Genomic DNA, 55,288 nt, shown 5'->3' with positions numbered 1-55,288 from the left:
TTATTTCTCTATCCCATGTGATATAGATCGCTATTTGCTCGATGTATTATTTACGTTGAAGTGTAGCTGCGAAGGCGCCGTCGTGTTGAGGACAGGGGTAGAGCTGGCGAGATTCGCTGAGTTCGAAGTCGGGGTGGCTCTTGATGAAGTTTTCGACTTGTTGGATGTTTTCGGCGGCTTCGATGGAGCAGGTGGAGTAGCAGATACGTCCGCCGGCTTTGAGCATTTTTGCGGCTTGCGCAAGGATTTCTGCTTGGAGTTCAACAAGTTCATTGACTTTCTTTTGAGAGAAGGACCAGCGGGCATCGGGTTTACGACGTAGGACGCCAGTATTGGAGCAGGGAACATCGAGCAAAATGGCATCGAATTTTTCTGAGTAATCGGAGCTGCGGGCATCAAGGCACTGAACTGTAACATTGCTTTGATGAGCGAGGTTTTCGCGCAGGCGTTCTAGGCGTTTTTCTGAAATGTCCGAAGCAAAAACTTGTCCAGTTCCCTCAAGCAGGTGCGAGATCATTAGTGTCTTACCGCCGGGAGCCGAACATAAATCGGCAATGACTTCATCTTTTTGCGGTTTCAGCAAAGAGATGCAAAGGCTCGTGGCGGGGTCTTGAATATAGAAGTTTTCTTGTGGAGTTTGAGAAATGAATTTTGCTGCATCATTGATTTTATAAAACTGAAAGGGTGAATCCCATGCCAGATCTTCTAAGGGAGATAAGAGATCATGATTATCGTAATTGATCAGGCGGCAGTTCAGTTCAGCTTCGAGGCTCAAAGTGGAAGCAAAACTTTGCACTTGTTCAGCAGAGAAACTCTTCTTCCAGTTTTTTTCGAGTTCGCTCCCCAAATTAAGGTCGTTTTGCGCCTCTCGCAAAAGGTTTTCCTTTTGATCCACGAGCTTGTGAAAAAAAGAGTTGAGGAAATTAGCTTCATGTTTGGAGAGAATCTTTTTTGCGGCCTCGACTGCGGAGTCCGCAAAACCCTGAGGAGTGATCTTATCCATATAGAGCATCGCGGCCATCGAGGGGAGAAGCAGGTGCATAACGCGACCACGCGGACGTTTTTGGCTGAGTTTTTTGACGATTTTTTCGAGGCTTTCTTTTTTGCGAAAGACGCAAAGGCAAAGTTGGCTCGCACGCTTGAGGTCACTCTCGTGATTACCACTGCGACGCAGACGGTTCAATTCGAGGTCAAAATTGTGGGATTGCGTCCAATTTTTCAGGACTTGTGTCGCGAGGCTGAGAGTTTTGAATGTTTTATTGTCTTTCATAGAAAAGGGCTTAAGTTTGGGCTTATTATTTTAAACAAGTGAATAGGGTTTTGTGAAAAGTCAATTTATTGAATTCGGGCTCGACTTAGTGGCGCGAACTTTTATGTATACAGTGCCATACGATGGTGCGAGTGTAGGGGTCTTTTTGGGTAAGCAAGCGAACGTGCAATTGACTTGGCTCGCAGGAGCTGCGGGTTTCCAGGCTTTATTCATGTATTTATTCATTTTGTCGAAGCGACCTGAATTCACTAAGCAGCAATGGGCGAATTTTGGACTTTTTTCTTTGCCCGCAGTAATCCTAGTTCTCTTTGGAACGGATTGGTTTCCCGTATTTGGAGCAAGGGGACATGGCTGGGCCTGGTTAGGTGGCGCGGCTTTATTATTTATGGGCTTCCGCCAGCATTTAGATTCCATGCAAATCCCCACAAACTTGTGGCAGGCACAAAAGGCTTCAAAAGAAATTGAAAAGCATAGTGGCTTGAGTCTGAGTAAGAAGGCTTTAGTCGCCAGTTTGCTGGCCTTGCCCTTCTTAGGTCTCAACGGTATCACCTATGCTGCGGCAATTCTCGTTTTCCTCTGCATTTTCAGGGTGGATGCGCGTAGAGCTTGGTTGGTATCTTTGATCATTTCGTCACCCGTCTTATTTATGAGACAACTCAGTTCGAGTGCAGACTTTTTTAATCAACAGGTTCCCGACTTTTTACCCATCGTACTGGTGTATCTCGTGGGGACAGTTTTAGCATTCTTTGGCGCGGTTGTGACTGAAAAAATATTGCTTGGAGGTAAAGAGCGCCAATTAGCTTTTGCTCAAATGATTCCAGCCATGCTAGTTTTAGCGTTTACCGCTCACTTTGAAAAACGCCATGTTTTTTCTGGTATGCCCGTTATGGGGACTGAAGCCAAATTGATTGTATGGGGAGACGAGGGCAAGGCGCAGAACGTTCGTAATGAGATGTTAGAGATCTATGCCAAGATCAATGATTCCTTGAGTCTCTATCAAGATGATAGCGAAATTAGCTTGCTTAATAAGTCGGCACACTTAGAACCGGTTAAGTGTTCTGACTTACTTTGGGAGAACGTCATTTTGGCGAAAAGTATGTACGATTTAACGGAAGGGAACTTTGATGTTACAGTGGGTCCTTTGATGCGTTTGTGGGGTTTTTATTCAAAGCAAGGTGAAGCTCCGAGTGATCAAGAAATTGATGAGGTCTTAAAAATCACTGGCTTTGACAAAATAGTTTTAGATCCTGAGCAGAAGACGGTTTTCTTCAAAGTTGAAGGCATGGTTTTAGACTTTGGCGGGATTACCAAGGGTTACGCTGTAGATAAAGTGATTGAGATGTTACAGAAACGAGGTTATGAACGTGGCTTAGTTGATCTCGGTGGAAATATTCGCGTTTTAAAAGAGTCACCGCCCGATCGAGAGTTTTATCCCATGGGGATTCGCGATCCTCGCAATCAAGCGCATCAGATCACCCGAGTTGATATGTTGAATAATGCGATTTCAACGAGTGGCAATTATGAACGTTACGTCACTTATAAGGGTGTTCGTTACCCTCACATAATTAACCCTAAGACGGGCCGTCCGCAGATGGGAGTGGACTCAGTCAGCGTTATTTGTCCAGAAGCTGTGTATGCAGATGCACTTTCTACGGCGTTTTTTCTTGGCGGAGAGCAATTGTTGAATAGATTAGATGGTACATTTAAAGAATTGTCGGTGATGATGTTGGATTTTGATGATAAAGGACAATTAGAACAATCAATTTTACGAGGCCCTCATGTGGAAGGCTGTCAGTTAAGTTTAAGAGGAGAAAAGTAATGCGTTTTGTTTTATTAGTATCACTATTGGTGAGTTTGGGTTTAGGAGCTAAAGAAAAGCTGCCTGTTGATAAAAGTTTACAGTTGGGTGAACTCAAAAATGGCATGAAGTACATTTTGCGCCACAATCAGAAGCCTCCAGGCAAAGTATCGATCTATTTACATGTGAGCTCGGGTTCTCTCGACGAAGATGAGAATCAATTGGGATTAGCCCACTTTTTGGAACACATGGCTTTTAATGGTTCGGAAAATTTTGCACCAGGTGAATTAATTAAATATTTTGAATCCATTGGTTTAACTTTTGGCATGCACCAAAATGCTTTCACTTCTTTTGACCAAACAACTTACTCTCTCGATCTTCCTTCAACGGATAAAGCAACTGTAGATAAAGGTTTGCTTTGCATGTCAGATTTTGCCTATCGCCTTAGCTTAGTTGAGTCAGAAATTGACCGTGAGCGTGGGGTTATTCAAGAGGAAGAAGTGGCGCGTGATAGCTTGGGTTATCGCATGCTTAAGAAATCCCTACCAGAAATTCTGCCTAATTCCCGCATTGCAGAACGTTTACCCATCGGTAAAATGGAAATCATCAAAACTGCTCCTCGTCAAGCTTTCGTAGATTTTTATAAGAAGTGGTATAAGCCCGATAATACGACTTTGATCATTGTTGGTGATGCCGATATGGAAATGGTTGAGGAATTGATCGAGAAACATTTTTCTGCTTGGCAAGGTAAAGTTGACGAACATGCAAAGCCGGAAGTAAAGGCTTATACAGAAGATCGCGTGGTGATTTTGACGGATCCTGAATTGACGACTTCGGAACTGACGCTTTATGGAATTGAGCCTGAAGTTGAAGTTTTAAAGACTGAGGATGATTACTTACGTTCGCTTAAAGATTCGGTGATTTCTTGGATGGTGAACCAACGTTTAGCGAAATTAAAACAAACAGGTGATGCGGCATTCCTATCGGCTAGTATTGGACGTGGAGATTTATGGAATGCGGCGACCATGAATCATGTGGGAATTACAGCGAAGAATGAACGCTGGGAAGAAGCTGTTAAGCAAGTCTTGACCGAACTCAAGCGTTTGGAGCAACATGGTTTTGACAAAACGGAATTAATCAAAGCCAAGAAAGCTCAGGTGTCTTCATTAGATAAAGCGATTCAAAGTTATGGCAATATGAGTAATGGCCAGATTGTCAGAGGCATTAATAACGATGTGACCGAAGGTGTCTTATCCATGTCTCCCATGCAAGAAAAAATCTATCTCGAAAAGTATTTAGATAAACTTAATCTTGTGCAACTCCATGAAATCTTCTTAAAAAATTATACTAAGGGGCACCGTTTAGCAATGGTGCAGATGCCAAACTCAGCTGAAGTTCCCTCTGAGGCAAAAGTGAAAGAACTTTTGGATGAAATGGCGAAAATTAAGACAGAAGCTGGTGAGTTTGCAGCGATAAAAGACAATTTACTTGAGAAAGAGCCTGTGGCTAAAGATCCTGTCACAGAAACAGTAGAAGAAGAATTGGCAATCACTGAGTTCAATTTTGAAAATGGTTGTGTCTGCCGTCATCGTCACATGGATTATGAAAAGGATCAAGTTTACGTAGAGCTTAATATTGCGGGCGGTGTTTTAGAAGAGAAGGAAAATGAACTTGGCCTAACTCGCATGGCGGGCATGGTTTTAAATCAAGCGAGTTCAAGTTTGATGAGTTTTAGCGATATTCGCGATTGGCGTATCGGGAAGAAGTTTAGCTTGCAAGCGAGCGTCGAAACAACTCGTGTTAAGTTTTCTCTAACTTCCACCAAGAAAGACCTCCCTTATGCCTTGGAGATGCTGCACATGTACCTCACCGATTACAAAATTGATGATAAGCTTTTTGAGCAAACTCGTGAGCAAGCTCTGGTGTCTTTAAAAGAGCGCCCTAAGAATTCTAATGCGATGTTGAGCAAAGGACTCTACGAGAGTGTGTGGAGCCATGAAAAACGTTTGAACCAATTTCTAGGAGAGGAATTTCTTAATTCAGTTCAACGTTCCGTAGTGGAAGCCTGGATACAAAAGATTCTCTATAATAACCCCATTGAAATGAGTATTGTTGGAGATATTAATCTCGAGCAAAGCAAAGCTTTAGTGGCCAAATTCCAAGGTTCATTAGCTAAGCGCCTTGACCTTAAAGAGATTCCGCTCACGATTGGTCAACCAAGCGGTGATGTAGCGGTGAAAGTTCCGGTGCAAACTAAGGATCAAAAATGCCTCATTTTGAGTGGTTGGAATATAACTGAAGTCAATGATAAAGAAGGTTTGGCACTCTTCCTCGCAGGGAAAATCGCCGCCACTCGCTTGTTCAAAGAAATTCGCGAAAAGCGCAATTTAACTTACTCAATCTTCAGTACCTATGCTCCTTCACGCCCCTTGCGTCAGAGCAGTAAATTTTATATTTACTTCACGGCTCAAATCGATAAAGTTGATCAAGCATCCAAAGAAGCGCGTGCAGTCGTTCTTAAACTAAGGGATGAAGGTGTCACTAATGAAGAATTGGATAAAGTTCGCAAACAGATGAAAAATATCTTGGACCAAGAATTAGTGAAGCCAAGCTTTTGGGTTAGTAAACTCGGAGCCCTAGATATTGAAGGCGACACTTTATTGCGCTACAAAACCTTGCAAGAAGATTATGCAGCGGTCACAGCTGAGCAAATTCAAGACTTAATGAAGCGTTGTTTCAAGCAAGAAAAAACCTTCCAAGTGATTACCATTCCGGAGGGAGATAAAGTCGCCAAGTAAACTCAAGACGAGTTTTAAGCAATGCCAATATATCTTTAGGGTCTTTAATATTTTATACATTAAGTTAACGAAAAATGCTCATTAGTTCTTTTTTCGATAAAAACTCACTTTTAAAATCATAAAGTCGATGCTTTGACGTTCATTGTATAAATGAATGATGGAGGTCGCTTTATGAAGTTTTATCAATGGCTTTGCTTTTTTGTACTCTTTAATGTTGGAGCTCAACACGAAGAAATAGAGCGCAAAGCCAAGGTGCTTCGCTCTGAAAGACTCCCAACTCAATATGAGAAGCTAAAAGCGCTTCACGAAAAATTTGGCGAGATACAAGCAGGCGATTGGTTGGCTCAGCATGAAGAATCGGGGCAGAGTGTCAAAGAATACATCCGCACCCGCCGTGTTCGTCGTAGTTCAGTCAAAAAATATATTTATATACAAAGAATTGGAAACTTCACCGAGACACAAAGCGAGATCTTAGATAAGACCAAGACTTATATGAGTTTATGTTTTGGGGTCGAAGTCAAAGAGCTCAAGGCCTTACCTGAAAAAGCTATTTCACCTTCAGGTCAACGCATTCATCCCTCCTGGGGTATGAAGCAGTTTTATACCAAGTACTTGATGGAGGATATTCTCAAAAAGCAAAAGCCAAAAGACGCCTTGTGTCTCATTGGGTTTACAGCGACTGACTTATACCCCGACCCCAATTGGAATTTTGTTTTTGGTATTGCGAGGCCACGCGATGGTTTGGGTTTGTGGTCGATTTATCGCAATGGCAATCCAGATGAAAGTCAGGAGGCCTATCAACTTTGTTTGAAGAGAACGATAAAAACAGCTATTCACGAAGCGGGACATCTATTTAGCATCAAACACTGTCTCGCATACAAGTGTGTTATGAATGGCAGTAACTCCCGGGAGGAATCCGATAGTCGAAATCTTTATTTTTGTCCTTCCTGCCTCTATAAGCTTTGTGGTAATCTTAAGATCAATTCGGGTGAACGCTTTGCGAGGCTCGCAAAATGTTGCGACGAAAATTCTTTTACTGAAGAATCCGAGTTTTTTAGGAGATCCATCAAGGCTCAAGCGGAGGAGTAAATTACTTTGAAGGGCTTGATTGACTCGGCTTTGCTTTGAGGATATCCCATACCAGTTGGCAGATGATTTTGTGTCCCTCAGGATTGGGGTGAATTCCATCGGGGAGATTCATTTTTGCGTGACCCGCAACCTCCTCTAGCATAAAGGGGATGAGTTCGATTTTATTTTTCTCAGCGAGCTTAGGGTAAACTTTTTCAAAGCTAGTCGCATAATCTTGTCCCATATTGGGGGGAGTTTTCATGCCCGCTATGATGATCCGAATACTAGGCTTTTTTTCTTTGCAATAATCGATAATACTCTGAAGATTTTTTTCCAACATTTCCGTGCTCAAACCACGTAAGCCATCATTCGCTCCGAGAGCAAGGATAAGAACGTCGACATCTTTTTTGAAGAGCCATTTCACTTTGCTCATGCCACCAGCTGAGGTGCTGCCGCTCGAGCCCGCATTGATGACTTTTGCAGAGGCCTTTTCTGCATCGAGTTTATTTTGAAGAAGCGCTGGCCAAGCCTCGCTTTCTAAAACGCCATAGCCAGCCGTTAAACTATCGCCTAGGCAAACAATGCGCTGCTCTTCAGCAATTGTAGTGAGGGCGAAAGTCAATATTAAGAAAAAGTATTTCATGTAATTCCGTGATTCATTTTTTCAGAATATAGACCAATGCTAATAGATGGCAATATTTAATAAAAAAGCCACTCAAAAGAATCGAGTGGCAATTGGCTGTCTTTACTTCCCAAACTTTGAAGTAATCTAATTGTTAGCCGGTGTCAAAAATTTTGATTTTTCAGGCTGAAATTTACTGAGGTCTTTTGTTTCTTTTATACGATTCTTAACATCGAATATTTCGATTTTTTCGTACTCGGAGCTTTAAAAAAGATGGCTTTGATAGCGAAAGCACTTGTCGACATGCTCATCGACATAGAGCAAGTTAAACTTTTGCTTGCTATCGTTAGGGGGTGAGCATTTTAGTATCGGTATCATTGGTTTTATATAAATTCTAAGGGTTTGGAGCTAATAGTTCATGGTATGTAAAAAGTCTATAATTTTTCATTAAAGTCATTATTTGCACTGAGTTTGAGGAATTTTTTGATAAAGTTTGAGTAAGCTCAAGAGGAGCATTTAATCAAACTTGAAAAAGAGATGCCGAAAGTGCCTATTAATGCATAAGGTTTCAACCACAGATGACTGTGGATCAATTTTAATGACGGAGAGTGTTTTGAGTGATAAGTCCGAAGCGATAGAATTTATACAAAAAATAAGAAGCCAAGTTGGCAAAGTAGTGATAGGTCAGGATGAAGTAGTTGAAAGGGTATTAATTGCTCTGTTTACTGGGGGACACTTATTGCTCGAGGGTTTACCGGGCTTAGCAAAAACACTCTTAGTCAACACCGTGGCAAAAGCTGTTGATTTAGAGTTTAGTCGCGTTCAGTTTACCATCGATATGTTGCCATCCGATATTCTGGGAAGTGAAATGCTCGACCAACAAAAGGGCGGCTTTTATGTGAATAAAGGTCCCGTTTTCACTAATTTACTTTTAGCCGATGAAATTAACCGAGCGGCACCAAAAGTGCAGGGTGCTTTGCTCGAATGTATGCAGGAACGCAAGGTGACCATTGGTAAAGAAAGTTTTCAGTTACCTTCACCCTTTTTGGTGATTGCCACACAAAATCCCGTTGAGCAGAGTGGGACATTTGAGTTGCCAGAAGCGCAGCTCGACCGCTTTATGATGATGCACCGTCTAGGCTACCCCAAAGAAGAGGAAGAATTCAGTATTTTGACTCAGCAACTCGGCTTAGGTTTAAACAAAAGTGAAAAAGGTGGAGCCGTTCCACAAAGTGCCTTTGATTTGATCGAAGATAAAGCAATTGGTGGTATTGAGCACTTGGTTAAAGTCATGGAAATGATTCAGACTGTACATGTGAGTGAAGTTTTTACTCAACATTGTTTACAGCTGGTGAGAAAAACTCGTGAAAACCCACTCATCGAAATGGGGGCGAGTCCACGTGCCGGCCTTGCCTTAGTTCAAGCCGCCCGTGCGAGAGCTTTTATTCATGAACGCGATTATGTCGTTCCCGAAGATTTATTTGCTTTGGCAGAGGATGTGGTTTTACACAGAATTCGTTTAACTTATGAAGCCTTGGCGGAAGGGCATAGTGGACGTGAGGTTTTAAATCAGAGTCTCAATCAATTGGGGTGATTTTTGGCCTCTACTCCCCCAGTTAATGACCATCTCGATGAGAAACAGTTTTCTCTAGCGGTCAAACGTCTCGCGGATAGCTTGGCTTATGGCGCTGATTCATCGCCGTTTTTAGGAGGTGGGATCGACTTTGTACAGTCGCGTCAATACATACCGGGCGATTCGGTGAAGTCAATTGATTGGCGCGTAACAGCGAGAACGGGAAAAGTATTTGTCAAAGAGTACGAAGCTCCCAAACAAATGCCGATGTATATTTTGCTTGATACTTCAGCTTCGATGTGTGTGAGCTCACTTAAGTTGAGCAAATATGCTTTAGCAGTACAAATTGCGACTGGCCTGGCACTTGTTGCGCAAGATCGTATGAGCCCCGTAGGTTTAATGGGCTGTGGTAGTAGGGAAAGGGATTTGCACTTTCAGCCGAGTTTGTCAAAAAATGTGCTTATGCAATGGGCGTATAGTTTGCGTCATTATAATCTTGAAGAGAGTACCTCGCTGTCTCTGACCTTACGCCATTTATTACCTTCTTTAAAAAGTAAAAGTCTGTTAGTTATCATTTCAGATTTACATGATCCCGAAGCGATTTCGGCATTGAAGCTCGCGCATCAAGAACACGATTGCTTAGTTTTACTCATGCGAGACCCCGCAGAGGATGGGTCGCTTGGTGGTGGGATTTTTCGTGCACACGAAGCGGAGTCTCCTAAAGCCTTTGTCAGTCACGGTAAGAAACTGGGCTTAGCGGGAGAAAATTATACCGAAAAATTAAAGCGAGCAGGTTTAGATCATTTATTATTGAGAACAGATTTACCAGTTATGTCGAAGTTGCGTCATTTCTTAAAGCATAGAGATCTCTTAGGCAAGAGTCGTTTATGAAACCTTTCTTGCTCCTTCTGCTTTTTACTTTTTCGGCGTATTCACTTGAGTTGGGAGTTGCCCATCAGCAAAAAATAAGTTTGCCGAGTGATGATTGGGAAATTGAGCTAGGAACAGAGGAAGCGGGGTTAGAACTCCGCTTGATCAATATTGCAAAAGTGAATGAGGCTTATATTTACAATTTTGAGATTATAGCCAATGAAGTGGGTCGCTTTAATATCATGGATTTTTTGCGGTCTCCGCAAAATTCAGACCTTAAGAAAGTAGCTCCCTTGTGGTTGGAGTTTACTTCAAGTTTACCCAAAGATTTTAATGGGGAACTTATTGCTTATGATCAAAATCAAATTGAATTAAAACCGTGGTATCAATCTTTGACTCGAGTCTTAATTGCGGTGTGGTTTTTAGGCTTAATACTGATCATTTTTGTGAGGAAAAAGAAAGAAATTGTCCTAGTTAAAGTTCAAGCTGAGGTGACTTTAGCCGACTTTCTCTTAGAGAGACTAGAGCAGCTTAACCAAGGGAAGTCGAGTAAGGATTTATGGCAAGAACTTGAGCTCAGTTGCATTCAGTTTTGTCGTGAACATCTACAAATTAAAGATCTCTCGGGAGCCGAGGTTTTTGAAAGACTAAAAGAAGATGATGAAAGTGGGAAGCTCATAAGCAGTTTAGAAAAAGCTCTGCATGCCAAAGAGAAACTCAATCTGCAGAGTTTGTTGAATCAGATTCGTCGCTTTACTGAGGAAAGAAGATGAACTTGGATTTGATGACTTTTTCTTCAAGTGAATGGTTCCTCTTAGGAGTGATCCCATTGCTGCTGATATTTCAGGTTTGGCTCAGCAAAGGGCAGCCTATTACCTTGCCGATGGATGGCGGAGAGGCCTCGAATCAGAGATTTGTCAGAGTCTTATGCAATTTAGCGGGGATGTTACCAAGCCTACTTTTAATTATTGTAATTTTCATTTTAGCGGGGCCTAAAATTAAAGGTAAGCCGGAAGACGAAAAAATTATTTCCAATATTCAGATTTGTTTAGATTCATCGGGGTCCATGAGAGCGGACTTTGGCGGAAAGAATCGCTATGAAGTGGCTATGCAAGCCGTGAAAGAATTTACGGAATACAGAGAAGGCGATGCCTTTGGCTTAACGGTGTTTGGTACGGAATACATCAATTGGGTTCCCGTCACTAAAGATACTTCTGCGATTGCATTAGCGACGCCATTCCTTGCACCAGATCGAATGAGCAAGTGGTTTGGAGGAACCAATATTGCTAAGGCCTTAAGAGGCAGTCAACAGCAACTCTTACAACAAGAAGATGGCGATCGCATGATCATTCTCGTTTCAGATGGCGTGAGTGGAAGCCCAAATGATACAGTGGATATGGCTCAGGAACTTAGAAATAACAAGATTGTTGCCTACTGCATTTATATTGGTTCTGGTAATGGCAGCCCAGAGATGAATGCCCTGGCGGCGATAACGGGTGGCCAAGTCTTTGGCGTTAATAACCCAAAAGCTTTAGATGAAACCTTTCGTTTTATCGATAAAATGGAGAAAGCAAAGTTCATCAAAAAAGAAGCCAAAGAAGAAGATTATTACAAGCCTTTCTCTATCGGCGGCCTAAGTTTTTTGACTCTTTATTTGCTGAGCCTTTATGGTTTGAGGTATAACCCATGGTAGCTTTGATGATTGCAGTGGGCGTCTTTATTTTGTGTTTTTTAGCTGAGTGGATTCACAGTAAACGAATTGGGAAATTGGCTTCTTTAAGTTTTGGGCCAGAAGGTCGAGCGCGAAGGTGGACAATGTTTGTTCCTTTAATTCGATCATTAGCTATGGCAAGTTTAGCCTGGGGGCTCTTAGTTTTAATGAATTATAAGCAAGTCAATTTAGGTGATGATTTAGAAGGAGAAAAAATTCCTCCTGATAAAGTTGAGCATGTCTTAATTATCTTGGACGTTTCTCCAAGTATGTATCTGGACGATGCGGGTTTTTCGGGTGATATGCAACGTAAATTACGCGCTCGTGAAGTTCTCGAGTCGATGATGGAGCGCATTAAAGATCCCCATGTGAAATACAGTATTGTTGCAACTTTTACCGATGCCTTGCCAGTGATTATTGACTCCACTGACGAAGCGGTGATCGCAAATATTCTTGATCTGCCAATGGATCAAGCTTTTACTCCAGGGAAAACGGATTTGTTAAAGGGAATTCAGAAAGCTTTTGAGGTCGCGAAGAAATGGCGTCCTGATTCCTGTACTTGCCTATTGATTTCTGACGGTGATTCCACATCAGAAATAGGCATGCCCGAAGCTCCCAGTGCAATCAAAGAATTTTTGGTGGCAGGTGTGGGGAGCTCAGAGGGGATGTTTATTGACGGCCACCAATCGAGACAAGATACTTTGAGTTTGAAACGTCTAGCCAAACGGCTGCGTGGGCAGTATCAGGATGTGAATCAAAAGCATTTGTCTACGCAAGTTTTAGGCGACTTAGCAGGTGATACTGAAGAAGAAGCCAAAAGTTTTACTCTTCGTGAATGGGCTTTGCTCACGTGTTTCCTTTCTAGCTTACTCTTGGCCTTGCTGCCTTATCTACTCTTGAATTTTGCACTTGATCAGAAACAACAGCGTTCAAAAATTAGAGACTTACATGATTTTGGGAGCCCGGTGAAATGAAGAAGTACCTTTTGTTTTTTTGGTTTATCCTTCCAGTCTTTTGGGCCTATTTTCATTTTGGAAAAGGGCAAGAGTATATCTTGCATGACCGCGTTGCCGAACTAAAGGCTCAGGGGGATCTTTTGAATACTGAAGGGCAATGGCAGGAGAGTTTAGTTATCTATGATGAGGCACTGGCTTTATTAGAGAAGAATCCTTTAGATCGAGCGGAAGCGGCTCTTCGTCTCGCCAAATCCAAAGTGTACCTCAACAATAAACAAATTGTGAAGGCGACTGAAGAAGTTGAGTCGCTAATGGAAATGATTTATGATAAAGACATCGAATTGAGTCAAAGTGATCAAGATAAAGTCAGAGCGACTTTGGGACATAGCTTATATTATACGGCTTGGCATATGAGGCTCGAGGGCGTGGCAAAACAATATTGGAAAAAAGAAGTGGAAAGTGCGAGACAGCACTTACGTTTTTTGGCAGAAGACAATGCTTTGAACAAGGATAGGGTGTATAATTTACAAGCAAGTATTGCCTTGGGAAAAATTGATCGAAAGAATTTGCGTTTGAACGCTTTGCCAGAAGATGATTCAGGTAGAGGTTCCCAGGGAGTTGGTGCAGGGCGCGGTGCCATGGGTCAACAGGCGGGACAGGAAGGCGAGGGCTCAGGTGAAGGTTTAGGCGATGGCGAAGGTCAAGAAGATGCTCGCGGTTCGGGACTAGGTGAAAGACCAGAAGGGACAGGGTCATAATTATTAAGGAGTCAATATGTATAGGTTATTTTTAGGAATCATATTTTGCTGTTGGAATCTTTGCGTTGCGGAGGTTTTGACTGAGGGCCATAAAGCTGGCCAGTGGACGATGGATTATCAGGCTGCGAAAAAGTATGCTCAGGATAATAAAAAGGTTTTATTTATCAATTTTACCGGTAGTGATTGGTGTGGTTGGTGTAAGCTGATGGATAAAGCCGTATTTGCAGATCCTCAATGGGCGGAGTTCGCAAAAAAAGAGCTGAGCTTGGCTTATATTGATTTCCCACAAAACAAAAAATTGGTTCCCGCAAAATTTGTCGAACAAAATGCCGTTCTCAAGACGAGCTTTGAAATTAAGGGCTACCCCAGTTACGTTGTGATTAAACCTGATGGAAAAACAATTTTAGGTCGCTTAGGAGCTGAGCGGAATATTACAGCCAATCAATTCATTGATAAAGTTAGAGCCTTGTTGCCTGTGCAAGGTGGCGTGACAGAAATCACTTTGGTCAATCGCCAGAGTGAAGTGATTGATGATATGAATAAGAAACTGCGTGAGTTCGCCAAAGGTGATGGCTTCACGAGAAAAATAGTCTACGAAGATACTTATAATAAACTTGTGGGACTCTTAGAAAAAGATCCCGTTCTCTTCACGGCTTTAGATCTTAAAGGTTTTGTGGAACTGATGTTCTATGGCGAGGCGCAGAAATTGTCTAAATTAATTGCTTTGGTAAAGAAGAGTGCGAGTGCCGGTTCACCAGAGGATTCTTTATATCGAGAAATTGAAGAGCGAGCGAAAGAAAAAGACTTGAGAAAGACTTTTCTTTACATGAGTTTTTATTCGAGTTTTGGTCAACGCGAAAAAGCCATGGAACTGATGCCACAAATGGATGAATTGAAAAAACTGGCGAGTTTAGAAAAAGCCAAGCCGTGGTTAGCTTTACTCAAATCAATCAATAGTAAAAGTTACCTAGACTTATGCTTCGCACTTCAAGAAAAAGATCTGCCTTTAGATGATAAAATAGAACTTGTTAAAAATATCGCGGATTATTGCGCTTCAGCCGATGATGCTTTTATGGACAAATGGTTTAGATCCATTTTTGCCAATGAAGATTTACTGGAAGCCCTAAAAAAACGCTTCGATGAAAAACTAATAGCGATACATAAATCAAAAAACTACACTCAAAGAGCGATTGACCTTGCTAGCAGCATGAGAGTGATTAACCGTCTGTCCACAGTAAATGTTAATGCGGGACTTTCACGCACAGCTGTACGCCACTGGCAGTGGGAATATGCCCATAGCTTAGTAGAGAAGAAAAAGGAGATGAGCGTTCAAAGCAATAGCCGTAGTAAGGCAAAACGAGCTCCTAAGTACGTTAACTTTAATACCCTAGTAAAAAATGTTCCCTCAAGTCAAACTCTAAGTGGCTTAAGTTATGCAGAACAGCAACTTTTTTCTTTTCAGGAAGCGATCGCCCAATTAAAGCAAGGCATCTATTCCGAACCTGCTTTTGATCGTTTGTTAAGCTTCAAGGATCACTACCCCCAAACAATTGGGCGTATCTGTAACGAAGTTTTTGATGATTGGGCGCGAACAGTGAATCCCAATCGAAATAACATGGCACGAACAGTGCAATCACGAGGGCAGATATTTCGAAGTGAACCCAAGGGGATTCCTTTAACGCGTTTGCGTCAAAAGAAGAATCTTGAAGATTGTCAGGCAATGTTTAGCAAAGTGTATGAGGCAGGCATAAAAGTTGACCCAGCAGCTCAAGTCAAAGCTTTTGTTGCTTGTTTTAGCCAAGCCGAAATCATTAGTGAAGATGATGTTAGATTAGTCTTTGGTGATTTAGATCAACTCGATGATAAGACTTTGCTCGTCTTATGCCGTCAATTAGTGGCTCTCGTACAACGAGATTGGGTAGATGATAAAACGCGTCGACAAATTCAGTTGCAGTATCAAACGAACCGCAGTGAGCAAGAGGCACAAAAAGAGGCTGTGAGTGCTTACCAAGCTGTTATTAATCTGCTCTCAGGGCGATTGAAAACAAAAGGTGACAATATCGCATTAACAGTCAGTTTAGCAGCAGTGCTCTACGATTTTGCAGAGTATAAAAATAAGAATAAACTCTGTAGTGCCGCTGAATATAGTGAACTTCGGAAAGATGCTTTCTCGCGTTTTAGGGACTGTGCGCGTTTGTATGAATCTTTGTTAGAAGCAAGGAAATCAGAATACACAATTCAACCCTACACTCAATGGTTTAGCATCATTCTTGGAGCAAGTAATCTACAAGGTTTAGAGATGAGTTCTTCTGTATCCGATATGCAACTCAAAGAATTGCGTGCGCAGTTATTCTCAATGGATGAACAATGGCGTGAGCGTCATATCAATATGTTTGGTGAGTGGTTAACGGGCATGTGGCCGCAATTACAGCCTCACGTTAAGCTGCCTTTTATGTCAGCCGCGAAATTTATTATGGGAGACCATCCTTCTCTTGATGGAATTACCAAGCAGCTACAGTTCTATGAAGATTTATTGACTGAAGTGAAGCTCAATTTAAAGTTAGATGGCTCAAGTTCGGTAGGTCATGTGAATGAGTTTGGTGTGTTTGTGAGCCTGCATCATAGTAAAGAGTTGGGACGTGAATCGGGAGGTTTCGATAAGTATGCCTTGGGTGCGGTAAATATCAGTGGTCGAGGGGTAACAAACTATCGTAAGAAATTAACGGATCAGATTAATAAAGCTCTCAAGGATAAATTTGAGTTAGGTAGTATTACCTGGGTTTTGGATCGACCTAAGGCCATGGGCTTAGCACGTAAACATTGGCAGGAAACACCTTTAGCCTACTTAACTTTGAGATCTAAAGATCCTGCAGTGGATAAACTTCCCGAAATTATTATTGAGATGGATTTTAATGATGGGCAAGGGCAGGTTGTACTTCCGGTGCGGTCAAACACCCTTCGCCTTTCAAGCAAATCGACAGATTATCAAGTGAGACCCTATAAAAATGCGAACTTAGAGCTCATTCTCGATAGTCGTGGTGCTCATGAAGGTAAAGTTTCTATAGAGCTGCAGATGTCTGGGGAAGGTCTGTTGCCAAACATAAAAGAGCTCTTAATCATACCTAAGGATTATAAATTGAAATTAAGTGCCGAAAATGTAGAGCCTTTGGTGACTAAGTATGAGCAAAATGATGGACGCGTGACGGTTTCATCTGAATTGGCGTTTGATGCTTCCGTTGAATGGCAGGGAGAGCTGAGTAAATTTGTTTTCCCTGAAATAAAACTGGATGACATAGAAGTCTCCTACAAGAAGTATCAAGATGCTGACATTGTAGCGGCAGACAAGGAAGAATATTTAAAGGCTAAGGCGGCTCAATCTCCCGTGTTTTACATAGTGGCGACACTCTTATCGCTTATAGTTATAGCTGTACTAATCAAGCTCACAAAAGCTGTAGCTAAACAAGAGCTCGTCGAAGAAAAAATTGAATTTGAGAAGCCTCAAAAACTTAGTGCTGTTTCAGTTATTGCTTTTCTCAATCAAATCAAACAATCCGATCATGCACTAGCCACTGAAGCTGATTTAGAGAGTGATATTAAGCTTATTGAAGAAAGCTATTTTTCAGAAAATAGTAGCCACCTTGAGCCCCAACTAGAAGAGCTGGTCGATAAGTGGTATAAACGTTTGTAAGAGCAAGTCGATTGAATTATATAAATTGTACTTTATTATTAATTATTTTTTAAATAATATTTAATTAATGGTGTTTTTATGTTTTTTAGATCAATTATTCTATGCATGTGTATTACCGTATGTGTTTCTGCAAAAGATAAGTACAATGTTCTTTTTATTATTTCGGATGACCTCTCGGCAACAGCTTTAAGTTCTTATGGGAATCAGGTCTGTAAAACGCCTAACATTGATCGTTTGGCTGAAAGAGGAACACTTTTCACCAAGGCCTATTGTCAAGCGACTTACTGCGGGCCTTCTCGAGCCTCATTTATGTCGGGCTACTATCCTGATGCTACGGGAGTTTTCGGCTACGTAAGTGGACGTAAAGCGATTGGAGATCGAGAAACTTGGGCAGAGTATTTTAAAAATCAGGGCTACCATACAGCTCGAGTGAGCAAAATATTCCACATGCCGGTACCCAAAGGTATCGAAGAAGGTTCAGATGGCTCAGATGATCCACGTTCATGGTCGGAAAAGTATAATTGTCAGGGGCCAGAATGGAAAGCACTAGGTGTGGGTGAAACTTTGGAAGGAAATCCCGATGGTAAACGTCCTGTTGTGGGGGGGAACACCTTTGTGAGGGTCGAGGCGGAAGGTGACGACCTGGTGCATTCTGATGGCAAAGCCGCAGTGAAAGCTATAGAGCTTTTAAACAAGTATAAAGATATGGATAAACCCTTTTTCTTGGGAGTAGGATTTGTACGTCCTCATGTGCCTTTTGTCGCGCCAAAAAAGTATTATAAAGATTATCCTTGGCAAGAGATGGAACTTCCTTCGAAGTTAGAAGGTGACTGGAATGATATTCCCAAGAAAGGCATCAATTATAAAACGAGTGAGAATATGAAAATGTCGCTTGAACAACAGAAAAAAGCTGTGAGTGCGTATTATGCATCAGTCACTTACATGGATGTTCAAGTGGGCAAAGTTTTGGATGCTTTAGAAGATTCGGGGCAAGCGGATAAGACGATTGTCATTTTTACGAGTGATCATGGCTATCATTTAGGGGAGCATGATTTTTGGGCGAAAGTAAGTTTAAAAGACGAGTCGATTCGAGTGCCACTCATTATCTCGATGCCAGGCGGAGAGGCTCTGCAAAGTGATTCTTTAGTTGAACTCTTGGACTTGTTTCCAACAACAACAAAATTGTGTACCTTAGAAATTCCTGATAGAATCCAAGGAAAAGATATTTCTGAGTTATTGCGGGATCCGCAAATAAAAGTTCGTGAGAATATTTTATCTGCCAATAATAAAGGCTGGGTTCTCCAAGGTAAACGCTGGTCATATTCGAGGTATAAGGGAAAAACTCCTAACGAAGAATTATTTGATTTACAAAAAGACCCCAAGCAGTACACAAATCTCATAAAAAACCCTGAATACCTTCATGTTGTCAAAGAAATGAGAACGGCATTTACAAATAAAATGAAAGCAGTGAAAACAAACGATCTGAAGTAATTATTTCTTACTCGGGGCATCGGGTTCTTTTAAGATGAACCAAGAGCCATAGGCTCCGGAAGCGATGAGAATGATTCTGAGGTAAATTTGAGGGAGTTTAGCAAAGCTAAAAGTGAGGAAAGTCCACATGCAGACGATGGCAATGATTTTGATTTTTCGAGGTATACCACGCCCTTCCAAGTAATCTTTAATGGGGGGGCCAAACTTGGGGTGGTTGAGGATTTTGTTATAGCGAGTTTCGCAACTCTTAGAAAAGCAAAAAGCAGCTAAGATAAAAAAAGGTGTGGTGGGTAAACCTGGTAAGGGGATACCAGCAATGCCCAATCCTATACAAACGAAACCGGCTACTTTGAGCAAGTTGCGAAGGATGGGGTTTTTAACAATTTTCATTTTTTTGTGCGGATTATGCCAAGCAGGAGCTTGGCGATGCCAATAAGTTATTTTGCCTGAGAAGCCATGGCACGGAAGGTGGCGATGAACTGTCGAATCGATTGATTATCGAAGGCATTGGTACTAATTAGTTTGCCGTCAATTTCATTATCTTTACCCGTGTAAAAAAGGTCGGCTTTGAGTGCAATCGCCGATTTCTCTTTGTCCATAGTGAATTTTTTTGATTTATAAAACTCGGGGGCATGAATGAGCTGAACAGGCGCATTGCCAACGAGGCCCAGAAGAGTTTTATTCTCAGCTGCTTTGGCTAAGAGAACCGTGATTCCAGGGATTTGATCGGTTTGTTGAGAAGAGATGATAATGCCATCCCATTCAGTCTCGGTAGCTTGCTTATCGATCATGGAGATAGAAGTGATTTCAGCGCCCGAAAGTTGAATACGCCGAATGAGTTCTTCGTGGTACTCATCTTTGTTATGAACGAGAAGGATTTTACGATCTTTAAGGGGGTAGTGAACGCGTAAAGGGATCTTAAGCTCATCGTTGCCGCGTTTGACCTTAAAGATCAAGAACTTTGTTTGGGCAATGAGGATTTTATCCATGAGGGTTTTGAAGTGTTGATCATCGCGAACTTTTTGGCCATTGAGTTCCGTGATAAAGTCATTGCGGTAGAGCCCTGCTTTGGCAGCTGTTTTATTTTTAGTTAAGCCAGCAATACGAACACCATTCATGTGTGGAAAATTATAGATATACTGGACATATTGCGTCACACGCTGAACGGCCATGCCAACTTCAGGGTAATTGATTTCTAAGAGTTCACCGATTTGATAGCCGCTTGCAGGCATGGGATCATCTTCGACTAACTTACAGCTGATGATGATTTCTTTATAAGATCCATCAGCTTGACGACGCTGAATAGTTAAGCTGCTATCAGAGTCAACTTTTTGAGTGACAAATTCCCAGTTAAAATCAAAGAAAGCTTCTTCACTAGAGCCATCAACTTTTTCTCCATTCATACCAACAATAATATCCGCTGCCTTGAAGCCAGCTTTTTCGGCAGGTGAGTTGGGAGCTACAAAGTCAATAAAAAGGCCACGGGGAGAATTGAGCACACGAGCTAGTTCCTCGGTCATGGCTTTTGTGAAAATGAGTGGTGTCTCTGCGCGTCTAAAATAACCATACTCTTTGAAGTGCTCAACGAGTGTTTTAGCAAAGTTAATGGGGATAGAGAAACCAAGGCCTGAGCCACTTTTTGCATAGGTGTTAACGCCAATCACTTCGCCATTGATATTAAAGAGTGGCCCACCGCTATTACCTGGATTGATAGCTGCGTCAGTTTGGATAACTTTGGTGAAAGTGCCGATGCTTGTTTGAGCAGTATTAGAAATAATCCCTTTAGTTAATGTTCTTTTTAACCCTAAGGGAGCACCAAAGGCGTAACATTCCTGGCCTGTACGAGCTGAGTTTGAGTCTGCGAGAATGGCAGTGCTCAACTTAGTCTTTGGCTTGATTTTAATGAGTGCTATGTCGGGATCTAAAGAAAAACCGATGACTTGTGCTTGGTATTTGGATTCATCGTGAAGAACCACAGTAATGCGTTTGGCTACGTCTTTTGGATTTTCGCGATCCATCAAAGAGATAACATGACCATTGGTGAGGATGTAACCATCCTCGGAAATAATGAAGCCACTTCCACCCGCATTTTCATGCTGAATCGAGACGACACAGGCATCAACTTTGTCGAAGAGGGCTTCGCCCTGGCTTAAGGCGAAAAGACTTGGAGTGAGGGATAAGAGGCAGAGGAGTAATTTTTTCATTTGTCAGCCTTTTTTGTTTTTTGGCCAATTGCCGTATTGAGTGAAACAAATTTGGAAACGCTACCATCAAGTAATTTTATAAGCACTTCATTTTTCTTTGCGAGGCGGATCTCGTTGATGATTTTTCTGAGATCTTGAATATTATTAATTTCTTGATGATCAATTTCCATGATGATATCTCCTGGTGAAATAAGTGGTCGACCAAAATAGGTTGACGTGGCAGCTGGACTACCTTTTTCGATTGAGGAGACCAAGACACCCGATTTTTTGTGGAGGCGGTAAGAGTAGAAATCAATAGGCGTGATGTTATTGATAGTAAGCCCGAGTTCATCAACTGAAATACTATCTGATTTTGGTTTTTTGATGAAGCTTATCACGCCAGTTAATTTCTTGCCATCGCGTTCAAAAGTGATGGGGCATTCTCGACCAATTTCGGCATCGAGTAATTTTCGAGCTTGGGAAAGAACAGGGCGCCCCTTACGTGTGAATGGTTTGTTGTCGATAGCGGTGATGATATCTCCTGCTTTTAAGCCGGCTTTTGATGCAGGTGAATCATCGATAACACGAGTGACCAAAATACTTTCTTGGCTGACGCCCATGGCTTCAGAGAAATCTTGATTGATCACTTTATAGGAAAAGCCATCCCAGGGGACATCAGAGGGGTCATTAAGGTCTTCCCCTTTTTCTATTTTGTCTAAAAGCTTGCGACAACCTTTTTCAAAGCTATCCGACATAATGACGCCATTGCCCACATAAAGCCCGATAACTTTTCCTTTGAGGTTCAAAAAAGGCATGCCAACAGGAGCTGTACCAGCGGCACGATGTTTACTAATGCCATTGACGTAAATGAGGTCACGATTACTTTCAAGTGTTCCAGCAACAGAACATAAATTAACGAAAGGGATTTGACCAAAGTCAGGGTTTGTCGGTGTTACAGAGATGATGAATTCGCCATTTTTTAGTAAAGTGGGATCACCAAAGCTAGCGGGGATCAGTTTATCAATGGGTGCTTCGGCATCGAGTTTTAAGATAGTGAAGCCTTTGAGTTTATCGGAGTAAAGGTAGGAGGCTTTGTATTCTTGCTCATCAATCCAAACACTGCAGCTGACAAAGCGCTTTTGGTCGAGATATAAAGTGGCGATATGACCTTTTTTATCCATTAACAAGCCTGTTATCGGTATCGCTTGAGTTTTGCCTTTATTGACGTGTGAGATTTCCATGTAAAGGAAGCCTTTACTGCTTTTTTCTGCAATGGAACTGACGGTTCCTTGGAGTTCGTGTAAAACTCTGATATCTGCTTGTTTGGCTGATAGTTGTGCTATGAATAAGAAGCAGAGTGATAGATATAACTTCATATGTATTTCCCCATAAAGATTGACATCTGATAAGCTAAGTTCAGTTTAAAAGATTAAAAGGACGAAAAAAGGAATAAGATGCCTTACTTAATGATCATTTTTGCCTTTCTCGCAATTTGTTCTGCCGAGGATCAAAAGCAAATTAATTTTTTTGCTAAGGCAGGATTTATACCCGACGGGGATACAGTTTTTGTGAAAGGTGGTAAATACGATGGCAAAGCGCTTCGCCTCAAGGGGATTGATGCTCCAGAACGTACACAGGCTTTTTCTAATAAATCAAGATTGAGTTTAGTGAGCAAAATATCGAAGACGCAGTTTAAAGTGGTCGTTCATGAAACGGATAAATACGGGCGCTTCTTAGCAACTGTTTATGTGGGTGAGCGCAATATTAATAAGGAGATGGTGCAAGAGGGCTGGGCATGGGCTTATACCTATAAAGGAGTGACCGAACTCTATGAGGCAGAAATGAAAAAAGCCCAGCAAGAAAAGCTGGGCTTATGGAAAGATTCTGAGCCTATGGCTCCGTGGGATTTTCGTCGTAAGAAGAAAAACTAACGAACAATCTTCTTGGGTTCTTTAGGTGGAAGATACTTAAATTTATCGAGTTGTAGGACATGATCTCCAAGCCCTTCACCGCGATACATAATTTTTCCTTGAAACAAAACTTCATCACCTCGTTCGAGTTTTTCTGCGATTTTCATGTGCTCTTTACGGCTACGCATAGTTAAGTCGGAAATAACTCCACTGCCACCTTTGAGTTTTACTTTAATTTCTGGAGCAACAGCGCTGCTTTTGTTGACGGGATTGGTCGTCATAGCAAATTCACCCTTCCATCTCACAACAGTTCCTTTGAGTTTCTTGAAGTTTTGAGCCGCATATAGGTTCTGTTCACCACAGTATTTATGATAATTCACCCAGCTTAAGTTCTTCTTGAGTGTTGTAGCTTGAGCATCACTTAGTTTCGGGCTCGAAGCTTTTGTTTTTTGTTCAGAACATGAAAAGAAGAGTAGGCTAGTGAGTAGTAAAATAAGTAGTTTTTTCATAATTAAAGTCCTTTAATTTTTTCTCCTAAAACGTGCGGCAAACATAGCGTCGCAGTCCTCTGGCGAAGGCGATATACGTAAGATACCACCTGTGGGCTTCAGAGTCAAAGGATGTGGAAAATCCTCTAAATAAAAGTCGGGGTGAGTTTTGAGAAAGTTCTCAACAATTTCTTCATTTTCGCGTACACTGAAGCTACAAGTAGCATAAACAAGAACGCCATCCGCTTTAACGCCGGGAGCTGATTTTTCTAAGATGTCGGCTTGGATAGTTGCAAGTTCTTCACAATCTTTTGCCGTACTGCTCCAGCGCGCATCGGGGTTGCGTCTCCATGTTCCTGTGCAGGAGCATGGCGCATCCACAAGAACCCCATCGTAGGGGCGTTTTTTTGATGCAGAACGTGTTTTTTTGAGGTTTTTCGTCGTGATATTTGAGAAGCGCGCGCGACGGGCGCGTTTCTTGAGGTCATCGAGTTTCCATTCGCGGATGTCCGTGGAAGTTATGCCGCCCTTGCTTTCCATGTGGTCGGCGAGAAGAAGAGTTTTTCCGCCTGCTCCAGCACAGACATCCCACCAACGTTGGCCACCTTCAGCTTGGCAAGCAAAGCCGAGGCTCTGACTAGCGAGGTCTTGCACTTCGAATTGACCATCTCGGAAACTTTTGAGTTCATAGAGGTTCACTCGTGGGTTAACGATTTTGATGGCCTTTTTCATGATTGAATGAGGGTAGATATCAAAGTCTCGTTCTTTAAGTTCGCGCAAAGTATTATTTTTATTTTGCGGTCCCTGCAAACGTATCCACATGGGGGGACGCTTTTGTAAATCGATGATTAGCTCTTCTAAATTGAAGTCTTTGGGAAGTTCTTCCACAAACCAGTCGGGAACTAAGTCAGTGTTTTTGAGTTGTTTTAAACCAAAGTGTTTGCCCATCCATTGACGTTTCTCATCGAGGTCGGTTTTAGGTACTCCTTGCATATTGACGCCAGCTAATTGAGAAAAATGTTCAGCTACGGGGTCTATGTGAAGGTTGTCGAGGCAAAGCACAGCGATTAAACCTGAACAAAACTTTTTGTTTTCGCAGGCAACGTCTGGTGCTGATATGGGTAGGATATCTTGCACCCAACCAAACCAACGAAAAAGGCTGTAAAGGGATTCGGCGATAAAGCGTCGGTCGCGAGAACCGTACTTCTTATTGTTGCGGAAAAATCGACGAAGTTCCTGATCTAAAGGATTGCGAGACTCGCGGACTTCATAAAAAATTTGAGCAATAGCTTCGCTGTAACTGCGCGCACGTGCTTGGATGAGTTTTGGATTATTCATGTGAGCAAGATGCGAGTGGAATTAAGAAAAGCAAATACGACTGATGCACTCATTGAAGCTTTCTTCGCCACTGAGGATATCGATTTCCACTCGTAGGTAAGTGATGTCAATGGAGGAATTTTTAATTTCAGGAAAGCGAACGGCGTCTTTTTCTGTGGTAACAATCAATTCGGCTCCTGCACTCTCAGAGTTTTTAACAAAGGTATCAACTTCGTCTTGGTAATACATGTGGTGATCCGCATAGCGTTCTTTATAGACGATTTCGGCACCAAAACCAATAAGGAAGTCTTCAAAACTTTGGGGTACGGCAATTGCGGAGATCGCAGCAATCTTTTTGCCTTTGAGTACACTTAACAAAGATTGATTCTGATTGATTAAACTCTTGAGATATTTGGGGCGGTGAGTACACTCAATAATTTCAGCTTTGGTATTATGTTTACGGATGAATTTTTTTAGATGGCGAAGGTGATTGCCACCATTGGCCTTAGTTAGAAAGATAAAATGTGCTCGGCGCATATTTTTTATGGGTTCACGCAGAGGCCACGGGGGAGAAGAAAGTGATTAGAGAAGGGATTCGTACTATCGATTAGTAAAATGTGATACGCGGTTTAGACGTATTGCTGAAAGCCATCATCCATTAGAGCGGTCGGCTTGGTAGTTGCGAATGGCAAAGCGACCACTTTTACGCGGTCAGGGTCAGTGAGAACAATCGCCTCGGGAACATTGCAGGCGAGCATGTAGGGTTCATCGCCAGCCATGTGCGGGCCGAGCAAAACTTCATTTTTGCCTTCAGAGACAATTCTGGGGGGGCTGACAGTTTTTTTGCCGCGAAATTTATCAAGAATTTTTGTTTTGAGTGGTTTGCTCTTACTGCGGTAGCCACGGGATAAGATGGCGACGCGACGACCTTTTTCACAAAGTGTGCGAGCAAAGATTTCGGTGACGGGAGTTTTTCCTGTACCACCTGTTGTGAGGTTGCCTATGGAGACTACTAAGCAACCTAAAGTACGGTCGCGAAATATGCGCTTATCGTAGAGAAAGTGGCGGCTCTTTACAATGGAGCGAAAGACTTTTGATAAGACAAAAAGATTGGATTTTATCAGAGAAGGGCCAAAGCCTAGCTTGTTTCCATTAATAATGGAAAGTAAATAATTTTCGGCCTTCTCTGTAAAATCTCTTAAACTCATATATTTAGGACTCTCGCGAGTCCTTAATCACTTAAAAAGCGAGGAGTTCGTCCGTGATTTTTCCATATTCAATGATTTCGTCATCATTGAACCAGAGTTTTACTTCTGTAACAGCTTCTTCAGAAGAGCCAGAAGCGTGGATGAGGTTGCGGATTGGTTTGTCATCAGGCTCCCCTGGAGCTGGGTAAGATTGGTGAGCAAAGTCGCCACGAATTGTGCCTGGAGCAGAAGATGCAGGCTCAGTTGCGCCAACCATAAGACGAATTTTTTTCACTGAGTTAATACCGCCAAGAGCGAAAACGAGAACAGGGCCCGAGAGGATATATTCTTCAACAGTTGGGTAAAAACCTTTATCAACGTGTTCTGAGTAGTGAGCACGAGCCATTTCTTGCGTAGGCTGAACAAATTTCATTCCGTGGATTTTAAGACCAGCATTCTCGAAACGAGTGATGATGTTGCCTACGAGACCGCGTTGGACGCCGTCAGGTTTGATGATGATAAGTGATTTTTCGTACATGTTTTTATTCCTTAATTTTAGTGGAGAAATGATTTCGCCTAAGATTAAACAGAGTACTTAGAATACAAGTTTGGAAAGCTTCATTCCTCACTAAATTTATGACATAGTTCAGCTCCTCAGGAACTATTTGCCTAAGGCTTGATGAAGCTGTTGATAATATGGATAGACTGATTATGATTCATGATAAAGGTGTGGCTAGCGTCAACTTTGTGATGTGATTGAGCATTTTTGAGTTTTGTGCGACTTTCGCAAACAATGCCATCGCTATTTTCATCAAAGAAAACACCTAGGGGCCAATTACTGAGTTTGGCGGGGCGATCACCGGCAATTGTAATGAATTCACAATGAGGTTCAGGTAAAGTTTTTATCAATGGGCTCGAGGAGTAAAGTTGCGAGCCTGCGGGTCCAAGTAAAAAGTTGAGATGAACACTTTTGAGCTTGTCGCAAATGGTCGAACCACGATTAGGAGCAGCCAGAAGAGCGGCTTTGTGGATGGGGGTTTGAGGCTCAAATTGACGAAACAAGATGCCTCCAAAGCTATGAGTGATGACGATATTTAGGCTGTCTGGGTGTTCTTTGATAAGCTTTTCTATTCGCAGGGCGAGGGTCTCGGTCTTGTTGAGCATGCTGGAATATTCGAGGTTGTGGACTTGGTGGCCTTGGGCGACAAGTTTATCTTCGAGTTTTGCCATGGAATGATGACTGCGGCCGAGGCCATGGATGAGGAAGATTTGTTTCTGCTTGCTTAGAGGTTTTAAAAGTGAGAGCTTCTTACGACAAAACTTTTCGCTTCCCCAATGGAGTCGCAGGTAGTTGTCTTCTAGAATTCTACAGTGTCCCGTGATGACATTTTTTTGAATTTTGTAGTCTCCTGCAACAGAGATGTCATTCCAGAACTGGACGCCTCCGAGCGTGGGTACAGCGGCAAGTCCCTGCATGTTAATGATGAATATGAAGAGCAAGAAGAGACGAATGCTGCGTAAGCGGATGAGTGAGATCATAGAAACCTTTTGTTGAAGAATTGAGCTATTGTACAGCCGATATTGTTATGGATCTATGTAATTATAGTGACGGCCTATATTGATTTAAGTGATATGGCGGTGATTAAGTTGCTTAAAAGAACAGCTGAGTTTATACTTGAAGATGATTATTTTAGGTTTTTCACAATGAAGAAAAAAGTCGCCATAGCTTTGGGCTCAAATTTGGGCGATCGCAAAGGCTACTTTGACTTTGCTCTCAAGCGCTTAGCTGAGGAGGGCTTAGAAGATTTGCGAATGGCGCAAATCCTCGAAAGCGAGCCCGTGGACTGCCCCGAAAATTCAGATGTTTATTTGAATTCGGTAGCAGTGGCCTGTTGGAGTGGAGAAGCTTTAGATCTCCTCCGGCTTTGTTTGAAGATCGAAAAAGAAGCAGGACGAGAGCGCTCAGGCCTAGTTAATGAATCACGTTTCTTGGATCTCGATGTTTTGCTTATAGAAGATGAAAATTATGATATGTCCGAACTTATTGTCCCGCATCCCCGCATGTGTGAGCGTGACTTTGTTTTAGGTCCATTAGCTGAATTAGAACCCGACTGGATAATTCCAGGGAGCGATAAAAAGGTGAGTGAAGTTTTGGAGGGCTTAGAAAGGTGATAGCTTTCAGGTTTCAGGTCTCAGTTTTTTTACTTATGATGTGGGTGTTTACTTTGTCCGCTACAGAATTGCGAATCGGTAATTTTGATGGCAAAAATTGGAGCGGAGTTCCTCAGGCTCGCGTAAAAGTTCCTGCTTATGAGGAAGAGCTGAAAGTCCAGCTTGGGATTAATGAGCAGCGTTTATTCCTTCGTGTGCGAATTCCGCAAAAAGAAGAGAATTTGAAACATCGCCCTTGGGTTTTAAAAGATGAAGAATTTGTGGTGGGAAAGCAGCTCGAAGACAGCTTAGCTTTGCGCTTTTCGCAAGAGGGTAAAGAGATTCAGGATCTTTGGTTTTGGGGAGCAAATCGCACTCAATGGGGCTTTGCTGATGACGGTTTTTTTAAGGATGGCAAGTATTCTCCAGATGCGGGTAAAGGGCCCTGGAAACTCAATTTGAGCCTAGAGTCATTGCATCGCAACCGCAACCGTTATTTACAAGCGAAACCATCGGCGAGTCGTTCTGATGTAAAAGTTAAAGCCAAATACCTTGCGGGCGAATGGGAGTTGGTTTTTGTTCGTGCTCTGAAAAGTAAGTATGAAGATGATCTAGTTTTGACTAAAAATTTCAGCTTAAGTTTGTCAAAAGATCAAAAGAGCCAGTCATCCAAGCTTATTAAAGTGAGTTTTAATGAGGCTGCTGAATGAGTTTTAAATTACTTAAGAATTTGGTTTTAGCAGTTTACCTCTTCTTAGGTGGAGTCTTTCTGTATGTTCAATACAAAGAAGTAGAAGTCCTTTCATTAGGTGTTGAAGATAATGACTTTTTAAAGCAGTATTACGATCTAAAGAATTTTGAAAAGAAGTGGATTGAGCTTGAGGAAGGTTCCTTAGAAGGGGTTCCAAGCTCAGTAAGTGAGGAAGTGCGTGAATTCGAGTTCTTGTTATCAGTTTTAGAGGAGCAGCAAGAGTATGATGCTTCTTCTGAAGAAGTAAGTTTGATTCGGGAAGAACTTGCCGATATGCGTGTGGCAATATTGAGTTTGACGCGAGAAAAAATGCTATTTTATATAGAGTCTCGAGTCGAAGCAGATGAAAAAAGTTTAAGCGCTATCGATCAAGCTGCGCGAAAAAGTTTTCTCGCTTTTGTGGTCTTTTTTCTCGTTTTTGGAGCTTTTTTAGTTTTCTTGATCCGATCAGTGCGAAAACCCTTGGATGAGATGGCCGAGGCCATGCGCGAAGTTCGCAAAGAAAACTTTTCTTATAGCCTGCCCATAGACGAAGAGCGCAGTGATGAATTGACTCAATTGAAGCGCGATTTTAATATCATGATTCGCAAGTTGGAAATTTTGCATCGTCGCACGGAGGAGAGTCGTGAGCAGTTGGAGCACGACGCCAAGCAATTGAAGGAATCCGTTGTCTCAAAAACGCGTTTTATTCGTCATTTAGGTCACGAATTGCGTTCGCCTCTCGCCGCGATTAGTAGTTTTTCGGAATTGATGCTCGAGGGTATGCACGGCGACATCACTGTGAAGCAGGAGGCGAGTCTTCAGCGCATTATGGCGAATGCGCAGAATTTGCTCGACTTGGTCAATGATTTAGTGGATCAGGCCAAAGCTGAAGCGGGTTCTTTGGAGTTGAAGTTGGAGGCCAAGGATTTAAAGGCTTTTTGTGAAGAGGTTCTTGAGAGTGTGAAGATTGAAGCAGAAAAAAGCGGGCTCAAAGTTATTTATCATGCCAGTGAAGAGGATTTAGTGTGCGATATTCACGAAGTTCGTCTGCGTCAGGTAATTGTGAATTTAATTAGCAATGCGATTAAGTTTAGCAAGCAGGGCGGAAAGCTCGAGTTACGCGTGCAGCGCAAAGGCGGCTTGGCGTTCATTGAAGTTGAAGATGATGGCATTGGGATTTCTCCAGCAGATCAACGCAATATTTTTATGGAATTTCATCAAGGTGATACGTATCAAAAAGAGAAGGGCGCTGGTTTAGGTTTGCATCTTTCTAGGCAAATAGCGCGTCTGCATGGTGGTGATATTACAGTAGTCAGTGAAAAAGGTAAAGGAAGTGTATTTAGAGTGCAGCTTCCACTCAACAATCAAAAGGTATAGTTATGGAATTAAGTTTAAACGAGTTGTTATGTACGCCTCAGGGAGAAGTCGAAAGAGAAGAGATATTAAAGGCCTGGTCATGGTTGACGAGTGACTTGCCCGTGTTGTTTACAGCGATGGGTGATGTTTTTGTCCAAGCAGAAGATGCGACTGTATCCCTATTGGATGTGACAGCCGGCGAATTGAGCGCTGTTGCGAAAAATGGTGAAGAATTTCAGGCTTTGTTGACTGATGCTGAATTTTTGACTGAAAAGTTTTATACTGAAGCCGTTGCGAAGTTTCGTAAAATTGGCAAGCGTTTAAATCCAGGTAAATGTTACGGATATAAGCAGCCTTTAGTTTTTGGTGGTGACGAAAAGCCACATAATTTAAAGATTTACTCTATTGAAGATTACTTGCGGTTGATGGGCGAGATTCACGAAAAAATTAAAGATTTACCTGAGCAATCGGAAGTCGAAATTGATTTGAACTAAGCTCGTCGATTTTTTCAAGTAGCAGAGCTTCTTGTTGACAAGTTTTCGACAGGTGAAAACATGTTGACATGAAGGGACTTTAACCTATCTTTGGGCTTATTAAATTTATAAAGTTGAGTTCAAAAAATAAGATGAATAAAGAAGAAGCCGTTTTAGAAGTTTTGTCCGTGATTATCGATCCTGATTTGGGCAAAGATATTGTGAGTTTAGGCTTTATTAAGGATTTAAAAATTTCCGACTCTGGCGAAGTCGATTTCTCTATTGAGTTAACGACGCCAGCCTGCCCAGTTAAAGAAGAGTTTCGCAGTCGTGCAACAGCTTTAGTTGAGAGCCTTTCTTGGGTTACTGAAGTGAATATCACTATGACTGCCCAGCCACAGAAAGAGATTAATGCGAATCGCGCAAAAGGCGTAGCAAAAGTTCAAAACATTATTGCCGTGACTAGCTGCAAGGGTGGTGTGGGTAAATCCACAACTGCAGTGAACTTAGCTTATTCACTTAAGCGCACAGGCGCGAAAGTCGGTATCCTCGATGCGGATATTTATGGTCCAAGCCTCCCTGTAATGGTTTCGCCACAAGATACTGATATCTACCAAGGTGGAGGTATGTTACTGCCATTGGAGTATGAAGGCGTTAAATTGATGTCCTTTGGTTTCCTTAATACTGATCAAGAAGCGGCGATTATGCGTGGTCCGATGGTGAGCCAAGTGATTGGCCAAATCGGTGGCGGATGTGACTGGGAAGAACTCGATTATTTAATTGTTGATTTCCCTCCAGGCACTGGCGATATCCAACTGACGCTCTTGCAATCTTTGCCTTTCACCGCAGCCGTTATTGTGACGACTCCACAGAACTTGAGTTTTATTGACGTGATCAAAGGTATTAAGATGTTTGATCAACTTCAGGTGCCAAGTGTGGCGGTGGTTGAAAATATGTCTTACTTCACTTGCGGAAACTGCGACGAAAAACACCGACCCTACGGGCAAGGTGCACTTAAAAAGTTAGTGGATATGTATGGTTTTCGTCATGCCTTTGAGTTGCCAATTGATGTGGAGCTGAGTAATGCAGGTGACACTGGCATCCCTCCCGTTTTAGCAGAACCAAATGGTCAGTTGGCTCGATATTACAGTGATATTGCAGCTTCGGTTGCACGTGAGATTAGCCGCATCAAATTTATGGCGAAAGATAAGCCAACAGTAGAATTTATTGAAGAGCGCGGAGTGGTGCTCACCCAAGGCGAGAAAGAGTTGGTCTTTGAGCCGCGTGAATTGCGTTTATCTTGTCACTGCGCCGCTTGTCGTCATGAATTTACTGGTGAGAAAATTCTCGACGAAAAATCTGTTCCAGCAAACGTGAAACCAGAAAGTATTCGCCCCATGGGCAATTATGCCGTTTCAGTGATTTGGTCCGATGGCCATAGTAGCTCGGTTTATGCTTACGATAAATTGTTTGAGATGAAAGATGAAGTTTGACGACAATATTTGGTACGCCGTTAATCAAACGCGTGTGGTACTTGAGCCCGAAAAAGTTTTAGAGACCTTTGGTCAAACAAAAATTAAGTACCGCATTGTGTGCCCTAGCGAAGATAATGTATGTAAAATACGCGAAGGTATTGTTTTGACTGAGAAGCCGCTGATTATGAGTGCGTCTCAATTCGCTCAAAAAATGCTTGAGGGTTTTGGTGAGAAAGCGAGTGAATATGCCGACTGGCTCAAGGGTCATGGTGAATTACTAAATGTCATTCAATATGGCTTGCAGATTCGCAAGGAAGAGATTTCTGAAAGTGAAGTTCACGAAGGTATTGATACAACGATCAGCAAAGTTGTTGAAGTTGCGGAAAAAGATAAAATGGTGAATGTTGTGATCCAGGGTGTTGATGAGATGTGGGAAGTTTCCCTGCTCAAATTCATGCAATCCTATATGCAGCGTTCGGCACCGGTTAATTTTCAAACTTTTCAGGCCCATCAAGTCAATGCAAAAGCTCAGATTGATCGTGAGCAAGATAAGTATATTGAAGATCGCTTCTACGAAGCGAGAGGGAACAAAACAAAAATTAATGATCTCGGTAGAGAACTACAGAATTTCGGAAGATTTCACGAATTTGAAGATCGCTTTTACGCCCTGTTGCGTGAGTGTTAAATCAGGAGAATAAAATGGCAATACGCGAAGTAAAAATGGGTAGTCATACAATTGGTGAAGGGCACCCCGTCTTGATTCAATCAATGGCAGCAACTCGTACACAAGATTTAGAAGCAACTTTAGAGCAAGTTTTACTATTGGAAAAAGCTGGTGCAGGCATCGTGCGCGTGGCAGTTGATAATAAAAAGGATGTTGAAGCTTTAAAATGGATCCGCGAACGCAGTAAAGTTGAGCTTTCGGTGGATTTGCAAGAGAACTATTTACTAGCAGCGGATGTAGCTCCCTATGTGGCGAAATTTCGCTACAACCCAGGGCACTTACATCATTTACAACCCTCGAAAACGATTGAAGAAAAAGTTGAGTGGTTAGTCAATGTAGCGAAAGAGCATGATTGCGCTATTCGCATTGGTGTGAACTGCGGTTCAGTTGCCCCCGACTTTTTAGAGAAATATGATGATAAAGAAGAGGCTATCGTTCAGAGTGCTCTTTATCACGCCAACTTGCTCGATGGCTTAGGCTTTACTCGCTACGTTGTTTCCTTGAAGGATTCAGACCCCAAAACTGTGCTTCGCGTCAATCGCAAATTTTATGCAGAGAAGCCGGAAGTTCCCCTTCATTTGGGCGTGACGGAAGCGGGAATGCCGCCAGCCGGCGTGGTTAAGAGTCGTGAAGCTTTTGAGCCTTTATTGAAAGATGGTATAGGTTCCACTCTACGCGTAAGTTTAACTCTTCCCTTTGCGAAGAAAGATGAAGAGATTCGCGTTGGACACAAAATTGTGGAAGATGTTTTAGCGGGTCATTTCTGGAACCAAGAATATGTACAAGATGGCTTCAATATCATTTCTTGCCCCAGCTGCTCACGAGTTGAAAACGAAAAGTTTATTAACCTCGCAGAGAAAGTTCAGGAATTCACAGATGCACTCCCGAAAGATAAGCCAATGACTATTGCCGTAATGGGCTGCCGTGTAAATGGTCCCGGGGAAACGGACGACGCCGATGTAGGTCTATGGTGTGGTCCTAGACACGTCAATATGAAGCGCGGTGGTGAAGAAGTAGGCGCGTTCACATATGATGAGATCATTCCAAAACTTAAAGAAGAAATTGACTGCTTCTTAGCAAAGTAATGGAAAAATACTTCATTGAATCTCTTGCTCTAGAACTCCTGGAGGAAGTACGCGTGCTTCCAGGTAAGCGCTACGTATGTAGTGCACAGAAATCAGGGCAAGAAGTTTATGTGAAGTTTTTTTATGGCAAAGGTTCAGAGCGTTATTTCAATCGCGAAAAAACTGGGCTTGAGCTCTTAGCAAACAATAATTTCTTGGGTCCTGTTTTAATTGAAAGCGGCACTATTGAAGGTAGTAGCCTTCCTCTAGATTGGAAGGTAAGTACTAATGCGAGCTACCTCATAACGGAAAAAGTTCCAGGGCAAAGCTTACTCGAATTATGGCAATCGGGTTCAGAGAAAAATGCTTTGTTAAAGCAATTAGTTGCTCAGTTGAGTGAGTATCACCAAGCGGGGATTCTCCAGGGGGATACACACTTCGGGAACTTCATGGTTCATGAAGATAAAATTGCCTGTTTGGATGGAGATGGAGTCCGCAAATCTAAATCTGATCAAAAGCAGCTCGAAAATTTAGCCTTAATGTGTGCGCAAACAGGTTTTTATTGCCCGTTAACGAACAAAGAAATTATTGAGGCTTACGGAAAGCCGATTTCAGAAGAGCGCTTTTCAAAGACTTTTCATGAGATGAAGAATTGGCGAATAGAAAAGTTAATTGCGAAAGTGCAAAGAAATTGTACGGCAGTGAATGTGCGCAGTAAAAAAATGGATACCTTTTACGTCAATAAGAAATGGGATAGTTCAGCACTACAAGAGTTCTTTAAGGACCCCAACCAAGCGGTTGATGAGGGGACTGCCAAGATGTTGAAAGAGGGCAATACCTGTACAGTATACCAAGTGAAGTTCAATGATGAAGACCTCGTTGTTAAACGCTATAATCCCCGTAAGGGTCTTAAGGGCAAGATGGATGTTTTGCGGGCAGGGCGTTCGAAGACCTGTTGGTCACATAGTTTTGCCATGCGCGATAATTTTTTGAGTACACCTGAATCGGTAGGCCTACTTGTTCGAAAAGAAGGTGTAAAAAGATGGGATTGGCTGGTGACTCGAATGGCAGAGGGCGATTTGCTCTCGGATTACGTAAATGATTTAGAGGCGGCTCAAAGAGTTTTACCAACTGTTCAAGCTTTCTTTGATGCGATGAAACAGGGTCGTTTTTCCCACGGTGACTGCAAAGCGACGAATTTTATTGTGAGTCCTAGTGGTGAACTTCAAGTGATCGATTTAGACTCAAGTATTTTTCATAAGTGCGGAACGAGTTTTGAGAAAGCTTATAAAAAAGATAAGGCGCGATTTTTAAAGAATTGGCCGGAAGATATAAAGAAATTTTTTAGCGAAAACTTGGTGTTTTAATGGATAAAATCAATGAGTTTTTACAGGAAGTGAAAAGTCTGCTCGAAGCGAAAGTTTTTAATAAGCTGACTTTGAGCATGAAGCGAGATAAAAAAGCCGAGCTTAAATCAATTTTTATTAAGCCGATCTCATTGCGAGGGGAGCAAAAGTTATCCTTTGTTTATCGCTTCCCCACAAATGATGTGACAAAGAATTTTTCTTATGAAGTTGGTCTTGCACAGCTTGAAGATGAATTGAAAACCAAGTTCCTTAAAGCGGATTTGATGAGTTCAGATAAAGATGTTTTTTTAACGATAGATAAAGCCGGTAATGGAAAGATTAAACGTAAAAATAGTCAATTAAAGGATGAGCATAAGTCATCAGTCCAGCATGATAAAACCAAAAAACGCTTGATTCAATTAGAGGGTAATCTTTATCTAAAAGAGCTCGATATCGTGGTTGACGGTAAAGTAAAGCGCAATCGCGAGGATAAATTTCGTCAAATTAATAAGTTTGTTGAAATTATGGGGCACGTTTTAGGTGATAAATATCATGAGCCAGTCATTGCCGACATGGGTTGTGGCAAGGGTTATTTAACTTTTGCTTTGTATGATTACCTGAACTCACTTTCATTAAACCCGAAAGTGATTGGTGTGGAGTTGCGCCCTAAATTAGTTGAGTTTTGCAATCAGATTGCTCAAAAGGCAAATTTTAATGGGCTTAGTTTTGAAGCTGGATATATCGGGAAATGGGAAGTGGATAAACTTGATGTTTTGATTGCTTTACATGCCTGTGATACGGCCACTGATGATGCGATTTATCAAGGAATTAAATCTGGGGCCAAAGTCATAGTCTGTGCGCCGTGTTGTCATAGGCAGGTGAGGAAGTCTATGCAGACCTCTGGCGCTTTAAAGGAAATTACACGCCATGGTATCTTGATGGAACGAGAAGCTGAAATCTTAACAGATAGTTTGCGCTCGCTTTATTTAGAGGCCTGCGGTTACAAGACGAAAGTCATGGAGTTTATTTCGACTGAGCACACACCTAAAAACCTTTTGATAATTGCTGAAAAAAACTCTCAAAAGGTGTCTGATGATATATGGGCGCGAATTGATGCGCTAAAGGAGATATGGGGCTTAAAAGAGCATTATTTGGAGAGTCTAGTTAAGTAGTCCATCGAGGATGTCAAGAGCGCGTTTAGTCTTGGACTCCTTTTTCTTTTTTCCTTTTTCTTCACGTTCTTTTTGACGTTCTTCTTCACGCTGCTTAAAGATATCGAGAATGCTATTAGCCGATTGCTTATTCAGCTTACCTTCACTTAAGTTTTTGGCCGAATCCAAGTATTTTATATAAGGGCCGAACTTACTCTCAGCATTAAATTGAATTTGGCTTAGAAGGGTACTGAATTGCCCATCCTCAGCTTGACTAAGGAGTTCGATCGATTCATCGAATTCATACCATTGATTTTCTTTGTTGAAATCAAGAAAATCATCAAGTTCATTAATATTATCAAGTATAGTTTGAGGAGAGATGAGGTGGAGGTACTCGGATCCTACAAAGGCTGACCAAGTGAAAAATTGTGATTTAAGTTTTTGGTCTTCTTTATAGACTTTGCCGCTGAAGTCAAAGCCACCCTTTTGTCCCATTAGCTTAAATTTATTGAGTTTAACAAGGTCTTTGTTGAAGTCTAGATTTACTTGGCCCTCCTCGAAATGTAGATCGCTGGGTTTAAAGCCTAGGTTTTTGCTGATAAAAGTTTTTTCTTCCTGTTCTAAGTTGATTTTAAGATCAGTGATTTTCCAATCAATTTTTCCTTTTTGGAGTTGGGCGAAGATTTCTTCGGGACTAGTGCCTTGGGAGGCAAACTTGGTTTCTTTAAAGTCCGCCATGCCAGAAAAATTATTTTCGAAGTTTGGATTCAGTTGCTTAATAATAGCATGGACAAGGCTGAGGTCGAATCGACCGTTGAAGTTGTCTATTCTATACTTGTTTTTATCCATTGAAGCGTTGAGGTTTAAAACATGTGGGCCATGAACTAAGCTTAAGTTCTTTACTTCAAGAGCTTCTTTTTTCTTAATGAAGTTAGCAGCTAAATTAAACGGACTTGCGTTCATAACGTGTATAGAGGGGAGTTCGATTTTCGCGCTTAATTGAGTGGGCTCGAGCTCTAAGTCTAGTTTTATCTCGGAAGATAGGCTTTGTGGTTTGAAGCTGGGCTCCGTGTTATTCATTAGTCTAGTGACTTCCTGAATATCAAGAATGTTGAGTTTTGGGATATGGAGAGAGACTTTTTTGTGGCTGGTCGCCTGCTGACGGTTAAGGTAGAGAGATTGGATTTTGAGCAAATCCTTTCCAGTGTTTTTGAGACCTAAGTCCTGTAGAGTAAGGACTTGATTTTGATTGATTAAGTTGGCGTTGAGCTCCAATGAGCCTGAGGTACTAATGTTATTGAATGTTTTTAGTTTAGCACCATTGAGCGTGAAGTCGGATTTGGATTGGATGTTCTCTTGAGTCTGAACAAGTTCTAAATCCTGTAAGTTTACGGAGATGCTTTGCTTGGGGATCGTGGGGCTCTCGAGGATGTTTGCACTAACTTGTAAATTCTTAGAGTTTACAGTGTTTTTAGCAAAGTCTGGAGTGCTAATTATAGAGATGTGTTCGGATTGAATTTGTACTTGGCCGGAGGTTTTTTCTTGGAGCGAGAGTGTTAAATTTTCAAGTGATGTTTGGAGCTTTTCTTGAATGAAGTCGAAGCTTAGGGAACTTGTGAGTGATTTGCCTTCAACTTGAGCGAACTGCAGTTGATTAAGGTCGATTTTTAAGGAGCCTTTTGTGGATTCAGGTGTTCTTTTAAATTTTATTCGAGAATAGAGTTTACCGGCAAGTTTTTCATCTTCTTTTGAGAAGTTGTTCACGAGGCTTAGGTCGAGGTTTGAAGTCTTGATGTCAGCACTAATCGTCTCCTGTACCATAGAAGAGTCAATGTTGAGTACTTTGTTTCCTTGTGAATCTGAACTTATAATCTTGAGCTCTAAATTATCTAGACTGTTTTTAAGTGTTGAAACTTTGAAACTAAAGTCAGCATCAATGAAATCTTTTTTTAGTTTCTCATCAATCTCAATGCTCATAGGTAGTTTGTTGAGCTGAAATTCGCCCTTGCTGATCAGTTTGTCGTGGGTGAGAAGGAAAGTTGAATCTCCTTTAATTTGTGAATCTGCAAATCCTGTTTTATGGCCAACTTTTTTAGTCTTACTGAACCAGCGTTCTAAGCTACGTGATTTTGGTGCAAAGTTTAAGGCAATGTTTAAGAGAGAGGCGTTGAGCTGTGGGACTTTTACTTCAGCTTCTATGCGTTCTTCATTGATAAGCGCGTTGATTTTAGCTTTTGAGTGTACGATCTCTCTTTCTGTACAAGATACTTCACCCTTGGCAATTTTGATGGTTTTATCAATTAGGCTTATATCAAAAGATGTGTTTAAGCTTAAGTGGTTCATATCTTTCATTTGGCTGCTTTCAAATTCGCTTATTTTGAGCGAACTTGATACATGAGCGTTAGTCACAGATTCATTGAAAGTTCCAGAGCTTTTTAAGTGGATGCTTTTTGCTGTGAAGTGCTGTTGGTTTGGCTTCTTGCGTGCGTAACTGCCATTGTAGATGATGTCAAAGTCTTGATTTGGGCCAAGTTTTTGTATTTGAAGAGAATTCAAAGTAATCAGGTGCTCATCAGCTTTGCCATAGCGATCATCTTTCGCAATCTTTATATTTGTGTCGCTTACACTCAAGTTGTGAAGAAGAAAGTTGGGGAGTTCGATGGGTTTTAGTTCTTTGCTAAGTTGTTTAGGTAAAGCGTAGAGTTGATCAAATAAATTAGCTTTTTCTACTGGCTGCTTTTTTGGTTTAGTTCTTTTTACTTCTTTCTTTAAAGAGATGGTTTTTGCTTTATTGGGGTCGGCTTTGAGTTTACCTGTGGAATCATAGGATAAATTAATAGAAGCACCGTTTAGGGTGGCTTTATCAATTTGAAGGTCGCCCTGAAGACAGGCAAGTGTTTGTACTTTGAGTTCAAGTTTCTCAGCTTTGATATTATTAGGGCCAGAGTGTGCGTTGAGCTGTGTGAGTTCAACGCTACCGCTTATGAGTGATACATTGATTGAATCGACTTCTATTGTGAACTGAGTTTTTTCTTCAAGAACGGGGAGCACGTGTGAGCGTACAAAACTCTCGGAACTTAAATAGAGAAAAAAAATCCCCAAAAGAATAATTAGACTTAGGGGAGTTATAATGAGAAACTTTTTTAGTTTAGGCTTCATTCACCAAATTTAGATTCGAACAAATCTTTTAATTTGTTAATGGCGTCTTCTGAATCTGGTCCGTTGGCATGGATGTCTAATTCTTGGCCGCAGGCGGCCGCTAGAGACATCAAATCAAGGATGTTGCGACAGTTGGCCTCTTCTGAGTCAGTTTTAAGTAAAACCTCGCTTTCAAAGTCTCCAAGGGCACGCACAATCATGGCTGCAGGGCGTGCGTGCAGTCCATACTCGTTTGATACAGTCACTTTTATTTGTCGATTCAAGGTTTTACCTCAGTTAAAATTGGCGTTGCAATATTAAGCGAGACTTTATATAGTCAATACTAAGTTGAATAAAAAAGCAAGAACTTTACAGAAATTTAATTCTTGCTATATAAAGCCTCTGTTAGTGCTTGTTAAGCTTTGCTTTCAGGGTCTAAGCTATCGTTCTTGTCTTCTGAACTTTCCGTTTTATCAGACTCCGAAGTTTCTTCGTCAGCTGAGCTATCTTTTGATTCAGAATCCTTGTCTTCTTTGCTTTCATCTTCATCAAGAACTTTAGAGCTATCCACCTTGGCTAATGATTGCTCAAGCTTTTTATCAAACTCTTCTTCATCGGCTTCCATCATGTACTGTAAGTCGAGCAGTTCGTAAACTTCGTTGGCGCTCATAGTTTCGCGTTCAAGGAGAGTTTCTGATAAGAGTTTAAGTTGATCTTGATATTTGACTAAGATGTCAGTGGCCACTTGATATTGCTCATCAATGAGTTTTCTCACTTCCAAATCGAGCTTTGTGCCGACTTCTTCAGAGTAATCATTTTTCATTGAGTATTCGCCGTCGCCACTGCTGTAGTAAACAAAACCCATTTCACCCATGCCCCAGTCACGAACCATACGACGAGCAATACTAGTCGCTTGACGAATGTCGCCTGATGCGCCATTGGTGATGTCGCCAAAAGTAAGTTTCTCAGCGATTTGACCACCCATTGTCGTTGCGATTTCAGCAAGGAGTTCAGTTCGCGTGGTTGTGTAACGGTTGTCTTCAGGGAAGTACATTGTTGCACCAAGGTAAGCGTTGCCTCGTGGCATGATAGTTACTTTGTGTAGCTTATTCATGCTGCCAGCGTAAAGACTGACGAGTGTGTGACCCGCTTCGTGATAAGCCGTGAGGCGAAGTTCGCGCTCAGACATCTTCATAGATTTTCTTTCTTTACCCCAGCGAACTTTGTCGCGCGCTTCTTCCATGTCGGCGTGCTCAATAGATTTTTTGCCAAGGCGTGCAGCGATAAGGGCACCTTCATTGATGACGTTTGCTAAGTCCGCACCAGAGAAACCAGGTGTGCCACGAGCAATGAGCTTGAGGTCAACATTTTTTCCGAGTTTAACTTTTTTGGCATGAACTTTTAAGATTTCTAAGCGACCACCAAGGTCAGGAAGGTCAACATTAATGCGTCGGTCAAATCGACCTGGGCGTAAGAGGGCTTTATCCAATACATCAGCACGGTTAGTGGCTGCAATTAAGATAACACCATTTTGGTTTTCAAAGCCATCCATTTCAACAAGTAAAGCATTGAGTGTCTGTTCACGCTCATCGTGACCTCCGCCAGTTCCACCAGAGTTACGAGCTCGGCCGACAGCATCAATTTCATCGATGAATAAAATACAAGGTTGGTGCTTTTTAGCTTGTTCAAAGAGGTCGCGAACACGGCTGGCGCCGACGCCAACAAACATTTCAACAAAGTCAGAACCACTCATAGAGAAGAAAGGGACTCCTGCTTCGCCTGCAATAGCACGAGCGAGTAGAGTTTTACCTGTACCTGGAGGGCCCACCATTAAGCAACCTTTGGGTAGGCGTCCGCCTAAGTTGCGGTATTTAGCCGGATCTTTAAGAAAATCGACAATTTCTTCAACTTCTTCACGAGCTTCTGAAACTCCAGCAACATCTGAGAATGTGACTTGTTCAGCATTTGGTGCAAACATTTTAGCCTTACTCTTGCCAAACTGCATGGCGCCACGGCCAGCATTTTTCAGTTGACGTGCAAATAAGAAGTAAAAGAGTGCAACAATGATGATGAGAGGAAGAATAAAGCTAACGATCTCACCGAATACAGCGCTTTTTTGTTTGCTGCCATAGGGCACTTTAAATGTTTTGAGAGCTTCAATTGCAGGTTCTGGTAGAAGAATATTTACAGTGCGAGTGTTATTTTCTTCAGTGACAGTTTTGCCGTCTTCTACAAGTGTAAGATGGAAGTCAACAGCGCTATTAAGGCCTTTGTCGTAACGAATAACAACTTCTTTGATTTTGTTGGTCTCTAAGAGTTGATAGAATTTTGACTCTTGAATTGATTTCCCAACTTCCTTTTGGTCGTTTTGATAAATGAGTAGTAGGGGGATGGAAACTAATATGAGAATCCAAAGCCATCCAGCCATACCTTTTTTCGGTTCATTTTCACCGTTATTTAGAGGGCGTTTCGGGCCCTCTTGATTCTTGTCGGGCATCTCTGTTCCTTAGGCTAGCTTTTTGACTAAGAAAAAGATGACAACGCCAAGAACAACAACGAGAGCAGCAATGATACCAATAATCACTTTGCTTGTGCCTTTGCTTGAGGATGACGCGTCCATTCCGCCAGAAATATTTTTTAGTTCGCTAGGATCAAATGCACCGCCAATATCATCTAGGCTAATAGCAGTTTGAGTCGTGATGGCAGTCGTATTGCCTTTTTCTTCACAGTCAAATAAAAGCTCAATGCCACCTACTTGGAGGATGTCACTGTTGTTGAGTATTTGTTCAGTGATTCTGATGCCGTTGATACGTGTGCCGTTCGTACTGCCTTTGTCACGAGCTGTATAGATTTCGCCATTACGCTCGATTTCTGCATGGTAAGAACTGATTGTTCCGTCAGGGATGCAAATCTCTCTTTCATCAGTACGGCCAATTGTATAAAGATTTCCAGTAAGTTCGAAATTTTTGCCGCGCATTATTTCTGATAGGACAATAATTTTAGGTGTTGCCATAATAACCTTTTAGTCAAATGAAATTATTAATATTGATATATTAGCAAATATAGATCGTTTTGTATGTTCTTCAATAAAAAATACTAAAAGCAACTACTTCGCGAGGTTTTTTGAGATAAAATTTGCCACATTTGGCCGTTTTGCATATGTCGGGAAGCGTTTTTTGAGTTCTTTAAGGAGTTTTTCAGCGTCGTTTTGTCGCTTGAGTTGATAGGCGGATTGCACTGCTAGGAATAAGCTCTTTGCTGAAAATTGCTTGTCGTTAAAGAGGATGTAAGTCCTGTTGGCATTTTTTAATGCCTTGTCGTAATCCTTATTAATGAAGTGTAGTTTTGCTTTGGTGTAGAGGTAGAGAGGGAAGTCGCCGGGTAGCCATTGATCAATTTTTTTGATCGTCCCTAGAGTTAGGCTCGCCTTATCAATTTTCTGGTCATTGAGAAGGATGAGTGCTTCGATTGCTGAGTATGCGCAGAATTGTTGGTCGCTTAGTTTATTGAGTTCTAGGCTGTTTAAGTTCTCCTGGCTTTGTAGGTACTTTTCAAGTCGAGCAAAAATCCTCGCGCGCTGGAGGAAAAAAAAAGTATTATTCTGATTAGTAAGTTCACAGGCGATCAAACTGCTTTCTAAGTAGGCTTCTAGCTCAAGAAGACGGCTGATGTCTTGTGTTTGTTTTTGGTTCCAGTTGAGTTCTTTTTGTAAATTATCTCTAAAGATTTTTGCATAGACTTCAGCAGATTGAGGCTTTTTGCCTTGAGAGTAGTAGATACTTGCTAATAAGTTTAGATTTTGAGCTAAGAGTGAGGGTTGTTTTATGAGTTTTGAGGCTTGCTCTAAAGATTGACTCGCATCGTTTAGGCGGTTTTGTAAATAAAAACATCTACCTTGCAGCATATAGAGGAGACCAGTTTTTTCTTTTTGGGGGTGCTTCTCGAGACCGAGGAGGATGAGTTTGTGTGCTTTGTCCCATTGTTTATTACTAAGGCATATTTCTATTTTTAGAGACGATTTTTTGAATTCTAGTTCAGGTTTGACTTGAGTTCTAACTAAGACTTCTTCTGCTTGTGTGTAATCTTTAGCGAGTAAGTAATTTTCTACCGCCTTAAATGAAGCAGTGCTTTTTTTATCATTGTTTAATAGACCAGAGAGTTTATACCAGATTTCAGCACTTTCTGTATATTGCTTGTTTTGAGCAAAGGTTTGAGCTAGGGTTTTGTGTGCGATTTCAATATTTTCCCATGTGGGTAAATAGACGTTAATAGCGGTTTGTAACTCTTTTACAGCTAGTGTAGAATTGTTTTGTTCCAGAGCTAAAAGGCTATTTTTGTAATGAATTTCAGCACGTAGGGAAGAAGTGGGGTGTTTGCTATCAAAAACTTTGCTTAGCTCTAGGGCTTTAGGCATATCCTTGACTTGTAAGTGACAATAAATGAGGTAAGCCAAGGCTTTTGGTGATTCCGTGAAGTTTTGATTTAGTAAGCTTTTCTCAAATGAGATGAGTGCTTGTTTGTATAAGCCTAACTGGTAATAGCAAATGCCTAAGGCGTAGTTAGCCCATGCCTCTTCTTCGGCATTTGGGTTTTTAATTGATGCGAGTGCACCACGTGCTTGATCATATTTTTTCGACCTTATAAGTGCAAGTACATATTGGATAGTCAGTTGGTTAAGGTTCTCCTTATGTGGATTGAGAGTCGCCAGTGTTTTGTGAGTAGTAATCAGTTCAGCGTCACGCTCTTGTGTGGCCAAAAGCTGAATGAGTAAGATGAAAGCTTGAGTTTTCAGAGAGTGATCTTTTGTAATATTCGTCAGCGTATTAAGGTGCTTTTCAGCGCTAGAATAGTTTTCTTGGCCTAAATAAAGAGAGGAGAGAGCATAGTGGGCATAAATACGTACTTCTTTATCTTCAGCTTTGCCTTTACTGCTGAGGTCTAAGAAGGTAGTTACGGCTTCATTGTTTTTGCCTTGTTCTAAAAGTAGGCGACCATATTCGTAAAGAGCATGCTCTTGATAGTTAGTTTCTGCGCTAGTAATTTTTTTATAGAGTTCTTCGGCTTTGTCGAACTCTTTTTTTGTGATCAGCAGGGCTGCTTTTTTGAGTTGGACGACAATGCGTAAGTTAGGGTCTGTCTCAAGCTTAATATAGCGATCAATGTATTCTTCAGGGTCTTTTTTGCTCTGTTCGCAACATTCGATGATTCTGAGTAGGGCGTTTTTTTCGACTTGGCTACCGGAGTCAATCAATAGCCCTTTGTACTCTTGAAGGGCATCTTCGTAAAAGCCTCTTTTAAAAAGACCTTCGGCAAAACTCCACTGTTGCTTAAGATCATTTTGTGAAAAAGCACTGAGACTAACAAAAAGTAAGCCTGCAAAGAGTCTTTTCATTGATCCTCTCCGAGGGTGGCAATACGAACATTTTCAATGGCGTGGCTTTTGCAGAGGTCAAAAACTTTGACATAGTTAGAGAAAGCTGCTTTGCCATCGCAACGAATAATCACCGGTTGGCCAGTGTAGTAGGATGCAATGTCTGCTAAAATGACATCAATTTCATCTAAGCTTTTGTCACTGTTGTTAATGCTAAATTTACCTTCTTTGTCGACATTGATAATCACTTCGCCAGGGTAACGAGCGTTGTCTTCTCCAGAAGCAGCCTTTGGAACAACTATAGAAATATTGCGTTCAAACTGAGAATAGACTGAAGCAACCATGAAAAAAATCAGGGTTAAGAAGAAAATGTCAATCATGGGTGCAAGTTGCGGCCCTTCATTGTCACTTGCAGTGGGTCTTTTGAATTTCATTGCTTAGGCCTTTTTCATGAAGCGGCGTAAAACTCGGGCACTCTTTTGTTCTAGGATATCAGTTAAGTGGCCAGCGCGTTGGCGTAATAGGGAGTGGCAGAACATGGCGATGAGACCGACAATAAGACCGGCTGCGGTTGTAACCATGGCTTGAGCAATGCCATCAGCAAGAGCAATAGGTTTTACAGCGCCAAAATCTTGCTTGAGACCTGAGAAGGCTTGCATCATACCAAGTACTGTACCGAGGAGTCCGATCATTGGGGCTATTTTAGCAATGTCACTTACATATGAGAGTTTATGATGAATGATGCCGATTTGGTGAGAGCCTTCGCTTTCTGCAGCGTCTTTAACCATGTCATAGCTTGAGTCGGAGTCTGAATGCATTTGATCAGCTGCAGCACCAATGATAGCGCCTGCAGGGCTTTGTGAGCTTTTACAGAGTTGGGCTAAGGCCTCCATGTCACCTTTTTCACTTAGAGATGCAGCTTCATTGATGAAATTATTCGGGATTAGAACTTGTTCCCGCAAAGTCATGAACAAGAGAGCGACAAGTGCAATCAGAAAGAGGGAGAGGGCGACGAGCACGAGAAGTACCAAGCCACCCTGGGATAGGATTTCTTTGAATGAAGATGAACTTTGGGCGCTTTCAGCAGCGCTGATAAGAGAGGTAAAAAGCATAGTGGACTCCGTCGGTGATTTTTGCAAAATTTCCTTAGTATATTCCAGCTTTTGAAAATATCTCTATAGGGCTTAAGTTTAGAGACGAATAAGAAAAATTTTAACAGGAAAATAATGATGAATTCATTTTCTTTTACAAAAATGCACGGTTGTGGGAATGACTTCATTGTCGTAAATACCTTTCGGGAAACAGTGCCTGAAGATTTGTCGGCTTTGGCGCAAGATATGTGCCAACGTCGCTTTGCCGTTGGAGCGGATCAATTCATTATTTTGGGGTCTGCTGAGTCTGCAGACGCTAATTTCCGTATGGATATTCTCAATGCGGATGGTTCTAAAGTGGAAATGTGCGGTAACGCTTTGCGTTGTGCAGCGGTCTATGCTAAACGAGAAGGTTTGATCCAGTCAGATGAACTTAAAATCGAAACAATGACAGGAATTTCATTTGCGACAATTTTAGAAGATGGGAATGTGAGGATAGCTGTCGCCGTTCCCTCCACTACAATTGTAGATGTCGGCTTGGATAGTGAGCACCCATTATTTGGCACGCCTCTGTCCGCTGAACAGTATACTTTTCCAATGACCGCTGTGTCTGTGGGCAATCCCCATGCAGTTACCTACGTAGATGAAATTGACTTACTCAATTTAGAGAAAATTGGGCCATTATTTGAGCATCATGAGGTCTTTAAGAATCGAGCTAATATTGAATTTGTAAAGGTTATTGATGATCACCACGTGGAAATGCGCGTTTGGGAAAGAGGTTCTGGAGAGACTTTAGCTTGTGGCTCGGGTGCTTGCGCAGTGGCTGTAGCTAGTGTTTTGCATGGCGTTGCAAAATCACCGATGAAAGTTTCCCTCAAAGGGGGTGATCTAGAAATCGAATGGGAAGGGCGAGGAAAGCCAGTTTACATGTCGGGTTCCGCAAGCTTTGTTTTTGACGCAACTTGGTCCTATTGATGCAGGATGAAGTCTTTTTAAAGCCCACGGCTAAGGGGGGCTTTCGATTTAATAAAGAAGTTGCCGATGTTTTTGATGACATGGTGACGCGTTCCGTGCCTATGTATCCAGAAATCACTAGGATATGTGCACGCTTTGCGGCGCAAGCAGCACAAGAAGGGAGTCGGGTCTATGACTTAGGGTGTTCGACTGCGAGTACTTTATTAGAAGTTAATAAATACCTTGGTGATAAAGAAGTGGAGCTCGTTGGTTGTGACCCGTCCTTAGATATGTTAGAAAAAGCAAAAGTAAAAACTTCAGGTTTAGAAAACTTCACTTTTCAACATGAAAATGCTCAAGAAGCCTTGTTGGAAAATGCTTCAGTGGTGATTATGAATTTCACCTTACAATTTATTCCTAGAGATGAAAGACCCGCAATTCTAAAGAAGATCGCAAGTTCTTTACCCAAAGGTGGTCTCTTTGTTTTTTCAGAAAAAATTGCTACCGACCTCCCAGATGATCTCGACAATTTGGTAACAACTTTGTACGATGAGTACAAACAATTTAATGGTTATGCAGATAGCGAAATCGCCAATAAGCGAAAAGCTCTTGAAAATGTGTTGATCCCCGACTCACACACCTGGCATAAAAAAGCTTTAGGCGAAGCCGGCTTTGCGGGTTCCGCAATCATCGCTAATTGGTTGAATTTCTCCTGTCTGATGGCCTGGAAATAACTTAGGGATTATGAATTAAATAATTCTCTAAACTTTTATGATCTTCCGTATCTTTAAGGTAACCTTTAACTAAAGGCGTGATTAAAGCAGTGCGGTCTATTTTTTTCATCTTTAAAAGGCGTCTTAAATCGTCGCGTTTTGATCTTGAATTGAAAGAGGCCTCGCGCACTTTTTCGAGGTCAATAAAAGAACCTTCGTAACTATCATTAGCTTTCTTGAGGAAGAGGTGTTTAGGGTGCAAACAGCGATGAACTAAATTGGCGTCATGCATTTGGCGAATAAGTTTACCACTTATAGTGAGCAGAGCCTCATATTCACTCTTAGGAAAAGTTTTTAACAGATCCCTAAGGGGCGTGTAACCCTTGAGGTCTTTGGTGATGAGGATGGCCTGATCTTTACCTTTAAACTTGCGCTGCTCAAAAAAAACAGCTTCGACTACGGGTACGTTGCGCTCTTGAAATTTTTTTATATTGATAAATTCAAGATCAAAAGTTAAGCGTCCCTTTATGGGGTTGAGTAATGTTTTTTTATAGTGATTCTCTTGTCTTTTGATGAAAAAACGTTCGAGAGTTCCATCACTGTTTGTATGGTCATAAATGTAGACGCCACTCCAGCCACCGCGACGCTTATTGGGTTCTTCAACGGCAGGAATATCCATATTCCAGATGGTATCAAAATCAGAGAATAATGAGCTCAAAGTTCATCCTTTGTTCAATTTAATGAAATACACTTATAAGTTCGTCAGTGTAATTCAACTTCAAAAGTTTATCTTTAGATGTGTTTGTGGCGTTCGGCAATAACTCCCACAAGTACAAAGCCTGATAAAAGAGTGAGTAGTAAATAATTTTGCGGGATTCGCAAATAAAATAAAGAAATCAACTTCGCAATAAAGATGGTGAGAAAGCCTATGAGGAATGCGTTGATGCCTATGAATCCACTGAGGCGAAGAAAGAAGGACTGCTTGCTAAGGAGGCGACTCATTTTCTGTGAAAGGAGATCTCCATAGACCACAAGGAGTCCTGTTATTTGAGCAATAGTGATCGTGAGAATGTGGTCTCGTAACCATCCATTTATGTTGTTCCAAAATTCGTGCATATTATCCGATAATTTATTATTGATCAAAGATAATTTTGAAAGGAGAACAACAAAGTTGATTCAGTACTTATTTACGAATTTTTTTACGTGCATTATGGGCTTTAGGTGGGTTTTGATTAAATTGGGCGACATTGATTTCTGCTGTGTTCATATGTCTCAGGCGATTCCACGGTCCGCCCCACCATTCGTTATCGGGCATACTGTTATCCCAAGTGTCAAATTCATTTTGTAGTTGTTGTGCCAATTCAGGATGTTGTTTGATGAGGTTACTTCTCTCTTCGGGATCTTCTTTAATATTAAATAAAGTAATGGTTAGCGGGCCATGGGCGTCGTTCCATTGCAGCTTCCAGTCGCCTTTGCGAATGGCGTAGTCCGTGTCACGTCTCCAGAACAAGCTGCGTTTTATTTCTTTATCTTCCTTCAAATAGGGGAGGATGTCTACGCCGTCGTACGCAAATCCTTTTTGCGGTTTCTTATCATTGCCGCCAGCAGCTTTAACTAACGTGGGTTGCAAGTCAAGAGCAGAGATCGGCATGTCATATTTCGTGCCTTTTTGTATTTGTTGAGGCCACTTGATGCAAAAAGGCACTCGAATTCCGCCTTCATAAGTGTCGCCCTTATATCCACGGAAGATTCCTGTCGAAGACATGGTAAAACCTCCACGATGGCGATTGGGGTCTTTTGGACTATGTTCGATGCCTTGACCTTGAGGAGAGCCATTGTCGCTCAGGAAAATTATGATGGTGTTATCGTCAATGTTTTTCTCTTTGAGTTTCTTCATCACTTTGCCGATGCCTTCATCCATGGCATAAACCATTGAGGCAAAAACGTGATAGTTTTTGTCGTCTTTAAGGTGTGCCGTTTTATCAAGCGCATGTTGCGTTGTTTGCCAGGGATGATGCACGGCGTTATAAGCGAGATAAAGGAAAAATGGTTTATCGGCGTTGCGATCAATAAAATTGACTGCCTCATCTGTAAATAGGTCTGTCAGGTAATTTTCATCGACAACTTTGACACCTTTTTCTTTAAATACATCGATGTACTGCGCTTTGTTGGCAGGTTCCATTTCTTCGTTTCTAAAGATAGGCCAGCGAGATTTGCCTTTAGCAAACTCTTGAGTCCACTCGGTATAATCGTGTGAACCATTGATAAAACCGTAGAAAAAATCATAACCGCGTTGGTTAGGACGAAGACTCATGTCAAAACCCATGTGCCACTTGCCAATCATACCATTAGTATAACCTAAGGTTTTGAGTTCTTCTGAAATCATCGATTGACTTTGAGGGAGACCAGCCATGGGGTACTTCATTTGATTGGGGTAGCCTGAACCATTGGGGTTTTCGCCACAGCCAAAGCGTTGTTGGTAAACACCTGTGAGTAAGCCCGCTCGAGACGGGCCACAGACCGATGCGCTTACATAGCCTTGGCTAAATTGTACACCTTGCTCAGCAATAGAGTCGATATTTGGGGTGATAATACGTTTGTTGCCGTGATAGCCCACGTCATCATAGCCCATGTCATCGGCAAAAATGAGGATAATATTGGGTTGCTTGTCTGCGAAGGTCGCAAAATTGAATAAGAAAAATAAAGAGAAAAGGTATTTCATTAATAGACTCCAGTTATGATTTAATAAGTCATACGGAGGGTATTAGCAAGAAATGACAGTTTTGATAGAAAAAAAGTACTTATAACAAAAAAAGGCTACATGTAATATGAAGCCTTTGGAAAAGAATTATATGAATTTTAATCGTTTTTAAAATCGATTCTATCATTTTTGTTAGCGTTACTCAAGTCACTGCTATTTATTTTAAGTGAAGTAACTGAACCGCCAACATTAACAAAAGGATAGGTGTTGTCGCTACCATGCCATTGTTCATTGACGCTGCCGCCGAGGTTATTATAAACATCGTAGGAGACAAATAAGCTCATTGTTTCAGGACGTTTAACTTTCGAGGATTTTAAGCCCTTAGTCCCTCCGCTTGCGTTTAAATCGCTTGAAATTGTGCTATTAGCAGAAGCATAATATGATGCATCTTCACTAGGGTTGCTTGGACATACATTTACCTTGTCATAACTACTACCAAGATAGAGAGATATAGGGTCACTTGCATTAGAAGCCCAAGCACTTCCTTCTTCTGGGGGGAAGTAATTTTTATTATCTTTTAGGTAAACCGCAGTGGCTTTTGCAAGTTGGCTAAGGTTGCCTTTGCATTCGGTGAGTTCACCCTTCTGCATACCTTTGATGACGGCAGGGACACCAATAGAAAATAAAAGTATAATAATGCCGACGACGACAAGCATCTCGGTGAGTGAGAGAAAGTGCTTTTTCATAAAAACTCCGTTTATTAATCTATTGAGTCTAACTCAATTAATCGTCAGATGCAAATTCTAAAGGGTGATGGGAGTGTGACTAAGTAGGGACTTAGTACATTTTAGAAGTGTTTACGGGACGCGCTTTATCGATATGTCCCTTACTAACACGCTCTCTAAATTTGATTAATTCTGGCTGTAGGTAAGATTTCCATAACTCAGTATCGGCAAGTTTATCTTTACTTTTCCATTGATCATAGAATTCTTGCGGTGGAATGACTGGGTAGGCTTTACCATACTGACCACGTTCATCACTAAGTGTAAGTAAAAACCAAAAGCGCATGAGCTTCTTGTGTTTCTTACCTTTTCGCTGATGGTGGGTGAGTTCCACATTGTTATAATAAATAACGCGAGGACGAATAAAGAAACCGAGAAAACCTGAAGGTGAGGCAACGTCATGACCCGTAGTGATATTAATTTCATCTGCAGGAGGAGCAAAGGGGAAGATTAATACGTGTTGTAAATCTACTCGTGGGGAATCCATCCAAGTTACTTGGACCAAAGTTTGATCAGGTGTTGGAGCTTGGGTAGTCGAGAACTTTGCAGGGTTAACACGATTAATATAGATCGTAATAATCGGTGTTAATGCCGAAATTGCGATAAGCGCAAAGATTAGCTTTAAGCCTGAACCACGCTTGTAAGCAGAAGAGGGGAGCGATTGCTCCCCTGCTTGATCTGTAAGATTATCTGTCACTAGATATTATTCGGCTACGGGAGTCTCTACTGACTTTTCTTCTTTAGGTGGTTCAGCTTTTATTACTTGCTCAGCTTTATCAATTTTGTAGCCGAGTGGAGTGTAGCCTGCAGTAGCTTTTACCATGTAAGGCTTGTGAGGGATTTCAGTAAGTGTCTGAAAACTCTCAGGCATGCCTTCACGAAGATGAACTTTATCATCACGAGTTAAAGTATCAGCTAAAGTGAAAAGGAAGAAGAGTGACAAGAAGAATATTCCTGAGAGGAAAGTCGCTCTATTAAGAGGCTTGTCGTAGTGCAAGTGCATGAAGAAGCCACAAACTAAAGCTGCTTTAGTGAAAGCAATGATCAAAGCAATGATGATCGCAATAGTTGGTGTGATTTGCATCTTTGTGAAATGAAAAATCATTTCTGGCATGAACTTAGCTGTCCATACAGTGAGTGCAGTAAGGACAAAAAGGGCTGTGCCGACTGCAATGTACATCGTCATAGGAAGTACGTGCGGGTGATGGTCACTTTCGGGTCCGTGATGGTCGCTCATAATTCGTATCCTTATTTAGTAAGATAAAGTAGTGGGAAGAGGAAAATCCAGATAAGGTCAACTAAGTGCCAGTAAAGGCCGACCATTTCAACTGGAGTGTAGTAAGCTTCGTAGAATTCACCCTTAGCCGTTCTCCAAGAAACCCAGAGAATCGCGATGAGACCGAGAATAACGTGAAGTACGTGTGTCGCAGTCGCCATGAAGTAAATACTAAAATAGAGATGTTCATTACTCATGTGATCGCCCATGAACGAAAAGAAATCGCCAGGGAAAATACCGAGTTCAAATTTGTGACTATATTCAAAGTACTTAACAACGAGGAAGCCCATGCCGCAGAGAACTGTGAAGAGCAATAATGCTAGTGCTCTACCTTTGCGGTTGAGTTGAACTTCGCGGATGGCAACGGCCATTGTCACCGAGGAAGTAATAAGGATAACAGTGTTCACAGCACCCATTTTCCAGTCGAGCTTATCAGCGCCACTTTCAAATGTTTCTGGGTACCAAGTGCGGAAAACTACATAGGCAACAAAAATGCCGCCAAAGAGCATGAATTCCGTGAGGAGAAATAACCACATGCCAAGTTTGCATGATTCGAATTCCTGATCCGCATTCGAAAAGTGATGCGAAACGAAACGAGGGATAAATTTACTTGTATCTACCTTAGAGCTCATCTTAATAGTCCTTTATTATTCGTACTCGTAGGGAGCTTTTTTCATTACGGGAACATCCTCAGAGAAGTTTTCGAGGACAGGAGGTGACTGAGTTTCCCAGTCCATAGTCGTTGCACCCCAAGGATTGTTGGGAGCCTTACGGTCACTAAAGAGTGAAGCAATAAGGTTAGCAAAAAGGATAAGTACACCGAAACCGAGGATGAAAGCACCGATAGAACTGAAGCCGTGCATTTGGCTCCAAAGTTCGTTGCTTGAATCATATGTGAAGTAACGGCGGGGCATACCTGTGTAACCGAGGAAGAACTGAGAGAAGAAAGTCACGTTGAAGCCGATAAAAACGATAATACAGGCAACTTTACCGACTGTCTCATTATACATTTTACCAACCATTTTTGGCCAGTAGAAGTGAAGGCCAGAGAAGAAAGCGATAACGGTACCACCAAACATTACGTAGTGGAAGTGAGCTACAACATAGTATGTATCGTGAAGAACAATATCAGTTGAGAGCGTAGCAAGCGGTAAACCAGTTAAACCACCGATGGTGAAAAGGAAAAGGAAAGAAAGGGCATAGCACATGGGAGTTTCAAAAGTGATTGAACCTCTGTGGAGTGTAGCTACCCAGTTGAATACTTTAATCGCAGAAGGAATTGCAACGAGGAAAGTCAAGAAAGAGAAGACTAAGCCAGCGTAGACTGATTGACCTGAAAGGAACATGTGGTGACCCCATACGAGGAAGGAGATAACCGCAATCGCGATAGAAGAGTTAGCAATAGCTTTGTAACCAAAGATAACTTTACGTGAGAAGCAAGAGATAACCTCAGAGATAACACCCATACCAGGGAGAATCATGATGTATACAGCTGGGTGAGAGTAGAACCAGAAGAAATGCTGGAAAAGTACTGGATCACCACCAAGTGCGGGGTCAAAAATACCAACTTGAAGAGTTCTTTCTGCAATGAGAAGAAGAAGTGTGATACCAAGAACTGGAGTAGCTAGAACCTGGAGAATTGAAGTTGCATAAAGAGCCCATAGGAAAAGTGGCATCTTGTACCAGCTCATACCCGGAGCACGCAATTTGTGAATTGTTACAATGAAGTTAATACCTGTGAAGATCGACGAGAAACCTAATATAAAGGCTGCCAGGGTCATGGTTATGACGGCACCAGCGGTTTCTTTTGAATAAGGTAAGTAGAAGGTCCAACCAGTTGTGAGTGGGCTTTCACCACCGACAATACCGTAGAGGGCAACGCAAGCACCAATGACATAAATATAGAAACTGGCCAAGTTCATCTTCGGGAAGGCAACATCTTTAGCCCCAACCATGAGCGGGAGTATAAAGTTGCCTAAGGCTGCGGGGATCGCAGGGATAATGAAGAGGAAAACCATGATCACACCGTGAAGTGTGAACCACATGTTGTATGTATCCTTGTACTCTGGAGTCATGGGGAGCATGCCGCCTGGAGTTGCAAGTTGAGCACGGATCATGAGGGCAAAAGCACCACCAGCAAAGAGAGCGAGTGAAGATGCAATAAGGTACATGATACCAATGCGTTTGTGGTCGATAGTGTAGACCCAAGACATGATGCCTTTTTTGGCCTGGTAAAAATTGACTTCGTTTTGTGTAGTTGTACTCATTATAGACTCCTATTTCACAGTGTCTTCAGATTTCTCTTCTGAAGGCTTGTCTGATAATGTTTTAATAAATTCGATGAGGTTTTTGACTTGAACTTCATTTAAACCCTGAGCCGGCATTGGAACAGCATAGCCAGGTACAATTTGTTTAGCTGGATCATTAATAGAGTCAGTAAGATATTGATGATCAGCAATAGCTTTAGTGCCATCAGTGAAGGTTCTTTCTTTACCCCACAGACCCCACCAGTTAGGACCAATGCCTTTTGGAGCTTTTGGATCAATGGCGTGACAAGATTTACAGTTCCTTTCCCAGAGGCGTTCACCAATTTCAGCAGGAGTACCACCTTCTTTTGGTTTGATTGACTCTTTGAATTTTGCGTATTCATCTTGAGAAACAACGTTCAGCCAACCGACCATGAATGCGTGGTCAGTACCGCACATTTCATTACATGTGTAGTAGTAGACGCCTTCTTTAATTGGAGTAAACATAAATTCGCGTTTTTGACCAGGAACAGCATCGCGTTTTACACGCATAGCGGGAATCGCAAATGAGTGGAGAACATCTTTTGAAGTAACGACTAATCTAATGGGAGTATTAATTGGAACTGTCAAGACCTTTGGGCTTAAAATAGCTTCGCCATCTTTACTAAATAGATCTTGGTTTTTACTGAAGTAACTTAGGTTATTAAACTTCGGGTTACTTTCGAAATCAGAGATTTGTTTGTCTAAAGCTGCAATTTTCTCAGCATCTCCAGCTTCAGCTACATCTTTTTGTTGCAAAGCTTTTCTTTGTGCTTTAGCTATTTTAAGTGGGCTGAGTTTTACTGAGTCTTGCGA

50 protein-coding genes are annotated in these 55,288 nt (G+C 41.7%); 23 read left to right on the top strand and 27 right to left on the bottom strand.

Annotated features, from left to right (window positions below):
* Nucleotides 1-46: 46 nt before the first annotated feature.
* Nucleotides 47-1,270, bottom strand: a complete 1,224-nt coding sequence (locus LNTAR_RS21600) for an RsmB/NOP family class I SAM-dependent RNA methyltransferase (protein ID WP_007280900.1) — start codon at nt 1,268-1,270, stop codon at nt 47-49.
* Nucleotides 1,271-1,322: 52 nt separating this feature from the next.
* Here LNTAR_RS21600 and LNTAR_RS26270 point away from each other — a divergent pair, with 52 nt between their 5' ends.
* From LNTAR_RS26270 to LNTAR_RS21585, 3 genes are all read left to right on the top strand, one after another.
* Entirely contained in the window at nt 1,323-3,089 is a 1,767-nt protein-coding gene (locus tag LNTAR_RS26270) for an FAD:protein FMN transferase (RefSeq protein ID WP_007280899.1), read from the top strand.
* Entirely contained in the window at nt 3,089-5,866 is a 2,778-nt protein-coding gene (locus tag LNTAR_RS21590) for a M16 family metallopeptidase (protein WP_007280898.1), read from the top strand. The genes LNTAR_RS26270 and LNTAR_RS21590 overlap by 1 nt, the downstream gene beginning before the upstream one ends.
* A gap of 171 nt (nt 5,867-6,037) precedes the next feature.
* On the top strand, nt 6,038-6,955 hold the full coding sequence (locus tag LNTAR_RS21585; protein ID WP_007280897.1) for an archaemetzincin: 918 nt from the start codon (nt 6,038-6,040) through the stop codon (nt 6,953-6,955).
* Nucleotide 6,956: 1 nt separating this feature from the next.
* On the opposite strand, the gene LNTAR_RS21580 is transcribed toward LNTAR_RS21585, so the two are convergent.
* Entirely contained in the window at nt 6,957-7,577 is a 621-nt protein-coding gene (locus LNTAR_RS21580) for an arylesterase (protein ID WP_007280896.1), read from the bottom strand.
* A gap of 535 nt (nt 7,578-8,112) precedes the next feature.
* Between LNTAR_RS21580 and LNTAR_RS21575 the strand changes: the two genes are divergently transcribed.
* The 8 genes from LNTAR_RS21575 to LNTAR_RS21540 all read left to right on the top strand — a co-directional run bounded on the left by LNTAR_RS21575 (nt 8,113) and on the right by LNTAR_RS21540 (nt 18,603).
* Entirely contained in the window at nt 8,113-9,150 is a 1,038-nt protein-coding gene (locus LNTAR_RS21575) for an AAA family ATPase (RefSeq protein WP_007280894.1), read from the top strand.
* Nucleotides 9,151-9,153: 3 nt separating this feature from the next.
* A complete protein-coding gene (locus LNTAR_RS21570; RefSeq protein WP_007280893.1) occupies nt 9,154-10,020 on the top strand; it encodes a DUF58 domain-containing protein in 867 nt (288 codons plus the stop codon).
* Nucleotides 10,017-10,772 carry a hypothetical protein gene (locus LNTAR_RS21565; RefSeq protein WP_007280892.1) on the top strand — a complete coding sequence of 252 codons (756 nt, stop codon included), beginning with the start codon at nt 10,017-10,019 and terminating at the stop codon, nt 10,770-10,772. Before LNTAR_RS21570 ends, LNTAR_RS21565 begins: the two co-directional genes overlap by 4 nt.
* Nucleotides 10,769-11,692, top strand: coding sequence for a vWA domain-containing protein (locus tag LNTAR_RS21560; RefSeq protein ID WP_007280891.1), 924 nt, complete (start codon nt 10,769-10,771; stop codon nt 11,690-11,692). Before LNTAR_RS21565 ends, LNTAR_RS21560 begins: the two co-directional genes overlap by 4 nt.
* Nucleotides 11,686-12,684 carry a vWA domain-containing protein gene (locus LNTAR_RS21555; protein ID WP_007280890.1) on the top strand — a complete coding sequence of 333 codons (999 nt, stop codon included), beginning with the start codon at nt 11,686-11,688 and terminating at the stop codon, nt 12,682-12,684. The genes LNTAR_RS21560 and LNTAR_RS21555 overlap by 7 nt, the downstream gene beginning before the upstream one ends.
* Nucleotides 12,681-13,424 carry a hypothetical protein gene (locus LNTAR_RS21550; RefSeq protein WP_007280889.1) on the top strand — a complete coding sequence of 248 codons (744 nt, stop codon included), beginning with the start codon at nt 12,681-12,683 and terminating at the stop codon, nt 13,422-13,424. The genes LNTAR_RS21555 and LNTAR_RS21550 overlap by 4 nt, the downstream gene beginning before the upstream one ends.
* Nucleotides 13,425-13,440: 16 nt before the next feature.
* The gene (locus tag LNTAR_RS26265) at nt 13,441-17,112 is read left to right on the top strand and encodes a thioredoxin family protein (protein ID WP_007280888.1); all 3,672 of its coding nucleotides are present in this window, start codon (nt 13,441-13,443) and stop codon (nt 17,110-17,112) included.
* A gap of 78 nt (nt 17,113-17,190) precedes the next feature.
* Nucleotides 17,191-18,603 carry a sulfatase gene (locus LNTAR_RS21540; RefSeq protein ID WP_040915548.1) on the top strand — a complete coding sequence of 471 codons (1,413 nt, stop codon included), beginning with the start codon at nt 17,191-17,193 and terminating at the stop codon, nt 18,601-18,603.
* Here LNTAR_RS21540 and LNTAR_RS21535 read toward each other — a convergent pair whose 3' ends face one another.
* Genes LNTAR_RS21535 through LNTAR_RS21525 form a run of 3 tightly spaced genes read right to left on the bottom strand, consistent with a single transcriptional unit; the run spans nt 18,604 to nt 22,162 of the window.
* Nucleotides 18,604-18,993: a YbaN family protein gene (locus LNTAR_RS21535; RefSeq protein ID WP_007280886.1), complete on the bottom strand. Its 390-nt coding sequence runs from the start codon at nt 18,991-18,993 to the stop codon at nt 18,604-18,606.
* 47 nt (nt 18,994-19,040) lie between these two features.
* Entirely contained in the window at nt 19,041-20,807 is a 1,767-nt protein-coding gene (locus LNTAR_RS26260) for a trypsin-like peptidase domain-containing protein (protein ID WP_007280885.1), read from the bottom strand.
* Nucleotides 20,804-22,162, bottom strand: coding sequence for a PDZ domain-containing protein (locus tag LNTAR_RS21525; RefSeq protein WP_007280884.1), 1,359 nt, complete (start codon nt 22,160-22,162; stop codon nt 20,804-20,806). The genes LNTAR_RS26260 and LNTAR_RS21525 overlap by 4 nt, the downstream gene beginning before the upstream one ends.
* Before the next feature lie 78 nt (nt 22,163-22,240).
* Here LNTAR_RS21525 and LNTAR_RS21520 point away from each other — a divergent pair, with 78 nt between their 5' ends.
* Complete coding sequence (locus LNTAR_RS21520) at nt 22,241-22,717, top strand: thermonuclease family protein (protein WP_007280883.1); 477 nt, start codon at nt 22,241-22,243, stop codon at nt 22,715-22,717.
* On the opposite strand, the gene LNTAR_RS21515 is transcribed toward LNTAR_RS21520, so the two are convergent.
* The 6 genes from LNTAR_RS21515 to LNTAR_RS21495 all read right to left on the bottom strand — a co-directional run bounded on the left by LNTAR_RS21515 (nt 22,714) and on the right by LNTAR_RS21495 (nt 27,227).
* Nucleotides 22,714-23,205, bottom strand: coding sequence for a hypothetical protein (locus LNTAR_RS21515; protein WP_007280882.1), 492 nt, complete (start codon nt 23,203-23,205; stop codon nt 22,714-22,716). The genes LNTAR_RS21520 and LNTAR_RS21515 overlap by 4 nt on opposite strands.
* A 12-nt stretch (nt 23,206-23,217) precedes the next feature.
* Nucleotides 23,218-24,522: an RsmB/NOP family class I SAM-dependent RNA methyltransferase gene (locus tag LNTAR_RS21510; protein ID WP_007280881.1), complete on the bottom strand. Its 1,305-nt coding sequence runs from the start codon at nt 24,520-24,522 to the stop codon at nt 23,218-23,220.
* 21 nt (nt 24,523-24,543) lie between these two features.
* Nucleotides 24,544-25,059 carry a tetraacyldisaccharide 4'-kinase gene (locus LNTAR_RS28320; RefSeq protein ID WP_274377970.1) on the bottom strand — a complete coding sequence of 172 codons (516 nt, stop codon included), beginning with the start codon at nt 25,057-25,059 and terminating at the stop codon, nt 24,544-24,546.
* Between the two features lie 71 nt (nt 25,060-25,130).
* Entirely contained in the window at nt 25,131-25,709 is a 579-nt protein-coding gene (locus tag LNTAR_RS28315) for a tetraacyldisaccharide 4'-kinase (protein ID WP_007280878.1), read from the bottom strand.
* Nucleotides 25,710-25,740: 31 nt separating this feature from the next.
* Nucleotides 25,741-26,226: a nucleoside-diphosphate kinase gene (gene ndk, locus LNTAR_RS21500; protein WP_007280877.1), complete on the bottom strand. Its 486-nt coding sequence runs from the start codon at nt 26,224-26,226 to the stop codon at nt 25,741-25,743.
* A gap of 131 nt (nt 26,227-26,357) precedes the next feature.
* Nucleotides 26,358-27,227: an esterase/lipase family protein gene (locus LNTAR_RS21495; protein ID WP_007280876.1), complete on the bottom strand. Its 870-nt coding sequence runs from the start codon at nt 27,225-27,227 to the stop codon at nt 26,358-26,360.
* Nucleotides 27,228-27,392: 165 nt separating this feature from the next.
* Between LNTAR_RS21495 and folK the strand changes: the two genes are divergently transcribed.
* The 9 genes from folK (at nt 27,393) to LNTAR_RS21450 (ending at nt 36,182) form a co-directional block, all read left to right on the top strand.
* The gene (gene folK, locus LNTAR_RS21490; protein ID WP_040915560.1) at nt 27,393-27,860 is read left to right on the top strand and encodes a 2-amino-4-hydroxy-6-hydroxymethyldihydropteridine diphosphokinase; all 468 of its coding nucleotides are present in this window, start codon (nt 27,393-27,395) and stop codon (nt 27,858-27,860) included.
* A gap of 53 nt (nt 27,861-27,913) precedes the next feature.
* The gene (locus LNTAR_RS21485; RefSeq protein ID WP_157473774.1) at nt 27,914-28,549 is read left to right on the top strand and encodes a DOMON domain-containing protein; all 636 of its coding nucleotides are present in this window, start codon (nt 27,914-27,916) and stop codon (nt 28,547-28,549) included.
* Nucleotides 28,546-29,949, top strand: coding sequence for an ATP-binding protein (locus LNTAR_RS21480; RefSeq protein WP_007280873.1), 1,404 nt, complete (start codon nt 28,546-28,548; stop codon nt 29,947-29,949). Before LNTAR_RS21485 ends, LNTAR_RS21480 begins: the two co-directional genes overlap by 4 nt.
* A 2-nt stretch (nt 29,950-29,951) precedes the next feature.
* Nucleotides 29,952-30,422: a T6SS immunity protein Tdi1 domain-containing protein gene (locus LNTAR_RS21475; protein ID WP_007280872.1), complete on the top strand. Its 471-nt coding sequence runs from the start codon at nt 29,952-29,954 to the stop codon at nt 30,420-30,422.
* A 131-nt stretch (nt 30,423-30,553) separates the two neighbouring features.
* The gene (locus tag LNTAR_RS28310) at nt 30,554-31,894 is read left to right on the top strand and encodes a P-loop NTPase (protein ID WP_083800113.1); all 1,341 of its coding nucleotides are present in this window, start codon (nt 30,554-30,556) and stop codon (nt 31,892-31,894) included.
* The gene (locus LNTAR_RS21465) at nt 31,884-32,561 is read left to right on the top strand and encodes a hypothetical protein (protein ID WP_007280870.1); all 678 of its coding nucleotides are present in this window, start codon (nt 31,884-31,886) and stop codon (nt 32,559-32,561) included. Before LNTAR_RS28310 ends, LNTAR_RS21465 begins: the two co-directional genes overlap by 11 nt.
* Nucleotides 32,562-32,575: 14 nt before the next feature.
* A complete protein-coding gene (ispG, locus tag LNTAR_RS21460; protein WP_007280869.1) occupies nt 32,576-33,685 on the top strand; it encodes a (E)-4-hydroxy-3-methylbut-2-enyl-diphosphate synthase in 1,110 nt (369 codons plus the stop codon).
* On the top strand, nt 33,685-35,031 hold the full coding sequence (locus tag LNTAR_RS21455) for a lipopolysaccharide core heptose(II) kinase RfaY (protein WP_007280868.1): 1,347 nt from the start codon (nt 33,685-33,687) through the stop codon (nt 35,029-35,031). The genes ispG and LNTAR_RS21455 overlap by 1 nt, the downstream gene beginning before the upstream one ends.
* Nucleotides 35,031-36,182, top strand: coding sequence for a class I SAM-dependent methyltransferase (locus tag LNTAR_RS21450; protein WP_007280867.1), 1,152 nt, complete (start codon nt 35,031-35,033; stop codon nt 36,180-36,182). The genes LNTAR_RS21455 and LNTAR_RS21450 overlap by 1 nt, the downstream gene beginning before the upstream one ends.
* Here the strand turns inward: LNTAR_RS21450 and LNTAR_RS21445 are convergent.
* The 7 genes from LNTAR_RS21445 to LNTAR_RS21415 all read right to left on the bottom strand — a co-directional run bounded on the left by LNTAR_RS21445 (nt 36,171) and on the right by LNTAR_RS21415 (nt 45,782).
* The gene (locus LNTAR_RS21445) at nt 36,171-39,320 is read right to left on the bottom strand and encodes an AsmA family protein (RefSeq protein WP_007280866.1); all 3,150 of its coding nucleotides are present in this window, start codon (nt 39,318-39,320) and stop codon (nt 36,171-36,173) included. The two genes, LNTAR_RS21450 and LNTAR_RS21445, sit on opposite strands and share 12 nt — an antisense overlap.
* Nucleotides 39,317-39,583 carry an HPr family phosphocarrier protein gene (locus tag LNTAR_RS21440; protein ID WP_007280865.1) on the bottom strand — a complete coding sequence of 89 codons (267 nt, stop codon included), beginning with the start codon at nt 39,581-39,583 and terminating at the stop codon, nt 39,317-39,319. The genes LNTAR_RS21445 and LNTAR_RS21440 overlap by 4 nt, the downstream gene beginning before the upstream one ends.
* Nucleotides 39,584-39,714: 131 nt before the next feature.
* Nucleotides 39,715-41,796, bottom strand: coding sequence for an ATP-dependent zinc metalloprotease FtsH (gene ftsH / locus LNTAR_RS21435; RefSeq protein WP_007280864.1), 2,082 nt, complete (start codon nt 41,794-41,796; stop codon nt 39,715-39,717).
* Between the two features lie 9 nt (nt 41,797-41,805).
* Nucleotides 41,806-42,312 (bottom strand): FHA domain-containing protein, encoded by a 507-nt coding sequence (locus LNTAR_RS26245; RefSeq protein ID WP_007280863.1) that lies wholly within the window; start codon nt 42,310-42,312, stop codon nt 41,806-41,808.
* A gap of 93 nt (nt 42,313-42,405) precedes the next feature.
* Nucleotides 42,406-44,691 (bottom strand): tetratricopeptide repeat protein, encoded by a 2,286-nt coding sequence (locus tag LNTAR_RS21425; RefSeq protein WP_007280862.1) that lies wholly within the window; start codon nt 44,689-44,691, stop codon nt 42,406-42,408.
* The gene (locus LNTAR_RS21420) at nt 44,688-45,104 is read right to left on the bottom strand and encodes an ExbD/TolR family protein (RefSeq protein ID WP_007280861.1); all 417 of its coding nucleotides are present in this window, start codon (nt 45,102-45,104) and stop codon (nt 44,688-44,690) included. Before LNTAR_RS21420 ends, LNTAR_RS21425 begins: the two co-directional genes overlap by 4 nt.
* A 3-nt stretch (nt 45,105-45,107) precedes the next feature.
* On the bottom strand, nt 45,108-45,782 hold the full coding sequence (locus tag LNTAR_RS21415; RefSeq protein WP_007280860.1) for a MotA/TolQ/ExbB proton channel family protein: 675 nt from the start codon (nt 45,780-45,782) through the stop codon (nt 45,108-45,110).
* A gap of 114 nt (nt 45,783-45,896) precedes the next feature.
* Between LNTAR_RS21415 and dapF the strand changes: the two genes are divergently transcribed.
* Together dapF and cmoA are read left to right on the top strand one after the other, a co-directional pair.
* Nucleotides 45,897-46,736 (top strand): diaminopimelate epimerase, encoded by an 840-nt coding sequence (gene dapF, locus LNTAR_RS21410; protein ID WP_040915546.1) that lies wholly within the window; start codon nt 45,897-45,899, stop codon nt 46,734-46,736.
* Entirely contained in the window at nt 46,736-47,449 is a 714-nt protein-coding gene (gene cmoA / locus LNTAR_RS21405; RefSeq protein ID WP_007280858.1) for a carboxy-S-adenosyl-L-methionine synthase CmoA, read from the top strand. The genes dapF and cmoA overlap by 1 nt, the downstream gene beginning before the upstream one ends.
* Nucleotide 47,450: 1 nt before the next feature.
* Here the strand turns inward: cmoA and LNTAR_RS21400 are convergent, their stop codons facing one another.
* The 9 genes from LNTAR_RS21400 to LNTAR_RS26235 all read right to left on the bottom strand — a co-directional run.
* Nucleotides 47,451-48,146, bottom strand: coding sequence for a lipopolysaccharide kinase InaA family protein (locus tag LNTAR_RS21400; protein ID WP_052607355.1), 696 nt, complete (start codon nt 48,144-48,146; stop codon nt 47,451-47,453).
* 74 nt (nt 48,147-48,220) lie between these two features.
* A complete protein-coding gene (locus LNTAR_RS21395; protein WP_007280856.1) occupies nt 48,221-48,544 on the bottom strand; it encodes a DUF3392 family protein in 324 nt (107 codons plus the stop codon).
* Between the two features lie 67 nt (nt 48,545-48,611).
* A complete protein-coding gene (locus LNTAR_RS21390) occupies nt 48,612-50,150 on the bottom strand; it encodes a sulfatase-like hydrolase/transferase (protein WP_007280855.1) in 1,539 nt (512 codons plus the stop codon).
* A 137-nt stretch (nt 50,151-50,287) separates the two neighbouring features.
* Entirely contained in the window at nt 50,288-50,875 is a 588-nt protein-coding gene (locus LNTAR_RS21385; protein WP_007280854.1) for a type II secretion system protein, read from the bottom strand.
* Between the two features lie 91 nt (nt 50,876-50,966).
* A complete protein-coding gene (locus tag LNTAR_RS21380; protein ID WP_007280853.1) occupies nt 50,967-51,608 on the bottom strand; it encodes a hypothetical protein in 642 nt (213 codons plus the stop codon).
* Nucleotides 51,609-51,614: 6 nt separating this feature from the next.
* A complete protein-coding gene (locus tag LNTAR_RS26240; protein ID WP_007280852.1) occupies nt 51,615-52,148 on the bottom strand; it encodes a cytochrome C oxidase subunit IV family protein in 534 nt (177 codons plus the stop codon).
* Between the two features lie 11 nt (nt 52,149-52,159).
* On the bottom strand, nt 52,160-52,819 hold the full coding sequence (locus tag LNTAR_RS21370; RefSeq protein WP_007280851.1) for a cytochrome c oxidase subunit 3 family protein: 660 nt from the start codon (nt 52,817-52,819) through the stop codon (nt 52,160-52,162).
* Between the two features lie 15 nt (nt 52,820-52,834).
* Complete coding sequence (locus LNTAR_RS21365; RefSeq protein ID WP_007280850.1) at nt 52,835-54,454, bottom strand: cytochrome c oxidase subunit I; 1,620 nt, start codon at nt 54,452-54,454, stop codon at nt 52,835-52,837.
* 9 nt (nt 54,455-54,463) lie between these two features.
* Nucleotides 54,464-55,288, bottom strand: an 825-nt coding sequence (locus tag LNTAR_RS26235) for a cytochrome c oxidase subunit II (RefSeq protein ID WP_007280849.1), incomplete at its 5' end; no start/stop codon positions are given.

Source organism: Lentisphaera araneosa HTCC2155 (assembly GCF_000170755.1).
In the GTDB taxonomy this organism is placed as follows: domain Bacteria; phylum Verrucomicrobiota; class Lentisphaeria; order Lentisphaerales; family Lentisphaeraceae; genus Lentisphaera; species Lentisphaera araneosa.
Note: the sequence above shows the minus strand (reverse complement) of the source record. Positions and strands in the feature narration are given on the sequence as shown.

Excerpts from the sequence above, each read along its gene's own strand:
- LNTAR_RS21600 (WP_007280900.1), bottom strand. The coding sequence starts at position 1,270 with ATGAAAGACAATAAAACATTCAAAACTCTCAGCCTCGCGACACAAGTC.
- LNTAR_RS21590 (WP_007280898.1), top strand. The coding sequence starts at position 3,089 with ATGCGTTTTGTTTTATTAGTATCACTATTGGTGAGTTTGGGTTTAGGA.
- LNTAR_RS21585 (WP_007280897.1), top strand. The coding sequence starts at position 6,038 with ATGAAGTTTTATCAATGGCTTTGCTTTTTTGTACTCTTTAATGTTGGA.
- LNTAR_RS21580 (WP_007280896.1), bottom strand. The coding sequence starts at position 7,577 with ATGAAATACTTTTTCTTAATATTGACTTTCGCCCTCACTACAATTGCT.
- LNTAR_RS21575 (WP_007280894.1), top strand. The coding sequence starts at position 8,113 with ATGCATAAGGTTTCAACCACAGATGACTGTGGATCAATTTTAATGACG.
- LNTAR_RS21565 (WP_007280892.1), top strand. The coding sequence starts at position 10,017 with ATGAAACCTTTCTTGCTCCTTCTGCTTTTTACTTTTTCGGCGTATTCA.
- LNTAR_RS21560 (WP_007280891.1), top strand. The coding sequence starts at position 10,769 with ATGAACTTGGATTTGATGACTTTTTCTTCAAGTGAATGGTTCCTCTTA.
- LNTAR_RS21555 (WP_007280890.1), top strand. The coding sequence starts at position 11,686 with ATGGTAGCTTTGATGATTGCAGTGGGCGTCTTTATTTTGTGTTTTTTA.
- LNTAR_RS21550 (WP_007280889.1), top strand. The coding sequence starts at position 12,681 with ATGAAGAAGTACCTTTTGTTTTTTTGGTTTATCCTTCCAGTCTTTTGG.
- LNTAR_RS26265 (WP_007280888.1), top strand. The coding sequence starts at position 13,441 with ATGTATAGGTTATTTTTAGGAATCATATTTTGCTGTTGGAATCTTTGC.
- LNTAR_RS21540 (WP_040915548.1), top strand. The coding sequence starts at position 17,191 with ATGTTTTTTAGATCAATTATTCTATGCATGTGTATTACCGTATGTGTT.
- LNTAR_RS21535 (WP_007280886.1), bottom strand. The coding sequence starts at position 18,993 with ATGAAAATTGTTAAAAACCCCATCCTTCGCAACTTGCTCAAAGTAGCC.
- LNTAR_RS26260 (WP_007280885.1), bottom strand. The coding sequence starts at position 20,807 with ATGAAAAAATTACTCCTCTGCCTCTTATCCCTCACTCCAAGTCTTTTC.
- LNTAR_RS21525 (WP_007280884.1), bottom strand. The coding sequence starts at position 22,162 with ATGAAGTTATATCTATCACTCTGCTTCTTATTCATAGCACAACTATCA.
- LNTAR_RS21520 (WP_007280883.1), top strand. The coding sequence starts at position 22,241 with ATGCCTTACTTAATGATCATTTTTGCCTTTCTCGCAATTTGTTCTGCC.
- LNTAR_RS21515 (WP_007280882.1), bottom strand. The coding sequence starts at position 23,205 with ATGAAAAAACTACTTATTTTACTACTCACTAGCCTACTCTTCTTTTCA.
- LNTAR_RS21510 (WP_007280881.1), bottom strand. The coding sequence starts at position 24,522 with ATGAATAATCCAAAACTCATCCAAGCACGTGCGCGCAGTTACAGCGAA.
- LNTAR_RS28315 (WP_007280878.1), bottom strand. The coding sequence starts at position 25,709 with ATGAGTTTAAGAGATTTTACAGAGAAGGCCGAAAATTATTTACTTTCC.
- ndk (WP_007280877.1), bottom strand. The coding sequence starts at position 26,226 with ATGTACGAAAAATCACTTATCATCATCAAACCTGACGGCGTCCAACGC.
- LNTAR_RS21495 (WP_007280876.1), bottom strand. The coding sequence starts at position 27,227 with ATGATCTCACTCATCCGCTTACGCAGCATTCGTCTCTTCTTGCTCTTC.
- folK (WP_040915560.1), top strand. The coding sequence starts at position 27,393 with ATGAAGAAAAAAGTCGCCATAGCTTTGGGCTCAAATTTGGGCGATCGC.
- LNTAR_RS21480 (WP_007280873.1), top strand. The coding sequence starts at position 28,546 with ATGAGTTTTAAATTACTTAAGAATTTGGTTTTAGCAGTTTACCTCTTC.
- LNTAR_RS21475 (WP_007280872.1), top strand. The coding sequence starts at position 29,952 with ATGGAATTAAGTTTAAACGAGTTGTTATGTACGCCTCAGGGAGAAGTC.
- LNTAR_RS28310 (WP_083800113.1), top strand. The coding sequence starts at position 30,554 with ATGAATAAAGAAGAAGCCGTTTTAGAAGTTTTGTCCGTGATTATCGAT.
- LNTAR_RS21465 (WP_007280870.1), top strand. The coding sequence starts at position 31,884 with ATGAAGTTTGACGACAATATTTGGTACGCCGTTAATCAAACGCGTGTG.
- ispG (WP_007280869.1), top strand. The coding sequence starts at position 32,576 with ATGGCAATACGCGAAGTAAAAATGGGTAGTCATACAATTGGTGAAGGG.
- LNTAR_RS21455 (WP_007280868.1), top strand. The coding sequence starts at position 33,685 with ATGGAAAAATACTTCATTGAATCTCTTGCTCTAGAACTCCTGGAGGAA.
- LNTAR_RS21450 (WP_007280867.1), top strand. The coding sequence starts at position 35,031 with ATGGATAAAATCAATGAGTTTTTACAGGAAGTGAAAAGTCTGCTCGAA.
- LNTAR_RS21445 (WP_007280866.1), bottom strand. The coding sequence starts at position 39,320 with ATGAAGCCTAAACTAAAAAAGTTTCTCATTATAACTCCCCTAAGTCTA.
- ftsH (WP_007280864.1), bottom strand. The coding sequence starts at position 41,796 with ATGCCCGACAAGAATCAAGAGGGCCCGAAACGCCCTCTAAATAACGGT.
- LNTAR_RS26245 (WP_007280863.1), bottom strand. The coding sequence starts at position 42,312 with ATGGCAACACCTAAAATTATTGTCCTATCAGAAATAATGCGCGGCAAA.
- LNTAR_RS21425 (WP_007280862.1), bottom strand. The coding sequence starts at position 44,691 with ATGAAAAGACTCTTTGCAGGCTTACTTTTTGTTAGTCTCAGTGCTTTT.
- LNTAR_RS21420 (WP_007280861.1), bottom strand. The coding sequence starts at position 45,104 with ATGAAATTCAAAAGACCCACTGCAAGTGACAATGAAGGGCCGCAACTT.
- LNTAR_RS21415 (WP_007280860.1), bottom strand. The coding sequence starts at position 45,782 with ATGCTTTTTACCTCTCTTATCAGCGCTGCTGAAAGCGCCCAAAGTTCA.
- dapF (WP_040915546.1), top strand. The coding sequence starts at position 45,897 with ATGATGAATTCATTTTCTTTTACAAAAATGCACGGTTGTGGGAATGAC.
- cmoA (WP_007280858.1), top strand. The coding sequence starts at position 46,736 with ATGCAGGATGAAGTCTTTTTAAAGCCCACGGCTAAGGGGGGCTTTCGA.
- LNTAR_RS21395 (WP_007280856.1), bottom strand. The coding sequence starts at position 48,544 with ATGCACGAATTTTGGAACAACATAAATGGATGGTTACGAGACCACATT.
- LNTAR_RS21390 (WP_007280855.1), bottom strand. The coding sequence starts at position 50,150 with ATGAAATACCTTTTCTCTTTATTTTTCTTATTCAATTTTGCGACCTTC.
- LNTAR_RS21385 (WP_007280854.1), bottom strand. The coding sequence starts at position 50,875 with ATGAAAAAGCACTTTCTCTCACTCACCGAGATGCTTGTCGTCGTCGGC.
- LNTAR_RS26240 (WP_007280852.1), bottom strand. The coding sequence starts at position 52,148 with ATGAGCGACCATCACGGACCCGAAAGTGACCATCACCCGCACGTACTT.
- LNTAR_RS21370 (WP_007280851.1), bottom strand. The coding sequence starts at position 52,819 with ATGAGCTCTAAGGTAGATACAAGTAAATTTATCCCTCGTTTCGTTTCG.
- LNTAR_RS21365 (WP_007280850.1), bottom strand. The coding sequence starts at position 54,454 with ATGAGTACAACTACACAAAACGAAGTCAATTTTTACCAGGCCAAAAAA.